General features: G+C 71.5%; 51 protein-coding genes, 1 tRNA gene and 2 pseudogenes (1 of these 54 cut by a window edge). 13 read left to right on the top strand and 41 right to left on the bottom strand.

The features are described from left to right. Positions 1-856: the 5' portion of an adenylosuccinate synthase gene (locus ACIQFU_RS22445; protein ID WP_385352764.1), read on the bottom strand. The gene continues 428 nt to the left of window position 1, outside the view; 856 of the gene's 1284 nt are visible here — the first part of the coding sequence; the start codon lies at positions 854-856; the stop codon falls past the left edge of the window. A 185-nt stretch (positions 857-1041) separates the two neighbouring features. Here ACIQFU_RS22445 and ACIQFU_RS22440 point away from each other — a divergent pair, with 185 nt between their 5' ends. Beyond that, entirely contained in the window at positions 1042-1941 is a 900-nt protein-coding gene (locus ACIQFU_RS22440; protein WP_402553835.1) for a diacylglycerol kinase family protein, read from the top strand. Positions 1942-1950: 9 nt separating this feature from the next. Here ACIQFU_RS22440 and ACIQFU_RS22435 read toward each other — a convergent pair whose 3' ends face one another. After that, positions 1951-2541 carry a Uma2 family endonuclease gene (locus ACIQFU_RS22435; protein WP_402553833.1) on the bottom strand — a complete coding sequence of 197 codons (591 nt, stop codon included), beginning with the start codon at positions 2539-2541 and terminating at the stop codon, positions 1951-1953. Positions 2542-2626: 85 nt separating this feature from the next. Then, positions 2627-3133, bottom strand: a complete 507-nt coding sequence (locus ACIQFU_RS22430; RefSeq protein WP_402553832.1) for a GbsR/MarR family transcriptional regulator — start codon at positions 3131-3133, stop codon at positions 2627-2629. 74 nt (positions 3134-3207) lie between these two features. Here ACIQFU_RS22430 and ACIQFU_RS22425 point away from each other — a divergent pair, with 74 nt between their 5' ends. Then, the gene (locus tag ACIQFU_RS22425) at positions 3208-4125 is read left to right on the top strand and encodes an ATP-binding cassette domain-containing protein (protein WP_402553830.1); all 918 of its coding nucleotides are present in this window, start codon (positions 3208-3210) and stop codon (positions 4123-4125) included. Next, positions 4122-5768: an ABC transporter permease gene (locus ACIQFU_RS22420; RefSeq protein WP_402553828.1), complete on the top strand. Its 1647-nt coding sequence runs from the start codon at positions 4122-4124 to the stop codon at positions 5766-5768. The genes ACIQFU_RS22425 and ACIQFU_RS22420 overlap by 4 nt, the downstream gene beginning before the upstream one ends. Positions 5769-5871: 103 nt before the next feature. Here ACIQFU_RS22420 and ACIQFU_RS22415 read toward each other — a convergent pair whose 3' ends face one another. Beyond that, entirely contained in the window at positions 5872-7383 is a 1512-nt protein-coding gene (locus tag ACIQFU_RS22415; RefSeq protein ID WP_402553826.1) for an endonuclease/exonuclease/phosphatase family protein, read from the bottom strand. A gap of 152 nt (positions 7384-7535) precedes the next feature. On the opposite strand from ACIQFU_RS22415, the gene ACIQFU_RS22410 reads away from it, so the two are divergent. Next, positions 7536-7748 (top strand): hypothetical protein, encoded by a 213-nt coding sequence (locus ACIQFU_RS22410; protein WP_402553825.1) that lies wholly within the window; start codon positions 7536-7538, stop codon positions 7746-7748. Here the strand turns inward: ACIQFU_RS22410 and ACIQFU_RS22405 are convergent. From ACIQFU_RS22405 to ACIQFU_RS22390, 4 genes are read right to left on the bottom strand one after another with little or no spacing between them, the layout of a single operon-like run. Then, positions 7731-8951: a cytochrome P450 gene (locus ACIQFU_RS22405; protein WP_402553823.1), complete on the bottom strand. Its 1221-nt coding sequence runs from the start codon at positions 8949-8951 to the stop codon at positions 7731-7733. The genes ACIQFU_RS22410 and ACIQFU_RS22405 overlap by 18 nt on opposite strands. Before the next feature lie 43 nt (positions 8952-8994). Then, a complete protein-coding gene (locus ACIQFU_RS22400) occupies positions 8995-9174 on the bottom strand; it encodes a DUF397 domain-containing protein (protein ID WP_402553822.1) in 180 nt (59 codons plus the stop codon). Between the two features lie 7 nt (positions 9175-9181). Continuing rightward, positions 9182-9370: a DUF397 domain-containing protein gene (locus tag ACIQFU_RS22395; protein WP_402553820.1), complete on the bottom strand. Its 189-nt coding sequence runs from the start codon at positions 9368-9370 to the stop codon at positions 9182-9184. Beyond that, positions 9370-10221, bottom strand: a complete 852-nt coding sequence (locus ACIQFU_RS22390; protein WP_402553819.1) for a helix-turn-helix domain-containing protein — start codon at positions 10219-10221, stop codon at positions 9370-9372. The genes ACIQFU_RS22395 and ACIQFU_RS22390 overlap by 1 nt, the downstream gene beginning before the upstream one ends. Positions 10222-10447: 226 nt before the next feature. Here ACIQFU_RS22390 and ACIQFU_RS22385 point away from each other — a divergent pair, with 226 nt between their 5' ends. Then, the gene (locus tag ACIQFU_RS22385) at positions 10448-10885 is read left to right on the top strand and encodes an ATP-binding protein (RefSeq protein WP_402553817.1); all 438 of its coding nucleotides are present in this window, start codon (positions 10448-10450) and stop codon (positions 10883-10885) included. Here the strand turns inward: ACIQFU_RS22385 and ACIQFU_RS22380 are convergent. The 20 genes from ACIQFU_RS22380 to ACIQFU_RS22285 form a co-directional block, all read right to left on the bottom strand. Further along, positions 10855-11520: a response regulator gene (locus tag ACIQFU_RS22380; RefSeq protein ID WP_402553816.1), complete on the bottom strand. Its 666-nt coding sequence runs from the start codon at positions 11518-11520 to the stop codon at positions 10855-10857. The genes ACIQFU_RS22385 and ACIQFU_RS22380 overlap by 31 nt on opposite strands. Then, a complete protein-coding gene (locus ACIQFU_RS22375; RefSeq protein ID WP_402553814.1) occupies positions 11517-12941 on the bottom strand; it encodes a histidine kinase in 1425 nt (474 codons plus the stop codon). Before ACIQFU_RS22375 ends, ACIQFU_RS22380 begins: the two co-directional genes overlap by 4 nt. 13 nt (positions 12942-12954) lie before the next feature. Continuing rightward, positions 12955-13641: a response regulator gene (locus ACIQFU_RS22370; protein WP_402553813.1), complete on the bottom strand. Its 687-nt coding sequence runs from the start codon at positions 13639-13641 to the stop codon at positions 12955-12957. Then, positions 13638-15017: a sensor histidine kinase gene (locus tag ACIQFU_RS22365; protein WP_402553811.1), complete on the bottom strand. Its 1380-nt coding sequence runs from the start codon at positions 15015-15017 to the stop codon at positions 13638-13640. The genes ACIQFU_RS22370 and ACIQFU_RS22365 overlap by 4 nt, the downstream gene beginning before the upstream one ends. Continuing rightward, on the bottom strand, positions 15010-16215 hold the full coding sequence (locus ACIQFU_RS22360) for an acyltransferase (RefSeq protein WP_402553809.1): 1206 nt from the start codon (positions 16213-16215) through the stop codon (positions 15010-15012). The genes ACIQFU_RS22365 and ACIQFU_RS22360 overlap by 8 nt, the downstream gene beginning before the upstream one ends. Next, positions 16208-17197 carry an alpha/beta hydrolase gene (locus ACIQFU_RS22355; RefSeq protein ID WP_402553808.1) on the bottom strand — a complete coding sequence of 330 codons (990 nt, stop codon included), beginning with the start codon at positions 17195-17197 and terminating at the stop codon, positions 16208-16210. Before ACIQFU_RS22355 ends, ACIQFU_RS22360 begins: the two co-directional genes overlap by 8 nt. Before the next feature lie 153 nt (positions 17198-17350). Continuing rightward, positions 17351-18271 (bottom strand): alpha/beta hydrolase, encoded by a 921-nt coding sequence (locus ACIQFU_RS22350; RefSeq protein WP_402553806.1) that lies wholly within the window; start codon positions 18269-18271, stop codon positions 17351-17353. Positions 18272-18464: 193 nt separating this feature from the next. Continuing rightward, positions 18465-19697: a kynureninase gene (kynU, locus tag ACIQFU_RS22345; RefSeq protein ID WP_402553805.1), complete on the bottom strand. Its 1233-nt coding sequence runs from the start codon at positions 19695-19697 to the stop codon at positions 18465-18467. Then, the gene (locus ACIQFU_RS22340) at positions 19690-20505 is read right to left on the bottom strand and encodes a tryptophan 2,3-dioxygenase (RefSeq protein ID WP_402553804.1); all 816 of its coding nucleotides are present in this window, start codon (positions 20503-20505) and stop codon (positions 19690-19692) included. Before ACIQFU_RS22340 ends, kynU begins: the two co-directional genes overlap by 8 nt. Before the next feature lie 145 nt (positions 20506-20650). Further along, complete coding sequence (locus ACIQFU_RS22335) at positions 20651-21064, bottom strand: DUF3151 domain-containing protein (protein ID WP_387058408.1); 414 nt, start codon at positions 21062-21064, stop codon at positions 20651-20653. Positions 21065-21283: 219 nt separating this feature from the next. Then, entirely contained in the window at positions 21284-22753 is a 1470-nt protein-coding gene (locus ACIQFU_RS22330; protein ID WP_402553802.1) for an MFS transporter, read from the bottom strand. A gap of 74 nt (positions 22754-22827) precedes the next feature. Then, positions 22828-23859, bottom strand: a complete 1032-nt coding sequence (gene fbaA / locus ACIQFU_RS22325) for a class II fructose-bisphosphate aldolase (protein ID WP_402553800.1) — start codon at positions 23857-23859, stop codon at positions 22828-22830. A gap of 143 nt (positions 23860-24002) precedes the next feature. Next, positions 24003-24551 carry an orotate phosphoribosyltransferase gene (gene pyrE / locus ACIQFU_RS22320; RefSeq protein ID WP_402553798.1) on the bottom strand — a complete coding sequence of 183 codons (549 nt, stop codon included), beginning with the start codon at positions 24549-24551 and terminating at the stop codon, positions 24003-24005. A 10-nt stretch (positions 24552-24561) separates the two neighbouring features. Next, complete coding sequence (locus ACIQFU_RS22315) at positions 24562-25368, bottom strand: aldose 1-epimerase (RefSeq protein WP_402553796.1); 807 nt, start codon at positions 25366-25368, stop codon at positions 24562-24564. Positions 25369-25939: 571 nt separating this feature from the next. After that, positions 25940-26779 carry an SRPBCC domain-containing protein gene (locus tag ACIQFU_RS22310; RefSeq protein WP_402553795.1) on the bottom strand — a complete coding sequence of 280 codons (840 nt, stop codon included), beginning with the start codon at positions 26777-26779 and terminating at the stop codon, positions 25940-25942. Positions 26780-26831: 52 nt separating this feature from the next. After that, entirely contained in the window at positions 26832-27581 is a 750-nt protein-coding gene (locus ACIQFU_RS22305; protein WP_402553793.1) for a response regulator, read from the bottom strand. Beyond that, positions 27578-28738 carry a sensor histidine kinase gene (locus ACIQFU_RS22300; protein ID WP_402553791.1) on the bottom strand — a complete coding sequence of 387 codons (1161 nt, stop codon included), beginning with the start codon at positions 28736-28738 and terminating at the stop codon, positions 27578-27580. Before ACIQFU_RS22300 ends, ACIQFU_RS22305 begins: the two co-directional genes overlap by 4 nt. 261 nt (positions 28739-28999) lie before the next feature. Further along, entirely contained in the window at positions 29000-30652 is a 1653-nt protein-coding gene (locus ACIQFU_RS22295; protein ID WP_402553789.1) for a polyamine aminopropyltransferase, read from the bottom strand. 121 nt (positions 30653-30773) lie between these two features. After that, a complete protein-coding gene (locus ACIQFU_RS22290; protein WP_402553787.1) occupies positions 30774-31310 on the bottom strand; it encodes a DUF2617 family protein in 537 nt (178 codons plus the stop codon). Between the two features lie 394 nt (positions 31311-31704). Further along, positions 31705-32007 (bottom strand): hypothetical protein, encoded by a 303-nt coding sequence (locus ACIQFU_RS22285; protein WP_402553786.1) that lies wholly within the window; start codon positions 32005-32007, stop codon positions 31705-31707. A gap of 198 nt (positions 32008-32205) precedes the next feature. On the opposite strand from ACIQFU_RS22285, the gene ACIQFU_RS22280 reads away from it, so the two are divergent. After that, the gene (locus ACIQFU_RS22280) at positions 32206-33417 is read left to right on the top strand and encodes a pyridoxal phosphate-dependent aminotransferase (RefSeq protein WP_402553784.1); all 1212 of its coding nucleotides are present in this window, start codon (positions 32206-32208) and stop codon (positions 33415-33417) included. Between the two features lie 81 nt (positions 33418-33498). Here the strand turns inward: ACIQFU_RS22280 and ACIQFU_RS22275 are convergent, their stop codons facing one another. From ACIQFU_RS22275 to ACIQFU_RS22265, 3 genes are all read right to left on the bottom strand, one after another. Next, positions 33499-34035 carry a YbjN domain-containing protein gene (locus tag ACIQFU_RS22275; RefSeq protein ID WP_164418319.1) on the bottom strand — a complete coding sequence of 179 codons (537 nt, stop codon included), beginning with the start codon at positions 34033-34035 and terminating at the stop codon, positions 33499-33501. A 172-nt stretch (positions 34036-34207) separates the two neighbouring features. Continuing rightward, the gene (gene clpB, locus ACIQFU_RS22270; protein WP_402553783.1) at positions 34208-36805 is read right to left on the bottom strand and encodes an ATP-dependent chaperone ClpB; all 2598 of its coding nucleotides are present in this window, start codon (positions 36803-36805) and stop codon (positions 34208-34210) included. A gap of 314 nt (positions 36806-37119) precedes the next feature. Continuing rightward, positions 37120-37455 carry a hypothetical protein gene (locus ACIQFU_RS22265; RefSeq protein WP_007451819.1) on the bottom strand — a complete coding sequence of 112 codons (336 nt, stop codon included), beginning with the start codon at positions 37453-37455 and terminating at the stop codon, positions 37120-37122. A gap of 324 nt (positions 37456-37779) precedes the next feature. On the opposite strand from ACIQFU_RS22265, the gene ACIQFU_RS22260 reads away from it, so the two are divergent. After that, on the top strand, positions 37780-38790 hold the full coding sequence (locus ACIQFU_RS22260) for a helix-turn-helix transcriptional regulator (protein ID WP_402553781.1): 1011 nt from the start codon (positions 37780-37782) through the stop codon (positions 38788-38790). After that, positions 38787-39803 (top strand): helix-turn-helix transcriptional regulator, encoded by a 1017-nt coding sequence (locus ACIQFU_RS22255; protein ID WP_402553779.1) that lies wholly within the window; start codon positions 38787-38789, stop codon positions 39801-39803. The genes ACIQFU_RS22260 and ACIQFU_RS22255 overlap by 4 nt, the downstream gene beginning before the upstream one ends. Here ACIQFU_RS22255 and ACIQFU_RS22250 read toward each other — a convergent pair. The 6 genes from ACIQFU_RS22250 to dnaK all read right to left on the bottom strand — a co-directional run bounded on the left by ACIQFU_RS22250 (position 39766) and on the right by dnaK (position 46566). Next, positions 39766-40803, bottom strand: coding sequence for a LuxR C-terminal-related transcriptional regulator (locus tag ACIQFU_RS22250; protein WP_402553778.1), 1038 nt, complete (start codon positions 40801-40803; stop codon positions 39766-39768). The two genes, ACIQFU_RS22255 and ACIQFU_RS22250, sit on opposite strands and share 38 nt — an antisense overlap. 169 nt (positions 40804-40972) lie before the next feature. Next, positions 40973-42091, bottom strand: a complete 1119-nt coding sequence (locus ACIQFU_RS22245) for a sugar ABC transporter substrate-binding protein (protein ID WP_402553777.1) — start codon at positions 42089-42091, stop codon at positions 40973-40975. A 241-nt stretch (positions 42092-42332) separates the two neighbouring features. Continuing rightward, positions 42333-42788: a heat shock protein transcriptional repressor HspR gene (locus tag ACIQFU_RS22240; RefSeq protein ID WP_061443442.1), complete on the bottom strand. Its 456-nt coding sequence runs from the start codon at positions 42786-42788 to the stop codon at positions 42333-42335. Positions 42789-42793: 5 nt separating this feature from the next. After that, positions 42794-43990 carry a molecular chaperone DnaJ gene (gene dnaJ / locus ACIQFU_RS22235; RefSeq protein ID WP_402553775.1) on the bottom strand — a complete coding sequence of 399 codons (1197 nt, stop codon included), beginning with the start codon at positions 43988-43990 and terminating at the stop codon, positions 42794-42796. A gap of 42 nt (positions 43991-44032) precedes the next feature. Beyond that, positions 44033-44710 carry a nucleotide exchange factor GrpE gene (gene grpE, locus ACIQFU_RS22230; protein WP_402553773.1) on the bottom strand — a complete coding sequence of 226 codons (678 nt, stop codon included), beginning with the start codon at positions 44708-44710 and terminating at the stop codon, positions 44033-44035. Further along, a complete protein-coding gene (dnaK, locus tag ACIQFU_RS22225; RefSeq protein ID WP_402553772.1) occupies positions 44707-46566 on the bottom strand; it encodes a molecular chaperone DnaK in 1860 nt (619 codons plus the stop codon). The genes grpE and dnaK overlap by 4 nt, the downstream gene beginning before the upstream one ends. A 377-nt stretch (positions 46567-46943) precedes the next feature. On the opposite strand from dnaK, the gene ACIQFU_RS22220 reads away from it, so the two are divergent. The 3 genes from ACIQFU_RS22220 (at position 46944) to ACIQFU_RS22210 (ending at position 51789) form a co-directional block, all read left to right on the top strand. Beyond that, positions 46944-49226, top strand: a complete 2283-nt coding sequence (locus ACIQFU_RS22220; protein WP_402553770.1) for a heterodisulfide reductase-related iron-sulfur binding cluster — start codon at positions 46944-46946, stop codon at positions 49224-49226. Positions 49227-49363: 137 nt separating this feature from the next. Beyond that, positions 49364-50674: an FG-GAP repeat domain-containing protein gene (locus ACIQFU_RS22215; protein WP_402553768.1), complete on the top strand. Its 1311-nt coding sequence runs from the start codon at positions 49364-49366 to the stop codon at positions 50672-50674. Positions 50675-50745: 71 nt separating this feature from the next. Beyond that, the gene (locus tag ACIQFU_RS22210; RefSeq protein ID WP_402553766.1) at positions 50746-51789 is read left to right on the top strand and encodes a Yip1 family protein; all 1044 of its coding nucleotides are present in this window, start codon (positions 50746-50748) and stop codon (positions 51787-51789) included. A 79-nt stretch (positions 51790-51868) separates the two neighbouring features. Here the strand turns inward: ACIQFU_RS22210 and ACIQFU_RS22205 are convergent, their stop codons facing one another. Together ACIQFU_RS22205 and dcd are read right to left on the bottom strand one after the other, a co-directional pair. Continuing rightward, positions 51869-52366, bottom strand: a complete 498-nt coding sequence (locus ACIQFU_RS22205; RefSeq protein ID WP_007453367.1) for a phosphoribosyltransferase — start codon at positions 52364-52366, stop codon at positions 51869-51871. A gap of 28 nt (positions 52367-52394) precedes the next feature. Next, positions 52395-52970 carry a dCTP deaminase gene (dcd, locus tag ACIQFU_RS22200; protein ID WP_125629797.1) on the bottom strand — a complete coding sequence of 192 codons (576 nt, stop codon included), beginning with the start codon at positions 52968-52970 and terminating at the stop codon, positions 52395-52397. A gap of 538 nt (positions 52971-53508) precedes the next feature. On the opposite strand from dcd, the gene ACIQFU_RS22195 reads away from it, so the two are divergent. After that, positions 53509-53582 (top strand) — tRNA-Gly (locus tag ACIQFU_RS22195). Positions 53583-53691: 109 nt separating this feature from the next. Beyond that, complete coding sequence (locus ACIQFU_RS22190) at positions 53692-54003, top strand: hypothetical protein (RefSeq protein ID WP_402553764.1); 312 nt, start codon at positions 53692-53694, stop codon at positions 54001-54003. Positions 54004-54048: 45 nt separating this feature from the next. Here the strand turns inward: ACIQFU_RS22190 and ACIQFU_RS22185 are convergent. Together ACIQFU_RS22185 and ACIQFU_RS22180 are read right to left on the bottom strand one after the other, a co-directional pair. Then, positions 54049-55206, bottom strand: a pseudogene (locus ACIQFU_RS22185) (tyrosine-type recombinase/integrase). Positions 55207-55306: 100 nt separating this feature from the next. Next, a pseudogene (locus ACIQFU_RS22180) lies at positions 55307-55483 on the bottom strand (IS256 family transposase); the annotation flags it as partial.

Here is a 55483-nt window from a genome sequence, read left to right as displayed (position 1 = left end):
CGTCCTCGTCGAACAGCTCGGTCGGGAAGGGTCCGGCGCCGACTCGGGTCGTGTACGCCTTGAGGATGCCGATGACCCGGCTGATCTTCGTCGGGCCCACGCCGGCGCCGGTGCAGGCGCCGCCCGCGGTCGGGTTGGACGAGGTGACGAAGGGGTACGTGCCGTGGTCGATGTCCAGGAGCGTGCCCTGGCCGCCCTCGAAGAGGACCACCTTGTCGTCGTCGAGCGCCTGGTTGAGGACCAGGACGGTGTCGGCGACGTACGGCGCGAGCTTGTCCGCGTAGCCGAGCAGTTCCTCGACGACCTGGCCGGTGGCGATGGCGCGGCGGTTGTAGAGCTTGGTGAGCATCTGGTTCTTGACGTCGAGCGCCGCCTCGACCTTCTGGGTGAGGATCGACTCGTCGTAGAGGTCCTGGACCCGGATGCCCACGCGGTTGATCTTGTCGGCGTAGGTCGGGCCGATGCCGCGCCCGGTGGTGCCGATCTTGCGCTTGCCGAGGAAGCGTTCCGTCACCTTGTCGACGGTGACGTTGTACGGCGTGATGATGTGAGCGTTGCCGCTGATCAGGAGCTTGGACGTGTCGACGCCACGCTCGTTCAGCCCGCTCAGCTCGGAGAACAGGACCGACGGGTCGACGACGACACCGTTTCCGATGACCGGCGTGCAGCCGGGGGAGAGAATCCCGGAAGGGAGCAGGTGCAGGGCGTACTTCTGGTCGCCCACTACCACCGTGTGGCCGGCGTTGTTGCCGCCCTGGTAGCGCACCACATAGTCGACGGAACCACCGAGCAGGTCCGTCGCCTTTCCCTTGCCTTCGTCACCCCACTGAGCACCGAGCAGCACAAGTGCGGGCACGCGCGTACACCCCTTCCGGGCGGGGCATGTCCATGGTCGAGGGCGTATGCGACGGGTTTCCGCCACATACACCGCGACCGTCGTTGGCCGCCAACCGTCGGACCGGGTGCCCCGGAATAGACGAAGCCCCTGGCGCAACAGCGCAAGGGGCTCTTGCACAAAGATGCTACCCGAGGAAGCGAGGCATGGCCGAGGTGGCGACTTCCGCGAGCTCTTCCGCGAACTCTTCCGCGAGGTCCGACCAGCTTCTGGTGGTCGTCGATCCGGCCGCCCGGCGGCTGGACGGGGAGTCCGTCCGGATCGCGAAAGACGTGCTCAGCGCGGGTGCGTCGCATACGAAGGTGTGTCTGCCGGACGGCCCGGAGGAGTTCGCCCGGGCGCTCGGCCGGCGCGGCTCGCGGCGCCCGGTGGTGGTCGGTGACGACGGTGCGCTGCTGCGGGCCGTGGCCCTGCTGCACCGGCGGCGGGAGCTGGCGGACTGTGCGCTGTCGGTGGTGCCGGTGGGCCCCGCGCTCGGTCTCGCCCGGTCCCTGGGGCTGCCGACCGGTGCGGTGGCGGCGGCGCGGGCCGTGCTCGACGGCGCGGAACGCCGTCTGGACCTGCTCGTCGACGACAGCGACGGGGTGGTGCTGGGGGCGGTGGGCGTTCCGCCGCTGCCGCTGCCGGTGCCGGCGGAGGCGCACCCCGGCCCGGGCTCGCCCGCGCCGGTCCGTCCCTGGCTGCGGACCTGCCAGTCGCTCGTACGGACGCTGGCGTCCTCGCGTCCGGCCCGGACCACCGTGGCGCCGGGGGCGGCGGGCCCGGCCCGGCTGCGGGTGGAGGTCGACGGGGTGACGCTGGTGGACCTGGACCAGCCGGTGGAGGCGCTGACGGTGGTGCCGGGCGGCTCGGGAACGGCCGCGGTGGAGGTGCGGCCGCTGTCGATGGACGCGCAGGCGGCGCCGCTGACGGCGCGCGGACGGACGGTGACCGTGTCGGGGGCGCACTTCCGGTACCGGGCGGACACGGTGGTGTGCGGGCCGGTGGGGACGCGGACGTGGGTGGCCCGGGAGGGGGCGTGGGGGCTGACGCTGCCGGCGGGGTAGGGCTCCTGGTCAGGGGGCCTTGAAGCCGGAGGTGTCCAGCAGGCAGTCGAACGGGGCCGGGATCGGAAGCTTCTCACCGAACGGCCTGGTGAGGCGGGATTCGTATCCCTTGGCGGACGGCGTCCACAGGACCGTGGCCTGCTCCTCCTGCATGTCGAGGATCAGGTAGACGGGGACACCGGCGCGGCCGTAGACCTCCACCTTCTCGGTCAGGTCGTTGTTCCGGGTGGCGGGAGAAGTCAGCTCGGCGACGAAGGACAGGGCCTCCCCGTCCAAGTGGTGGCTCTCCGTCTCGAAGACTCGCTCGTGCGCCACGTGGATGTCCGGCCCGTAGGCGCACCCGTCTCCCGGGAAGACGTAGAGGAACGGTCCTCGTTCGATCACGTGAGATTCGGGCAGATGTGCCTCCAGCTGGACGCACACCAGGCGCATCACCCGGAGGTAGTAGCCCTTCGACCACGGCGACACGACGATGCTCCCCCTCGTGATCTCGGCCCTGTAGCCGTCGGGTACAGCCAGTTCGTCGAGGGCTACCAGCAGTTCCTCGAAGCTCTGGTATTCAGTGCCGCTCGTCGTCGGTCGCTCCGCCATGACAGTCATGATGCGCCCTCCCCGTGATGCGGACCAGTGACAACTCAGCGTAGTGGATCACTTACGCCACCGTGATCCACTTTTACGATCACCGTCACCCCCGCCCGAACCGCTCCTCCCGGTGCACCCGCCAGCGTTCCATCATCGCGACGATCTCCCCGTCGACGAACTCGAAGAAGGCGAGGGTCTCTGCCATGCGCCGGCCCGCCGGGGTGTCGGCGCCGAGGCTGGTGACCCCGTCGCGCAGCGCGCTCTCCCAGCGTTTGAGGACGGCCTCGCGGTTGGTGAGCGCCTCGTACCACTGGTTGCTGTGCACCCGGTAGCGCTCCCGGCGCGAGCCGGGTTCGCGCTCGCGCGAGACCATGTGCTGCTGCGAGAGGTAGCGCACGGCGCCGGAGACGGCGGCCGGGCTGACCCGGAGGCTCTCGCCCAGCTCCGCCGAGGTCAGCGTGCCCGAGTCGGAGGCCAGCAGCGCGGCGAAGACCCGGGCGGGCATGCGCTGCATCCCGGCCTCGACGAGCTGGGCCGCGAAGCCCTCCACGAACTGGGACACCGCCTCGGGGTCGCGCCCCGCTTCCGCCTGATCCGCTGGTTGCCTCATCCCACGATCATCCCTCACCGTCTTGACGGTTTCTTAACTTCACAAGTTTCTGAAAGTAGCGTACTTTCCGAAACATGACGAAGGCAATCAGCGTCTCCGGACTCCACAAGTCGTTCGGGCGCACGCATGCTCTGGACGGCCTCGACCTGGAGGTCGAGACCGGCGAGGTCCACGGATTCCTCGGGCCCAACGGAGCCGGCAAGTCCACCACCATCCGGGTCCTGCTCGGCCTGCTGCGCGCCGACTCGGGCGCCGCGCAGGTACTCGGCCGCGACCCGTGGGCGGACGCGGTTCAGGCCCACCGGCGGATCGCGTACGTCCCCGGTGACGTGACGCTGTGGCGCAACCTCTCCGGCGGCGAGGTCATCGACCTCTACGGCAGGCTGCGCGGCGGACTCGACACCCGGCGGCGCGCGGAGCTGGTCGAGCGGTTCGAACTCGACCCGGGCAAGAAGGGCCGCACGTACTCCAAGGGCAACCGCCAGAAGGTGGCCCTGGTGGCCGCCTTCGCGTCGGACGTGGACCTGCTGATCCTCGACGAACCCACCTCCGGGCTCGACCCGCTGATGGAGGAGGTCTTCCAGCGCTGCGTGGAGGAGGAGCGCGAGCGCGGCCGGACGGTGCTGCTCTCCTCCCACATCCTCAGCGAGGTGGAGGAGCTGTGCGACCGGGTCAGCATCATCCGCAAGGGCCGGACCGTCGAGAGCGGCTCGCTCGCCGACCTGCGCCACCTGACCCGGACCAGCGTCACCGCCGAACTCGCGGGCGCCCCGAACGGCCTGACCCGCCTGCCGGGCGTGCACGACCTCGACGTCCAGGGCCACCGGGTCCGGCTCCAGGTCGACACGGACAAGCTGGACGCCGTCCTCAGGTCGCTGAGCGCGACGGGCGTGCGGTCGCTGACGTCGACGCCGCCGACGCTGGAGGAGCTGTTCCTGCGGCACTACCAGGGCGGGGACGCGGAGTCCGGAGCGGAGGTGACGGCGCGATGACCGCTGCCGCCGACGCCACGGTTCTCCCCGCCCGGCCCGGAGGCTCGCGCCAACTGGCCGGCACCGGCACGCTGCTGCGCTTCGCCCTGCGCCGCGACCGCGTACTGATCCCCGTCTGGGTCGCGGTGAACGCCCTCATGGTGCTGTCCATGCCGGGCACCCTCAAGGGCCTGTACGGCACCACCGCCGAACGCGCCGATCTGATGCGGCAGATGGAGACCAACGCCTCGCTGCGCGCCCTGGTCGGCCCGGTCTTCGACGACAGTCTCGGCGCGCTCACCGCCTGGCGCGTCGGCCTGTACGCCGGTGCGCTCGCCGCCGTGATGAGCCTGCTGATCGTCGTACGGCACACCCGGGACGAGGAGGAGAGCGGACGGCAGGAGGTCGTCGCCTCCGGAATGGTCGGCCGCCGGGCCGCACTGACGGCAGCACTGCTGGCGGCGGCGGTCGCCAACGCCGTACTGGCCCTGCTGATCACCGTCGGACTGGCCGGGCAGGGGGCGGCCGGTGCGCTGGCCCTCGGACTCGGGGTCGCGGGCGTCGGGATGCTCTTCGCGACCACGGCGGCGATCGTCGCCCAGTTCACCGAGAGCGCCCGGCCGGCCCGGGGGCTGACGGCCGCGGTGCTGGGCGCGGCCTTCGTACTGCGGGCGGCGGGCGACTCGGCGACGGATGGGGGTACCTCCCGGGCTTTCGGCTCTGGGGGAGGCTCGTCGGTCCTGACCTGGGTGTCGCCGCTCGGCTGGCTGGAGAACGTGCGGGCCTTCGCCGGTGAGCGGTGGTGGGTGCTGCTGCTGATCGCGGGCGCGACGGTGGCGCAGGCAGCCGCGGCCTACGGGCTGGCCGGGCGCCGGGACCTCGGCATGAGCTTCCTGCCGACCCGGCCCGGACCGGCCGCCGGGCGCCTGCGTACGGCCGGTGCGCTGGCCTGGCGCCTGCAGCGGGGCGGCGTCCTCGGCTGGAGCATCGGCTTCTTCGCCGCCGGGGTCGTCTACGGCGGGATGACGGAGGGCGCGGCCGATCTGGTCGGGGACAACGAACAGGCCCGCGAGATCATCGAGCGGATGGGCGGGCAGGCCGGGCTGACCGACGCGTTCGTGTCGGCGATGGTCGGCATGCTCGGGCTGATCGCCGCGCTCTACGTCGTGGCGTCGGTGCTGCGGCTCAGCGGCGAGGAGACGTCCGGGCGCGCGGAACCCGTGCTGGCGGGCGCGGTGGGCCGGCTGCGGTGGGCCGCGGGCCACCTGGTGATCTCCTTCGGCGGCGCCGCGCTCATCATGCTGCTCGCCGGGCTCGGCTTCGCCGCCGGGTACGGGCGGGACCTCGGGGCGATCCTGGGTGCGTGCCTGGTGCAGCTCCCGGCGGTGTGGGTGATCGGCGGGGCGGCGGTGCTGCTGCACGGCCTGCTGCCCCGGGCGGCCGTGGCCGCGTGGGCCGTCGCGGGCGCGGTGCTGCTGCTCGGGTGGGTCGGACCGGTGCTGGACGTACCGCAGACCGTCCTGGACGTGTCCCCGTTCGGACACCTGCCGAAGCTGCCGGGCGGGGAGATGAGCTGGTCGCCGGTGCTGGTACTCACGGCGCTTGCGGCGGTGCTGACCGGGGCGGGACTGGCGGGGTTGCGGCGGCGGGACCTGACGACGTGACCTCACGACGTGATCTGCCGACGTGACCTGCCGGCGTCACAGCCGGGAAGGGACCCGCGGCCCTGGTCCGGGACGCCGTGCGCGTTCCGGACCAGGGGCTGCGTCACCGTGCGGGGAGGACGAAGCGCGCCTGGATCGGATAGTGGTCGGAACGCCCCGCGTCGGCGGTCACGTCGCACGAGACGAGGGTCGCGTCGGACGGAGCGAACAGATAGTCGATCTTGATGTTCCGTGTGCCCAGCGGCTTCGTCGCCCGGCCGTCACGGACCCGGTCTGCCGACCGCCCCTCGTCGCACTCCCTGTCCGCCGCATAGGCGGAGGCGAGTACGTCCTTGGGGGTGTCGGGCGAGGCCGAGTCCGGCGGTACGGAGTTGAAGTCGCCGCCGTACACGGTCCGGTAGCCGGCCGGCGTGTACGAGTGGACGATGTCCTGCAGCAGCGCCGCCTGCTCCCTGCGCTTCGTCCCGTCGGCGTCGTCCTGCGCCACGCCGGCGCTGAAGTGGGCCGTGCAGAACTGGAGCGCCTGGGCCGGGAGAACGGCGCACAGTGCGGCGCGCTGCTCCATGCGCACCCACGTGTCCCCGATGGTCCGGTTCTTCGGCGAGGGCAGGTCGTAGGACGCGTACCAGACGTTGGAGTCCGGCACGGCCAGTGCGATGCCGTAGGCGCCCCGGTCTGTCCAGCCCGCGCTTGCCGACCCCGCGTTGTTGCAGGTCCTCGCCGCCTTCACGGACGACCCGTCGACCTCGTACTTGATGGGCGCGAAACGCACGTCCCACCCGGAGGAGGTCGCTGCCTCCAGCGCGTGTTCGATCTTCTTGGCGTGCGACTCGCAGAGTTCCTGGAGGAACACCGCCTGGTACTGGCCCGCGCCGGAGCCCAGCCGGGCGGCGATCTGGGTCCCGAGGGCGTCGCCGTCCACCCTGTGGTTGAGGCAGTCGCCGTTGTGGTTGGCGCAGACGTTCCACGTCATGACCCTGAAGTCGGCGGCCGGGGCGGGGGCCGCGGGACTGGGCCGGGGTCCTTCGTCGCTCGCGTTCTCCTCCCCCAGGTACACGAGCCGGAACTTCTCCCAGGAGCCCACCGAATCGGACCGTGCCCGCAGCAGTCCCCGGTCGGTGCCCGGGTCCTGCATCTCGGCGGTCACGTACTTGTAGCCGTCGTTCGTCCAGGCGCTGAGGGCGTATGTGCCGTCGGCCTGCTTCTTCAGGTGCAGCTTCTCCCACTCGCCGACGGTCGCGCCACGGGCCCGGAGCAGGTTCTCGTGGCTGCCCGTGTCGTTCCGCTCGGTCGTGACGTAGTTTCCGTTGCCCTCCGAGCGGAGCGTGGCCGTCCACCCCTTGTCGTCGGTGTGCAGCGTGAACTTCTCCCAGGAGCCCAGGTCGTCGACGGAGTCCGCGGCCGTGCGGGCCCGCAGCATGCCCTCCCGGTCGCCGCCCGTGTCGACCTCCGCCGACACGTAGAGCCCGCCGGCACCGACGGACTGGAGCGCGTACTTGTCACCGGCGGTGACGGGAACCGGCCGGGCGGCCGCCTGTGCCTCCACGGTCGACATCGTTATCAGCGCGAACAGAGCGGAACACAGGACGATCAAGTGCCTTGCTGTCGTTCTCATTTACCCCCACCTCAGCAACATGCCTTGTCAGCCCGGCACTCTACGTCGGGCCGGTGGGCGGTGAAACCGACCGTGCCGGTGCGAGCGTCAGGGCAGGTATGAGTCGGGATGCGGTGACGGGTGGTGGATGTGCGGTCTCGTTCGCCGGGGCCGTGGGTGCGGTCGTCGTGTGGTGGCAGACCGCGCGGACCCAGCGGCACCTCGGCAACGAGTTCGAGAACAACGGGCAGGACTTCGGCGCCGTCCTCACCGAACTGCCGCTGGTCTTCCTCGCCGGGGCCGTGGCGCCCGCCGTGCTGTGGGGGCTCGGCGCCTGGCTGCTGGGCCGGCGCCGGCGCCCTCGGTCGTCACAGTTCCACGCGTAGTCCCGTCAGGCCGCGCATCACGAAGTTCGGCCTGCGTTCCGGTTCCGCCGCCAGGCGCAGGCCCGGGGCCCGCTCCAGCAGGGACGTCATGGACGCCGCCAGCTCGATGCGGGCCAGTGGGGCGCCGATGCAGTAGTGGATGCCGGCGCTGAAGGAGATGTGGGGGTTGTCCCGGCGGGTGAGGTCGAGGCGTTCGGGGTCGGCGAAGACCGCCGGGTCGTGGTTGGCGGAGCCGAACAGCATCGCGATCTCCGCGCCGCGCGGGATCGTCGTGCCGTCGATCTCGATCTCGTCCAGCACCCAGCGTTCGAAGAGCTGGAGCGGGGTGTCGTAACGCATCAGCTCCTCGACGGCGGACGGGACGAGGGAGTGGTCGGCGCGCAGGGCCGCGAGCTGGTCCGGGTGCTGGAAGAGCGCCAGCCAGCCGTTGGTCGTGGCGTTCACCGTGGCCTCGTGACCGGCGTTCAGGAGCAGGACGCAGGTCGAGATCATCTCCTGCTCGGTGAGGCGGTCGTCGTCCTCGTCGTGGGCCGCGATCAGCCCCGAGATCAGGTCGTCGCCGGGCTCCTTGCGGCGGGCCGCGATCAGGGCACGCAGGTACTCCGAGAACTCGAGCGAGGCCCGGACCGCCTTCGCCGCCGTCTCCTCGGACGGGTTCAGCTCGTACATCCCGCAGATCTCCGCCGACCAGGGGCGCAGCGGGGCGCGGTCGGACTCCGGGATGCCCAGCATCTCGGCGATCACGGCGACCGGCAGCGGCTCGGCCACGTCCGTCAACAGGTCGCCGCCGCCCGCCGCCACCAGCCGGGACACCAGGTCGTCCGCCAGCCCGTGCACGTACGGCTTCAGCCGCTCCACCGTCCGCGGAGTGAACGCCTTCGACACCAGGCGCCGGATACGGGTGTGGTCCGGCGGCTCCAGGTCGAGCATGCCGTGGTCATTGAGCGTGTGGAAAGGCTCCTGCTCCGGCGGGGGCGGGGTACGCCCGAAGTCCTCGTGGCTGAAACGGTGCTGGTACGTCCGGCCGAGCCGGCGGTCACGCAGCAGCGCCGACACGTCCGCGTGGTGCGGGACCAGCCACTGGTCGGTCGGCTCGTAGTAGAGCACGCGCCCCCGCTCCCGCAGCTCGGCGAAGGCGGGATAGGGGTCGGCGACGAACGCCGGGTTCCAGGGGTCGAACGCGAGGTCGGACGCAGGCGTCATGGATGGACCATAGGAAACGAGGAGCCCCGGCGAAAGTCCCTCGTCACCGGGAGTACCGCTTGACGCCCTCGACGAAGGCGGCGAAGGCGGGGACGGCGACCGAGAGGGTGGCGCGGGCAGGGACCTTGGAATCGCGGATGACTATGCGGGTGACCGACTCCGCGATCTCGACGCAGGTGTTGCCCTCGCCGCCTCCGGAGTAGGTGGACTTCCGCCAGTTCATCAGGGACTCAGGCCCCAGACCGGGGGCGCCGCTTGACACCCTCGACGAAGGCGGCGAAGGCGGGGGCAGGGACGGAGAGGGTCGCGCGGGCGGGTGCCTTGGAGTCACGGATGGCGACCCCGACGGGGAGTTCGGCAATCTCGACGCAGGCGTCGCCGTCGCCGCCGCCGGAGTGGCTGGACTTTCGCCAGTGCATTACAGCTCCTTCGTCAGACGGTGAATGAAGTCGCGGGATGCGGTGGCGTCCAGCGACGCCGCCCGCACTCTCCGGAGCAGCGTCCGAAGCTGTTCCAGCTGAGGCTGCGCATCGATGTACGCAGCGCCGGTGGGAGCGTCCCGAAGTGCTGTGTCCAACTGAGGCACCGGACCTCCCAAGTACAGCATGGAGGCTCCGGCACCGGCGAAGCCTTCGCGCTCGATCGGGATGACGCGCACCACGGCCTGCCCTGCCTCGATCTTGTCGAGAATGAAGCGCAGTTGAGTGAGCGATGCCCGACGGTCGGCCACCATCACACGTAGAGCGAACTCATGCACGATCGTCTCGTACGGAGTCGGAGTTTCTCGCTCGATGACAGCCCGACGTTCCATCCGGTGCCGCACGCGCAGGGCCACGTCGTTCTCGGTCAGCTCGGGGCGCGTGTACGTGAACACCGAGCGGGCATAGTCGGCGGTCTGCAGCAGCCCTGGAACGTAGTGGATCACAACCTCGCGCAAGAACGCCGCATGGTGCTCGACTTCGGCGCCATCCAGGAACACTGAAGGAAGCACGCCTCGGTACTCCTCCCACCAGCCGCGGGTACGGTCGGTCGCCACCGCGACGAGTGACTCGATCAATGCCGAGTCCGTGCAGGCGTAGTTGGCCGCGAGGCGGCGCAGGCGTTTCGCACTCACCCCTACGGTGCCGGACTCGATCTGGCTCATCTGAACAGCGTCAGCTTCCAACAGCTGCGCGGCTTCCTTAGCCGTAAGGCCTGTCGCTTCGCGCAACTTTCTCAGCTCAGCGCCCAACCTCGCCCTACGCGCCGTGAGATGTCTCTTCGGCGGCAACCGGCGCCTCCTCGCTCCAACTTCCCTGCGGGACTCCCTCGTTCGAGCGTCAGGATACGACAACGGGTTGCACTTTCCTAAGGATAGGAAATACCGTCGGTGACGCGACGCACACGCTGCGGAACCCCGGGGCGCCGGAAGCGCACCGCACCGTCCTGCCATGACGGATGCGGCATGGACACCGCCCGGAGGCCGCACCCTCCCCTCCCCCGAACGGAGTCGACGCATGCCCGAGGACGAGTCCTGGGAGTACTCCCTGTACATCCCCAACGACCCGCGCGCCGTCACCGTCAGTCGGCGCACCCTGCGTCTCATCCTCACCATGCACGGACTGATCCGCCTCGTCGATGTAGCGGAGCTCCTCGCGGCGGAGCTGATCGGCAACGCCGTGCTGCACACCAAGGGCCCCGCCGCACTGCGGGTGCGCTGGTCGCCGCCGGGGACGCTGCGGATCGGCGCGTGGGACGCGGATCCCGAACCGCCCGACGCGCCCGCGCGGTTGGCGGACGTGACCGACAACGAGAGCGGCCGGGGGCTCGCCCTGGTCAGAGCCTGCTCCGACCTGTGGGGCTGGCAGCCGCTCTCCCGGTTCGGCAACCGGGGCAAATACGTGTGGTGCGAGGTCGGCACAGGTCAGCCCGGGGTCACCAGGCGGGCCTCGTAGGCGAAGACCGCCGCCTGGGTGCGGTCGCGCAGGCCGAGCTTGACCAGGATGCGGCTGACGTGGGTCTTGATGGTCGACTCGGCGACCACCAGGCGCTGGGCGATCTCCGAGTTGGACAGGCCCTGCGCGATCAGGACCAGGACCTCCGTCTCGCGCTCGGTCAGGTCGCCGTACGCCGCCTGCGCCGAGGGCATCAGGCGCGGGGTGTCGGACAGCTTGGAGAACTCGGTGATCAGACGCTTGGTGATCGAGGGGGCGAGCAGGGCCTCGCCGGCCGCCACCACCCGCACGCCGTCCGCGAGCCGGCGGGCGGAGGCGTCCTTGAGGAGGAAGCCGGACGCGCCCGCGCGCAGCGCCTGGTACACGTACTCGTCGAGGTCGAAGGTGGTGAGGACCAGCACCTTGGACGTGGTGTCCGCCGCCACGATCTCCCGCGTCGCCTCGATGCCGTTCAGCTCGGGCATGCGGATGTCCATCAGGACCACGTCCGGGGCCAGCTCGCGGACCTTCGCCACCGCCTCCCGGCCGTTGACCGCCTCACCGACGACCTCGATGTCCGGCATCGCGTTCAGCAGGACCGAGAAGCCCTCCCGCACCATCATCTGGTCGTCGGCGATCAGTACACGGATCGTCATGCGTCACCTTCGGTCTGGGCAGCGACCGGAAGGAACACCGCCACCTCGTACCCTCCGTCGTCCGTCGGGCCCGCCGTCATCTCGCCGTTCAGCATCGACACCCGCTCCCGCATGCCCGTGACGCCGTGCCCGGCGCCGGGCGACGGCTTGACCAGGGTGTTCCGCGGGACGGCGGTGTTGACTATGCGCAGGCCCAGGCCGCCCAGGACGTAGGAGACCTCGACGCGGGCCGTCGCGCCGGGCGCGTGCCGCAGGCTGTTGCTCAGCGCCTCCTGCACGATCCGGTACGCCGACAACTCCACTCCGGGCGGCAGCTCGCGCACCGCACCGGTGACCGCCTTGTCCACGGCCAGCCCCGCCTCGCGCACGTTGTCGAGCAGGGCGTCCAGATCGGCGAGGGTCGGCTGCGGGGCGTCCGGGGCCTCGTAGTCCTCGGCGCGGACGACTCCCAGGACGCGGCGCAGCTCGGTGAGGGCCGCCACCGCGTTCTCCCTGATGGTGGCGAAGGCACGCTCCAGCTCCTCCGGCGGGTTCTCCACCCGGTAGGGCGCGGCCTCCGCCTGGATGGCGACCACCGACATGTGGTGGGCGACCACGTCGTGCAGCTCGCGGGCGATGGTGGTGCGCTCCTCTAGCAGGGTGCGGCGGGAGCGTTCGTGCGCCGTGACCGTCTGCTGGGCGGTCACCTCCTTGCGGGCGGTCTGCCGTATGTGCCAGAGACAGACCAGGAGCAGGGCGAACGCGGACGTCACCATCATGGGCCCGCTGTTCGTGTAGTAGTACGACCCGCCGAAGAAGGCGTCCGCGAGGGAGGCGTACACGAAGGTCAGGACCCACATCCAGACAGCGGTGCGGGGCCGGGTGCGCAGCGCCACGATGACCAGCACCGCGAGGTGGCAGATGAACGCGCCCGGCATCCAGGGCCAGTCCCACCCGGCGCCGTTGATGAGAGCGACCAGCGGCGTCACGGCGAGGGACAGCCAGAACGCGCCGATCGGCCGCACCAGCGTGGCGAGCACCGGGAGGGCGCACAGGATGCCGGTCAGCAGGGCCGGAGCGTCACCGCCGGGCAGGTCGCCCGAGACCGCGCCGACGACGAAGGCGATGAACGCGACCGCCCCCACCACCGCGTGCGGGAGGTACTGCGCGTCCGACCTCAGCCGGCCCGGCAGCCGGCGGACGAACGGACCGTCCGTGTGCCGGGGCGGCAGACGCCGGTAGGCGAAGGGGTCGTGGAACAGGTCCTGGCGCAGTCCCCGCAGGGAGGTCCGGGCCAGCCGGTCCTCCTGGCTGCGGGCCCCGCCCTCGTGCTGCTGGTGAGTCGTCTCGGTCACGCTCACACGGTAGGCCGACCGGGAGTGGCCGGTCGTCACCGTCGAGAGGGGTTCTCGGGCATCCGTCTCAAGTACTACGGGGGCCACCGCGCCCCGCTCCTCAGTAGCCCGAGGGGCGCACCAGCCCCGACTCGTAGGCGAACACCGCCGCCTGCGTGCGGTCCCTGAGACCCAGCTTCACCAGGATCCTGCCCACATGGGTCTTCACCGTCTGCTCGGCGACCACCAGGCGCTGGGCGATCTCCGCGTTCGACAGGCCCTGCGCGATCAGGGCGAGCACCTCCGTCTCCCGCTCGGTCAGGTCGCCGACGCGGGCCTTCAACGGGGCGCGCGGGCGGTCGTCCAGCCGGGAGAACTCCGCGATCAGCCGCCGCGTGATCCCGGGCGCCAGCAGTGCGTCACCGGCGGCCACCACACGCACCGCCTCGGCCAGCTGGTCGGCGGACGCGTCCTTCAGCAGGAAACCGGAGGCCCCCGCCCGCAGCGCCTCGTACACGTACTCGTCGAGATCGAAGGTGGTCAGCACCAGCACCCTGATCTCCGGGGTGGCCGCGGTGATCCGCCGGGTGGCCTCGATGCCGCCCAGCTCGGGCATGCGGATGTCCATCAGGACGACGTCCGGGGCCAGCTCGGCGACCCTGGCCACGGCGTCCAGGCCGTCCACCGCCTGCCCGATCACCTCGATGTCGGGCTGGGTGTTGAGCAGCACGGTGAAGCCCTGCCGGACCATCTGCTGGTCGTCGGCGATCAGCACGCGGATCACGCGGCCGTTGCTGCTGGTCGTCATGGGGTGTCGTCCTCGGTGGAAGGGGCGGTGAAGGGGCCGGTGGGCAGGTCGGGGCCGTCGGCCGGCAGGAACGCCGCCACCTGGTAGCCACCGTCCGGCGTCGGGTGGGCCGTCAGCGAGCCGTCGAGCATGGCCACCCGCTCCCGCATGCCGAGCAGTCCGTGCCCGGCCCCCTGCGACGGCGCCGGGGCGCGCTCCGGGCGGGTGTTGGTGACCTCCACCCGCAGCCCGATCGGAAGGTGGATGAGGTGGACCCGGGCACTCGCGCCCGGCGCGTGCCGCAGCACGTTGCTGAGCGCCTCCTGCACGATGCGGTACGCCGACAGCTCCACGCCCGGCGGCAGCGGTCTGCGCGTCCCGCTGCTGGCGGTGGTGACGGTCAGCCCGGCGGCCCGGATGTTCTCCACCAGTGCGTCGAGCCGGTCGAGGGTGGGCTGCGGGGCGTGCGGCACGGCACCGTCGCCTCCCTCGGGGGCCACCGGCACGTCCGGGTGCTCGGCTCGCAGCACACCCAGCACCCGGCGCAGCTCGGTGAGCGCCTCCAACGCGTTCTGCCGGATGCCGGCGAGGTTCTCCTTCAGCTCGTCCGGCGGGTTCTCGACGAGGAGGGGCGCGACCTGGGCCTGGATGGAGATCACCGACATGTGGTGGGCGACCACGTCGTGCAGCTCGCGCGCGATGCGGCCGCGCTCCTCCAGCAGGGTGCGCCGGGCCCGCTCCTCGGCGGTGAGCGTCGTCTGCTGCGCGAGTTCCGTGCGTGCCTCCCGGCGGCCGCGCAGGGCGATGCCGAGGACGACGACGACCGTGAACAGGATGACGGCGAGCTGACCGGTCGGCAGGTAGTTCGGCGCGCCCACCACGCCCTGCACCAGATAGGTGGTGAGCGCGGTCAGGGCCAGTGCCTCCAGGGACACGCGCGTGCGCACCCGCAGGGCGAGCAGCAGCATCACGAAGAGGTGTCCGATGAGCCCGGCGGCCGTCCACGGCCAGGTGAACTCGTAGCCGCCCGGGACCATCTGGGCCCGCACGGCGAAGGCGCCCACCAGCATGACCGCCATCGACAACCACCACGCCGCGACCGGTCGCCACAGCGCGAGCACCGTCGCCCCGGCCTGGGAGACGCCGATGACGAAGGCGAAGCCGGGCTCGACCCCGCCGTTGTCCCCGAGTTGGGCGGTGTCTCCGAGCAGCACACCGAATGCGGCCAGGCACACCACCCCGTGCGGGACCCAGCGCAGCCACACCGACGCGGGCAGCGGATCGGCGCGCCACGTCCACAGGTCGTCGTGCAGCACGCGCAGCACGCGCCCGGCCCGGACCCGTGACCGGACCACCTGCCGTTTCCCCCATCGCGTCACGGGATCCACCCTAGACATGGCGGGCACCCGCCCCGGTCGCCCGGCGCTGCGGGCGGTGCGTGCGCACGACCCGGGAGCGCCGCCGTCCCGGGCCGGACTGCTCGCAGGTGCGGAACGTGGCCCAGCAGCCGGCCAGGACCAGCGCGAACACCGGGAGCCAGGCGAGCCGGGCCGCCACCCAGTCCAGGCCGTCGGGAAGCGTGTGCAGTCCGGGCAGGCGGCCCGCGAGGAGTCCGGTGGCCGTGGTCGCCATCAGCGCCGTCTGGTGCCAGAGGAAGATCGTCATCGCGGAGAGGTTGACCAGCGCGACCGCCGCCCAGGCCGCGGGACGCCGCATCGTCCGGCGCAGCCGCTCGCGCAGCAGCAGGGCGAGCCCGCACTGGGCCATACCGAAGGTGACGGCGACCAGGGTCGGCGGGTTGAGGTTCGACACGGGCACGCCGGGGACACCGACCATCGACGCCGGATAGCCCGCCCAGGCGACGAGTGCCGCGGTGGCCGCCGTGCCGCCGGCCAGCAGGAGCCGGCCCGCGCGGGGTCGGTCCAGTTCGCCGCGGGTCCAGGCGGCGCCGAGGGTGTAGGGCACGAGCCAGCCGGCCGCGAGGTTGATCCAGCCGAGCCAGGACGGGGCGCCGAAGCCGAAGCGCAGCAGGTCCACGTGGAGGACGGCGACCAGCGGCCACAGCGGATGCAGCCGGGTCAGCAAGGGCGTCGCCGCGGTCAGCGCGGCGAAGACCAGCAGGAACCACATCGGGGACAGCGCCAGTTTCACCAGCGTGTGGACGGTCACGAAGTCCGCGCCGTTCAGCAGGAGCAGCGCGGCCGTCACCGTCCACAGGCCGAGGACGGCCAGGACCGGCCGGAAGAGCCGGGACAGCCGGGCGCCCAGCCAGCGGCCGTAGGACTCCCCGCGGGCGCGGGCCGACGCGTACCCACGCGTGGCGACATGACCGCCGACCAGGAAGAACACGGCGAGGGTCTGAAAGGCCCAGGAGACCGGGGCCAGCCAGGGCATGCCCTGGAGCGGGCTGGCCGCGTGCAGGCCGGTGCCGTCGGCGACCAGGGCCGTCACCAGCCAGTGCCCGAGCACCACCCCGAGGATGGCGAGGGCGCGCAGGGCGTCCACCGCCCGGTCCCGCTCGGCGGGTGTGGCGGCGTCGATGCGGGCGGCGGCACGCAGCGCGCCGCGCGGGAGCGCGGGGGCCGGGTCAGCCATGGGTCACCTCCGTGGTCTGGCCAAGGGCGATCCGGGCCAGGTTCGTCAGGGAGCGGGAGCCGGTGTCGAAGTAGTCGCTGTGGCCGCCGTCTCCGGCGTCGAAGACCCGGGCGCCGAAGTCCGGGGAGAGGGGGTCGGTGCCGAAGCCGACGGTGGTGCCGAAGAGGCCGGCGCTGACGTGCGGGACGTGCTCCACCCAGTCGTCGGCGCCCCGCCCCGCCCAGATCCGGGCGCCGGAGTGCAGGCCGGCGGCGGTGTCGGCCCCGGTGCCGGGGCTGCCGACCAGGGCGATGTCGGCGACATCCAGGCCGTCGGCGGCGCGGGCGCAGACCACCGAGCCGTAGGAGTGGCACAGGAGGGTGATGCGGGCGCCGGGGCCGGTGATCCGGCGCAGGTCGTCGACCAGGTCGCGCAGCTCGGGGGCGGCGCGGTCGGCGCGGTCGGTCGTGACGACGGTGGTGCTGACGGTGCCCGGGGTCTCGTAGCCCAGCCAGGCCACGACGGCCGTGCGCGTCCCCTCGGGAGCCCCGGCGACGAGCTGCCGGTGCAGGGCGAGGGCGGCGGCGCGGAAGCGGCCGTAGGTGTCGATGCCGGTGTCGGAGCCCGGGACCAGCACGGCGACGCGGTCGGCGTGCGCCAGGTCGCCGAGGACCTCGGTGACCAGTCCCGTGCCCCGGCCGTCGAAGGCGAGGAGGTGGCGGGAGCGGTCGGCCATCGCACGGTCCGCCGCGGCGCGGTGCCGGTCGCCGTGGTCGGCGGCCATCCGGGACGCCTGAGCCGCGTTGGCACGGTTGGCGGCGTACGTCTCGTCCAGCGTGGCGGCCGTCGGGGCCGCGAGCACGGCGGGGGCCGGGGCGGGGACCCGGGGCCGCGCGGCCCCGGACAGGGGGAGCACCACGGCACCGGCGATGAGGGCGGCGCAGCCGGCGCGGCGCCATCCGACCGCCCACCGCCGCAGACGTGCCTTCGCCCCGGACCCCATGGTCGCCCCCCTCCAGCACGCCCGCCCATCGGACGCGTCTGCAGGGGAAGTTATGAACCGGGCCGGGTAACCCGCGTCCCGCCAGGGAACTCACCTGGCGGGTAGCTCTCAGGTACTACGGGTACGACACCCCTCCCCCACCCGTCCCCCGGCTCACCAAGCGAGTTGCGCGATCTCCTCCGTCACCACCGCGCACGCGTCCGCCGCCGGGTCGATCAGCGGGTAGTGGCCGACGTCCTCCAGCAGCGTCACCCCCACCACCTCCCCGGCCTTCGCCGCCGCGTCCGCGTACGACTCGGCGACGGCCTGCGGGACGTCCACGTCGGCGCGGCCCTGCACGAGGGTCGTCGCGATTCCCGTGGGCAGCAGCAGGGCGGGGTCCGTGTACGGGCGGCGCTCGGCGAACAGCTCGCCGTCACCGAGCAGTTGCCGCGCCGCGCCGCCGCACACGTCGAGCTTGTCGGCGACCTCGAAGTCGGCGATGGGCGCGAGCGCGACCACGCCGCGCAGGGGCGTCGGGCGGTCGGTCCGCCACGGGGCGTCCGCGGGCAGCAGGTGCCGGGCGGCCGCCCACAGGGCGAGGTGGCCGCCCGCGGAGTGGCCGGTGAGCACCGTACGGCGGACGTCCGCCGTCGGCAGGTGCTGCCGGACCAGCTCCGGCAGCGCGTCCAGCGCGGCGGCCACGTCGTCGAACGTGTCGGGCCAGCGCCCCGCGACGGGGCCCCCGGGCTCCTCTGGGCCCCTTGCACCGTCGGTGCCCGAGCCCTCCGCCCCGCGCCGGTACTCCACACTGGCCACCGCGAAACCCCGCCGGGCCAGGAAGCCGGCGAAGGGGCTGATGTGCCGCCGGTCGTACGGGGCGCGCCACGAGCCGCCGTGCAGGACGACCACGATGGGAGCGGCCCCGCCCGGCCCCGCACCCTCGTGCGGCACGTAGAAGTCGATCACCTGGTCGGGGTGGTCGCCGTAACCGGCGGTGGAGTCGGGCTCGACCGCCGGATGCGAGAAGGCCGATTTCTCCTCCGCCGCGTTCCTCGCGGCAGCGGTGCCCGGTTCTGCGTCGGCGTCCGGCATGCTCAACCTCTCAGCGAAGAAACGGTGTTGGCGGACCGGGGGAATGAAATCGGCCGTTGGCGGGACGTTATCAGGCCGGTGACGTGCGCGGACATGGGGATGTGACGCTGGGTGAGGGCCGGACGATGCGTCCCGGCCCCCACCCTCTCGCTCCTTCGCTCCCCTCGCTCCGAACCCCTCGGGACCGCCCGGCTCAGCCGGTCAGTGTCCGGGCCAGCACCCGCGCCGCCCGCTCCACGTCAGCGAAGCCGACGTACAGCGGGGTGAAGCCGAAGCGCAGCACGTCGGGCGCCCGGTAGTCCCCGACCACCCCGCGCTCGATCAGCCGCTTCATGACCTCTCCGGCGTCGTCACAGCGCAGCGCGACCTGGCTGCCCCGCTCGGCATGCGCCGCCGGGGTCACGGACTCGACGCGGCCGTCCGGGACGTACGCCCCGACGCAGCGCAGGAAGAAGTCCGTCAGGGCCAGCGACTTCTCCCGCACCGCCGCCACGGAGACCCCGCCCTCGTCCCACACGTCCAGCGCCGCCTCCAGGGCGAGCAGGGAGAGGATGTCCGGTGTCCCGACCCGGCCGCGCACCGCGCCGGAGGCCGGTGCGTACTCGGACCGCATGCCGAACGGCTCGGCGTGCGAGTTCCAGCCCGGCAGCGGGGAGTCGAAACGGGGCTGGAGGTCGCGCCGCACGTACAGGTAGGCGGGCGAGCCGGGGCCGCCATTGAGGTACTTGTACGTACAGCCGACCGCCAGGTCGACGCCGTGTTCGTCGAGCCCGACCGGCAGCGCGCCCGCGCTGTGGCACAGGTCCCAGACGGCGTACGCCCCCGCCGCGTGCACCGCGGCCGTCAGCGCGGGCAGGTCGTGCAGTCTGCCCGTGCGGTAGTCGACGTGGTTGAGGAGCACGGCGGCGGTGCGGTCGCCCAGGGCGCCGGGGACCTCGGCCGGGGTCACGGGACGCAGGGCGCACCCCGTCATCCGGGCCGCCGACTCGGCGATGTACCCGTCCGTGGGGAAGGTGGTGGCGTCGACCAGGATCTCGTCCCGGACCGGACCGGCCCCGCCATCGGTGCCACCGTCCTCCTGCGCCATGCGCACCGCCGCGACGAGCGCCTTGAAGACGTTGACGCTGGTCGAGTCGCCGACCACGACCTGCCCGGCTCCCGCGCCGACCAGCGGGGCGATCCGGTCGCCGATCCGCTCCGGCGCGGTCCACCAGCCGCTCTCCTCCCAGGACCGGATGCGCAGGTCGCCCCACTGGCGCCGTACGACGTCCGCCACGCGCGCGGGGACGTGCGCGGGGAGGGCGCCCAGCGAGTTGCCGTCGAGGTAGGTGACGTCGTCGAGGACGAACCGCTCGCGGACCGCGGCCAGCGGGTCGGCGGCGTCCAGCCTCTCCGCCTCGCCCGCGAGGCTCGTCGGCTCAGACATACGACCGCGCCGTCCACAGCTCGGGGAACACGTTGCCCCGGGCCCGCTTCTCCAGCCAGGCCACCCCGGCGGAGCCGCCCGTTCCGGTCTTGGCGCCCATCGCGCGCCGGGTGGCGACCAGGTGGTCGTTGCGCCAGCGCCACACCAGCTCGGCGACGTCGGTGAGGGCCTCACCGAGGCGGGCCAGCTCGCCGTTCTGGTCGCCGGAGTAGACGGCCGTCCAGGCGGCCTCCACCTCGGGGGCGGCCTCGTACTTCCGGGTGACGTCGCGCTGGAGCACGGCGTCCGGGATGTCGTACCCGCGCCGGGCGAGCAGCCGGACCACCTCGTCGTACAGGCTCGGTTCGTGCAGCGCCTTCTCCAGTTCCGCGTGGACGCGCGGGGCGCCGCGGTGCGGGACCAGCATGGAGGCGGACTTGTCGCCGAGCAGGAACTCCAGGCGGCGGTACATCGCCGACTGGAAGCCGGAGCCCTCGCCGAGGGCGGACCGGTAGGAGTTGAACTGGGCCGGGGTGAGCTGCCCCAGGGGTGTCCAGGAGGCGTTGAGCGCCTCCAGCTCCCGTACCGAGCGCTTGAGCGCGTCGGTCGCCACCGGGATCCGGTCCTCGCGCAGGGCGCGGGCGGCGGTCTCCCATTCGTGGACGATGACGGTGAACCACAGCTCCATGACCTGGGTCGTGACCAGGAAGACCATCTCGCCGGGATCGTCGGAGAGGGTGTGCTGGAGATGGGTGAGCACGTCCGCCTTGACGTAGTCCTCGTACGGCGTGCTGCCCTCGAAGTCGAGATTCGGGGCGTCGTGGGACATCGCTGTCTCCTGAAGTGCACGGGTAGCGGTCCGCCCTGCCGTTACCGGCACGGGGCCCCGGTCCCCAACGGCATCCTCCGCAATCGTCGCAGGAAACCGCAAGGCCCGCCCGCGCACGGCGGGCGGGCCAGGGCGTACGCCGGAGTCAGCCCAGCACCTCGGCCGCGCTCGGCGAGGAGTCCTTCAGGAACTGGCTGCAGCGCTCGTACTCCTCCTTCTCGCCGATCGCCTGGGCGGCGCGGGCGAGGGCGTGCAGGGCGCGCAGGAAGCCGCGGTTCGGCTCGTGCTCCCAGGGCACCGGGCCGTGGCCCTTCCAGCCGCTGCGGCGCAGGGCGTCGAGGCCGCGGTGGTAGCCCGTACGGGCGTACGCGTACGACTCCACGACGCTGCCCCGCTCGAACGCCTCGTCGGCCAGGCGGGCCCAGGCGAGCGAGGACGTCGGGTACTTCGCGGCGACGTCGGCGGGGGAGGTGCCGCCCGCCAGGAGCTCGCGGGGGCCGGGGTCGTCGGGGAGGTGGGTCGGGGGCGGGCCCCCGAGGAGGTTCTCGTGAATGGACATGGGACAAGTCTGCGGCATCGCCGGCGGCAGCTGGACGGGGCTGTGGGTGCGGTGGGGTGGGGTGCGTTGTCGGGTGCGGGTGCGTTGTGGTTGAGCGCGCAGTTCCCCGCGCCCCTTGGGGGCGTCACCGGGGCGTCGGCCAGGGCGGTGCCCTGAGTTTCCTTCCGTGCGCGGTTCCCCGCGCCCCTTGAGGGCGTCGGTCCGAGGCGGTGCCCTGCGTCACCTTTCGTGCGCGGTTCCCCGCGCCCCTTGCTCCAGCGGGGGTGTCAGGACCGAGCCGTGGGTGCGGCACTCGGGGCGGGGGCAGTCCGGGGCCGGGCGGCGCACCGTGGTGAAGGCGATCAGGGAGCCTGCCACCAGGATGCCCGCGCAGATCAGCATCGCCGGACCGAAGGCGTCGTCGAACGCCGACGCCGACCGGTAGGCCTCCTCCCCCATGCCGGTGAGCAGCGGCAGCGCGGCCACCGCGACGAGCCCCGCCGCACGGGCCGCCGCGTTGTTGATGCCGCTGGCCAGGCCGGCGCGCGCGGTGTCCACGGCGGCCAGGACGCTCGCCGTCAGCGGGGCCACCAGCGTGACCATCCCGAGGCCGAGCACCAGCAGGGCGGGCAGCACGTCGGCGAGGTACGAGGCGCCGGGGCCGACCCGCAGCATCAGCACCATCCCGGCGGCGCAGAGCAGGGGGCCCACGGTGAGCTGGAGGCGCGGGCCGAGCCGCTCGGCGAGTTCGCCGGAGCGGGCCGAGAGCAGCAGCATCAGGACGGTGGTCGGCAGCAGGGCCGTACCGGCGGCCAGCGCGGACCAGCCGACGACGACCTGGAGCTGGAGCGCGGCGAGGAAGAAGAAACCGCCGAAGGCCGCGTACACGCACAGGGTGACGATGTTGACCGCCGTGAACTGGCGGGAGGAGAAGACGTCCAGCGGCATCATCGGGTCCTTGCCACGCCGCTCGACGAGGACGAAGGCCACGGCGGCCACCGCACCGGCCACCGCGCTGACCGCCACCGCCCAGGACGCCGTACGGGCCTCGATCAGCGCGTACGTGAGCAGCGCCAGGGCTGCCGCACACAGGGCCGCGCCGAGCACGTCGAAGCGCGTGTGGGCGCGCTGGTCCGAGGACTCGGGTACGTGCCGCAGCGCGATCGGGGCGCACAGCAGCGCCAGCGGGACGTTGAGCAGGAACACCCAGCGCCAGCCCGCGCCGTCCACCAGCCAGCCCCCGAGGAACGGCCCCACCGCCGCGCCGACGCCCCCGAAGCCCGACCACAGGCCCACCGCCCGGCCGCGGTCGTCGGCGTGGAAGGAGGCCTGGATGAGGGCGAGGGAGCCGGGCGTGAGCAGCGCCCCGCCGACGCCCTGGAGGGCGCGGGCGGCGATCAGCACACCGGCGTTCGGCGCGAGGCCGCACAGCAGGGACGCGGCGGCGAACCACAGCACGCCGAGGACGAAGATCCGGCGGCGTCCGAACCGGTCGCCGAGGGCGCCGCCGAGGAGGATCAGACCGGCCAGCGTGACCATGTAGGCGTTGACGGTCCACTGCAGCGCGGCGAGGTCGGCGCCGAGGTCGCGGCCGATGTGGGGCAGCGCGACGTTGACGACGGTCGAGTCCAGCAGCGCCATGCTGGAACCGAGGACGGTGGTCAGCAGGATCCATTTGCCCTGCGGTGAGGCCAGCCGGACATCGGGCATGCCCCCAGGTATACAGCGAGCCCGGCACGCGGGGGCGCCGGGCTCGTGCAAAAGGCCGTGCGGACGGCCGGAGGTTACTTGATCTTCTGGCCCGCCGAACGCAGGTGGCCGCAGGCCTCGACGACGCGCGCGGCCATGCCGGCCTCGGCCAGCTTGCCCCAGGTGCGCGGGTCGTAGGTCTTCTTGTTGCCGACCTCGCCGTCGACCTTCAGGACGCCGTCGTAGTTGCGGAACATGTGGTCGACGACGGGACGCGTGAAGGCGTACTGGGTGTCCGTGTCGATGTTCATCTTGACCACACCGTTCTCCAGCGCGGTCGCGATCTCCTCGGCGGTGGAGCCGGAGCCGCCGTGGAAGACGAAGTTGAACGGCTTGCTGCCGGCCGGCCGGCCGTACTTCGACGCGATGCCCTCGTTCAGCTCCTTGAGCAGCTCGGGGCGGAGCACGACGTTGCCCGGCTTGTAGACGCCGTGCACGTTGCCGAAGGACGCGGCGAGCAGGTAGCGGCCCTTCTCGCCCAGGCCCAGGGCCTCGACGGTGCGGACCGCGTCGTCGACCGTGGTGTAGAGGGAGTCGTTGATCTCGTGCGAGACGCCGTCCTCCTCGCCGCCGGTCGGGGTGATCTCGACCTCAAGGATGATCTTGGCGGCGCGGGCGCGCTCCAGGAGCTCCTGGGCGATGGAGAGGTTGTCGGCGAGGGTCTCGGCGGAGCCGTCCCACATGTGCGACTGGAAGAGCGGGTTGCGGCCGGCCTTGACGCGCTCCTCGGAGACGGCGATCAGCGGACGTACGTACCCGTCGAGCTTGTCCTTGGGACAGTGGTCCGTGTGCAGGGCGACGGTGACGTCGTACTTCTCGGCGACGATGTGCGCGAACTCGGCGAGGGCGACGGCGCCGGTCACCATGTCCTTGTTGTGCTGGCCGCCCAGGAACTCGGCGCCGCCGGTGGAGATCTGGACGATGCCGTCGCTCTCCGCCTCCGCGAAACCGCGCAGGGCGGCGTGCAGCGTCTGGGAAGAGGTCACGTTGATGGCCGGGTAGGCGAACTTTCCTGCCTTCGCCCGGTCCAGCATCTCGTTGTAGACCTCGGGAGTTGCGATGGGCATCTGTCCGCTCCTTGTATGTGCGGTGGGCGTGTTCTGCTTATGGCCCTGACCTAGAACTGGGGGGCGACGTCATCGTCGGCCCCATCCTTCCAGACGAAACGGGAATACCCGAGTGGGCCCCGGTCCCGTCTCGTCCCCCGGTCTCAGTCCAGGTCCAGTTCGTCCTTGTCGTACGCGTACAGGTACGGCACCCCCGCGCCGTCCTGGATCTTCTCGCCGGCCCCGGTCGCCCGGTCGACGATCGTCGCGACGGCGACCACCTCGGCACCGGCCTCGCGCACGGCCTCGACGGCGGCGAGCGGGGTGCCGCCGGTGGTGGAGGTGTCCTCGACGACCAGGACGCGGCGGCCCTCGATGTCCGGGCCCTCGACGCGCCGCTGCATCCCGTGGGTCTTGGCGGCCTTGCGGACGACGAAGGCGTCCAGCTTCCGGCCCCGCGCCGCGGCGGCGTGCAGCATGGCCCCGGCGACCGGGTCGGCGCCCAGGGTCATCCCGCCCACCGCGTCGTACTCGAGATCGGCGGTCAGGTCCAGCAGCACCTGCCCGACCAGGGGCGCGGCCTCGCCGTCCAGGGTGATGCGGCGCAGGTCGACGTAGTAGTCGGCCTCCAGACCCGAGGAGAGGGTCACCTTGCCGTGCACCACGGCCTTGTCCTTGATCTGCTGCAGCAGCTCGCCGCGTACGTCCGTCATGTACGCCAGCTTAAAGGCGGCGCCAGGCCCAGGTGGTCGTGGCCTCCAGCGGCTCCAGGGGCGTGACCAGGCGGGGGAGGGTGTTCAGGCCGTTGGGCGGTCCGGTCTGCGGTTCCACGCAGACTGCGGCCTCCTGCTCGTCGTACACCACGACCCACTGCTCCGGGCTGGTCACCTTCAGCTCCAGCCGCCCCGGCCAGGTCAGCGTGACGTCGACGCCGTCGGGCATGCCGAAGCAGTCGTCCCAGGGTCCCGGCTTCGCCTCGACGCGGTTGCCGGTGGGGAGGTGGTCGTCGCCGCGCTCCTCCTGCCATGCGGGGTCGAAGGCGATCTCGGCACCCGGGCCGTTCCGGCCGTTCCCGCCGTCGAGGGTCCGGTTGAACCAGGGGTGCCAGCCGATCTGCGCCGGGAAGGACGACTCGTACGTCTCCACGGACATCGTCAGCGTGAGCGCGTCCTCGGCGAGGGCGATCACCTGGGTGACGCGGCCGGTGTAGGGCCAGGGTTCGACGAGGTCGTACGTGAGGACGGCCTCGTTCCCGCTGACGCGGGCGGTGTGCCAGGCGGCGTCGCGGGCGGTGCCGTGGATGGCGTGCGGTGGGGAGTTCAGGGGCATCTGGTGGACCACGGCGCCGTCGCTGAAGCGGCCGTCGCGGATGCGGCCGCACCAGGGGACCATCGGGAAGCAGCCGTAGCGTTCGCCCTGGCGGAGCAGCTCCGTGCCGCCGACCCGGAGCCCGCCGATCCGGCCGCCGTTGCCCGGCAGCACGGTCGCCTCCGCGTCATCCGCGGTCAGCGTGATGGGTTCGTTACTCACGCCACGACCCTACTGGGGCGATCACCGCCACCCCAGCCGGCCGGGGGCCGGGGAGGGTTCCGGGTGACGGCCGGGACGGGTTCCGGGTTACGGCCGGGGGCCTGTGGCGGATCGCGGGGGCGGGGTCGCGTGGCGAGTCTCGGGACCACTCCCGTGACGGTCTCGGGGATTCCCCCCCCCGCAGCGGGACACAGGGGTGCCCCCGGCGGGCCGCCGGGCCCGTCCGGCGACGGTCGGCGGGGCGGGCAGCTGGCCTGTGGTCGGCGGGACAGGCTCGTCGTAGTCGGCGGGGCGGCTCCACCGCAGCCGACGGAGCGGGGCCCACCGCAGCCGACGGGGCGGGCTTCGCCGCAGCCGACGGGGCGGGTTCCGCCATGGTCGGCGGGCCGGATTCCGCCGTGGTCGGCGGGACAGGCTCCGCCATGGTCAGCGGGCCGGATTCCGCCGTGGTCGGCAGGGCAGGCTCCGCCATGGTCAGCGGGACGGGCTCCGCCGTGGTCGGCGGGACAGGCTCCGCCATGGTCAGCGGGCCGGATTCCGCCGTGGTCGGCAGGGCAGGCTCCGCCGTGGTTCAGCGGCGTTTGCGGAGCGCGCGGCCGACCACGATCGCCGACGCCACGACCAGCGCGGCCGCGGGGGCGGCCCAGCGCAGGGGGGCGCCGACCGCGCTCGCCTGGGGTGCGGGCACGGGGGCGTACCGGCCGCGCGGCGGGGCGTGGTCCACCTCCTCGGCGCTGCGGCCGATCATCGTGCGGCGTGCGTGGGCGGCCTCGGCGGGGGGCTGGACGACCGGTTCGTCGGCGGGGGGCGTCGCCTCGGCCTCCCGGTCCCCGGTCGTGTCCCCGCCTGTGTCCGCGCTCTTGTCCGCGCCCGCGGCCTCGCCGTCCTCGTCCGTGTCCGTGAGGGAGGGCGGGGGGATCTCCGTGTCGAAGACGGAGGTGTGCCGCGCCTCCGGCTCCGGCTCCGCTTCTTCCGGCTCCGGGGGTGCCTGCGCCGCCGTGCCGAGGTTCTCCGCGAACCGGGTCAGCAGCCGGGCCGTGGCCGACGCGACCGAATCCGCCGGCAGCTCGGTTACACGGCCGTCCGCGTCGGCCGTCCCGGCGAAGGTGAGGGTGGCGCCGCCGTCGGCCTCGTCCGCGCGGAGGGTCAGCGCGAGCGTGACCGTGCCGGTGCCCCGGGACTCGGTGGCCTCGCCGTCGACGGCGTATGTGCCGTCCTCCCGCGCGGACAGGCGCAGGGAACCGCGGTAGGTGATGGAGTGGCTGCCGATGCGCACCTTCAGCCGGCCCGCGACGGGCTCGGCACCGGCGTCCTGCTGGAGCCCCGGGACCGCCCGGGCGACCCGGACGGGGTCGGCCAGCACGTCCCTGAGCCGCTCGGCCGGAACCGGAACGAACACCTCATGCTCCATGTCAGCGCAGCCTACCCAGCGGGCGCCCGGTGCACCCCCCGTCGGCGCAAAGTCACCCGCCGCCCGCGCCGCCCGGCGTCACCAGTCCCGTCTCGTAGGCCACGACCACCGCCTGGGCCCTGCTGGTCAGGCCTAGCTTGGTCATCGTGCGGTTCAGGTGGGTCTTCACGGTGGCCTCGCTGATGAAGAGGCGGTCGGCGGCCTCGGCGTTGCTCAGCCCGCGGGCCACCAGCTCCAGCACCTCGGCCTCACGCCCGGTCAGCGCCGTCAGCCCGGGCGGCGAAGGGGCGTCCGGCGGTCCGCCGCGCCCCGTGTCCGTCATCCGCGTGAACGCCTCCACCAGACGCCGGGTGACCGCGGGGGCGAAGAGCGCGTCACCGCCGTGCACCGCGGTGATCGCGGCCAGCAGCCGTTCGGGGCCCGCATCCTTGAGCAGGAAACCGGAGGCGCCCGCCCGCAGGGCGCCGTACACGTACTCGTCGAGGTCGAAGGTGGTCAGGACGAGAACGCGGGGCGCGGGGTCCACCGACTCGGCGATGATCCGCTCGGTGGCCTGGATGCCGGTGAGGCCGGGCATGCGGATGTCCATCAGGACGACGTCCGGCCGGGTCCGCGCGGCCAGCGCCACCGCCTGGGCGCCGTCGGCCGCCTCGCCGACGACCTCCATGCCGGGTGCGGCGCGCAGCAGCGTGGCGAGGCCGCTGCGGACGAGGAACTGGTCGTCGACGACGAGCAGGCGTATCGGCCCGGCGGCGCCCCGGTGCGGCCCGTCCGACGGGCGGTCTTCGTCTGCGTCGGTCATTCCGTGACGGTGTCTCCCCGGCGTGCGGCCTGTACCGGCGTCGGCAGGGTCAGGCGCACGCCGAATCCACCCTCGCTGCGCGGGCCGACGACGATCGTCCCGCCGTAGAGCTTGGCCCTCTCCCGCATCCCGATCAAGCCGTGTCCGCCCCGCTCGGCAGGTGTGTCCGGATCCGGTCCCCCGGACGGTCCGCCGTCGGTCACCGACACCGTCACCTCGCCCGCGCGGTAGGCCAGTTCCACGGCTGCGTCCGCGCCGGGCGCGTGCTTGAGCACGTTGGTGAGGGCCTCCTGCACCACCCGGTAGACGCACAGCTGGACGCCGGGCGGCAGGGGGCGCGGGGTGCCCGTGACGCGCAGCTCCACGCCGACGCCGCCGGTGCGCACCCGGGTGACCATCTCGTCGAGCTGGTCGAGGCCGGGGGCGGGCGCGCCGTCCGCGCCCTGCACGCCGTCGGCCCGCAGCAGGCCGAGCATGCGGCGCAGTTCGGCCAGGGCCTCGCCACTGGCGCCCTCGATGGTGTCCAGGGCGTCGCGCGCGGTGCGGGCGTCGGAGCGGAAGACGAAGCGGGCGAGGCCGGCCTGGACGTTGATGACGGCGATGTGGTGGGCGACCACGTCGTGCAGTTCGCGGGCGATCCGCACGCGTTCCCCGGCGACCTCGCGCCGTGCCCGGTCGGCCTGTTCGGCCCGCAGCCGCAGCGTCAGCTCGCCGGTCCGGCGGGCCACGTACCCGAACCGCCACAGCACCAGCGGGAATCCCACGGCCTGCCCCGCCACCGAGGCCATCGCCCCGGCGTCACTGTGCAGCCCGGCGTAGATCCAGACGCCGGCGAGCAGGGCGGCGCAGGCGGCGGCGGTGCGGGTGGGGCGCAGCGAGGCGACGGTGTAGACGGCGAGCATGGGGCCGAAGGAGCCGACGACGGGCCAGTAGCCGAGCGCGACGTAGACCGTCCAGCAGGCGTGGACGGCGAGGCAGACGGTGACGGGGGCGCGGGTGCGCAGGGCGAGGGGGAGGGTCAGCAGGGCGACGAGCGTCCAGGCGAGGGGGTCGAGCGCGGGCCACCCCTGGGCGACGGCCTCGGTGCCGAGCAGGACGGCCACGGTCGTCAGCGCCGCGGCGATCAGGCCGTCGGCCACCAGGGGGTGGAGGGGCATTCCCGCAGCGTAGGTCGGCCGACCGACGTCGGCGTCATCCTTCCGCCGTACCGCGGAAGTTGCAGGAACCGGGCGGCTACCGCGCCGGGTTGGCCCCGGTCTCCACCCACCGCCGGATTCCGCGAGGTGCGGGGTGGCCTTAGGTTCTCGGTGCGAGCGATCCACCGGGGGGTGTGGCGGTCCGTTCCGTGTCCGGGGGGGGAGGGCCGGGCCGCCGCACGGGGTGTGGACGATCGCGGTCGCGGCACCCGCGCGCCGGGCTCAGTACCGGGGATGCACCAGCGTGGAGGGCGGCAGCCCCGGGATCTGGGTGCGGGCCGCGTCGCGGGCGTCCCCGGCCAGCGAGCCCGGTGTGAGGGTGCGCGGGCGGGGTGCCGCCGGGTCGAGGCGCGGGACGGGGGTCGTGCGCGCGGCCAGGAGGAAGCCCCAGCCGCGGGGGGCGCGACGGGGCCCGGCCGTGCGGTCGGGGCCGGGCGCGGCGCCGGGGTCGTGGGCGGCGACGCGGTAGGCGGCCGCCGGCAGGCCGGCCGAACGCAGGGTGGCGTCCACCGTCCAGAAGGCCCGGGGCCGCGCGGCGACCGGGCCCGCGTGGACCACCAGCCGCCCGTCGGGGGCGAGCACCCGCCGCAGCAGTCCGTAGAACTCCTGCGAGTACAGCTTCGTGCTGGCCGTGACGGACGGATCGGGCAGGTCCGAGATCACCACGTCGTACGTCCCGGAGGGCGTCGCGCGCAGCCGGTGGAAGGCGTCGCCCGTGGCGACGTGGACGCGCGCGTCGCCGTAGGCGTGCTCGTTGAGGGTGGACAGGCCGGGGTCGTGCCGGGCCAGCCGGGCGAGCTGGGGGTCGACTTCGACGACGTCGACGCGGCGTACGCCGGAGTGGCGCAGGACCTCCCGCGCGGCGAGGCCGTCGCCGCCGCCGAGGACGAGCACGCGCGCGTGGGGACCGTTCATGGCGGGGTGCACCAGCGCCTCGTGGTAGCGCCGCTCGTCGCTGCCGCGCACCCGCAGCCTGCCGTCCAGGAACAGGTCGAGGGGCCGGCCGTCGCTGTCACCGGTGAGGACGACCTCCTGCACGTCGGTCCGCACGGCCACGCGGACGTCCTGGCCGTACACGGCCTGCCGGGCGGCGCGTTCGAAGTCGTCGGCGAGGACGGTCGCCGTGGCGAGGAGCGCGAGGACGACCGCGTTGGCGGTCAGCAGCAGCCACCGCGCCCGGCGGGTCAGGTCCCGCCGGAACAGGCCGAGGACGAGGGCGGCACCGACGACCGCGTTGACGGTGCCGGTGAGCAGCGCGCCGGTGAGCTGGCCGAGGAAGGGCAGCAGCACGAACGGGAAGGCGAGGCCGCCGACGAGCGCGCCGACGTAGTCCGCGGCGAACAGGTCGGCGACGGCACCGCCCGGGTCCTGCCTGCGCACCCGCTGGATCAGCTCCATGAGCAGCGGCACCTCGGCGCCGATCAGCACGCCGATGGCGAGGGAGAAGGCGACCAGCAGCACGCGCGGGCCGTCGGCCCACAGGCCGCCCCAGCCGCCGGTCCAGGCGAAGACCGCGTACAGCACCATCGCGCTGGAGCCGCCGACGAGGGCTAGGGCGGCCTCGAGCGCGCCGAAGCCGGCCGCCGCGAGGCCGCGCAGCCGTTTGGCGGCGAGCGAGCCGAGGCCCATGGCGAAGACCATGACGGACAGGACGACGGACGCCTGGGTGACCGAGTCGCCGATCAGGTACGAGGCCATCGCGACGAGTTCGAGTTCGTACACGAGCCCGCAGGCCGCGCACACGAACACACCCGCCAGCACCAGGAACCGCCCGACGGCCGGGCGGACGGGCAGCCGCGCGGGCGCCTCGGGACCGCAGGGGCCGCCCCAGGACGGCGGAGAGCCGGGCGGGGCGGGCGCGTGCGGTTCGATCACGGAGTGACGTTACGTCACGCCCCCACTGCGCTTCGTCACCCACACGTGTGAAACTCGGGTCCGGTGGGGCGGCACAGGTTTATCCGGCCCTTACCCGCTCGGGCGACCGGACCCCGCCCGCTCACACCGCGGACGGCCTGAGCTGCGACGTCGGCACCCGCACGCCCACCCGCGTCCGGGTCGCCACCAACTGGCCGTCCTGCGGATAGGCGTGCCAGGTCCGCCAGTGCACCTGCCCCTCGTGCCGCTGGGCCAGCAGCGCGGTGAAGGCGTGCGGACTGCCCGGGAAGACCCCGGCCAGGCCGTGCGGGTGGTCGGAGACGAGGGCGATCAGCTCCTGGGCGCGGCCGGCGAAGGAGCCCGGCGTCAGCACCTCCACGCGGGCGGCGAACTCGTACTCCCAGTCGCCCACCCGCTTGGCGACGCCCAGCGGAAGGGGGGTGCTGCTGCCCGGGATGCACGCCACCGTCTCCGAACAGCTGCCCCCCTCCTCCTCGAGCAGGACTTGATGGGAGGCCCCGAGGAGTCTCAACTGCAGTTTCGCGTCCGTCAGTTCGACGTCGAGGCAGGCGAGCGCGGGCAGCGGCTCGCGCCCCAGGGCCCAGGCCAGGTCGGCTGCGCGGGTGTCGGTGTAGGAGGTTGTCAGGGTCGTGAGCATGGATCGGCTCCGCAAGCACACAAGGAGAGGAAGGTGTGGGGCATGCGCATCCGTGGCACTGCCGGGGATGCGGCCCGCTCAGCCCAGTCGGCCGGTCAGGAGGGGGGTCAACAGGTCGTCCGAGGAGCTGCGTTGGTGAGGGAGAGCGAATCATGAACGGTGGCGCCGCCACAGCGTTTTTACCCAACTTCGTGGCGTTTCCATCCCTCAGGGGGCTCCACAGCTCAACTGTTCAACCGTGGCGCACACCCCGTCCGCACGGAGTGCGCCGGGGCGTGGGAGCGCCCACCGGGAGTGGGCCCCGGCGGGCGCTCGTGACGGGAGCGCGGGGCCCGCCCAGGAGCGGGCCCCGTGAGGGATGCGGTTCCCCCTGCCGGAGCTCAGCTGCCCCGTGTCAGCTGCCTCCACCGCATCCGCCGCCCCCTCCCCCGCAGGACGACCCGCCTCCGCAGGACGAGCCGCCACCGCAGGAGTGGCCCGAGTGGTGTCCGCCCGAGTGGTGTCCGCCCGAGGACGAGCCGTCCCCGCCGCCGACCCACCAGCTGTTGTCGCCGCCGCCGTCCCCGCCCCCGCCGGTGCCGGACCAGCGCGTGGCCGCCCGCCCGCCCCTGCGCCGCACGGGGCGGCGGGCAGCGCCCCGGCGCACCACGAGTCCCCTGATCACCAGGGCTGCGACCACGAACAGGATGATGCCCATGACCACGGCTCCGCCCTCCTTCCCTTCCGGGCACGCCCGGAAGCCCCCCGAAGCAGTCCCCCGTCGGACGCCTCGCTGCGTATCGGTTGCCTGTGGATCCCGCCGTGGAACTCACCGGCGTGAACGGGAGATGCCCTTCGCCGCCACGCCCCAAAGCAGAGTTGAGGAAGTCCAGAGCTTCGGCGCAGGATGACCGCCATGACCTCGATGAGCTCCAGCGCCCGCCCCCTCCTGAACCGCCGGCTCGCGGAGTTCGGGACGACGATCTTCGCCGAGATGTCCGCCCTGGCCGTGACGACCGGGGCGATCAACCTCGGTCAGGGCTTCCCCGACACCGACGGCCCCGAGGAAGTCCGCGAGGCCGCCGTACGGGCGCTGCGCGACGGGCGCGGCAACCAGTACCCGCCGGGCCCCGGGATCCCCGAGCTGCGCGCCGCCGTCGCCGACCACCAGCTCCGCCGCTACGGCCTGACCTACGACCCCGGCACCGAGGTCCTGGTCACCGCCGGCGCCACGGAGGCCATCGCCGCCGCCCTGCTGGCCCTGGTCGAGCCCGGCGACGAGGTCGTGGCGCTGGAGCCGTACTACGACTCGTACGCGGCCTGCATCGCGATGGCGGGCGGTACGCGCGTGCCCGTGACCCTGCGCCCGCACCCGGGGGACGCGCCGGGCGTGGAGGGCTGCTTCCGCCTGGACCTGGACGAGCTGCGCGACGCGGTCACCGACCGCACCCGCCTCCTGCTGCTGAACACCCCGCACAACCCGACGGGCACGGTCCTGACCCGCGAGGAGCTGGCCGCGATCGCCGAGCTGGCCGTGGAACGGGACCTGCTGGTGGTGACCGACGAGGTCTACGAGCACCTGGTCTTCGACACCGCCGAGCACATCCCGCTCGCTACCTTCCCGGGGATGCGGGAGCGCACGGTGACCATCGGGTCGGCCGGCAAGACGTTCTCGTTCACCGGCTGGAAGGTCGGCTGGGTCACCGCCGCGCCCGCCCTGCTCGCGGCGGTCCGCTCGGCCAAGCAGTACCTGACGTACGTCAGCGCGGGCCCCTTCCAGTACGCGGTCGCCGAGGCGCTCGCGCTGCCAGAGTCGTACTTCGCCGCCTACCGGGAGGACATGGAGGCCAAGCGGAACCTGCTGGCCGCGGGGCTGGCCGAGGCGGGCTTCGGCGTGTACCGGCCCGCCGGGACCTACTTCGTCACCACCGACATCCGCCCGCTCGGCGAGCGCGACGGCATCGCCTTCTGCCGCTCCCTGCCCGAGCGCGCGGGGGTAGTCGCCGTACCCAACGCGGTCTTCTACGACCACCGGGAGGCGGGCGCGCCCTTCGTGCGGTTCGCGTTCTGCAAACGGACCCCGGTGCTGGAGGAGGCGGTGCGGCGGCTGAAGTCGGCGGCGGCGTGAGCAGGCACACCGGTACGACGAGAGCCCGGACCCCGCGGTGACGGGGTGCCGGGCTCTGCGGGACTCAGCCGCGGGGGCGGACTACTCGCCGTCCTCGTCGGTCGGCTTCTCCGACTCGTTGACGTCCTGTTCGAGACCGAGCTGCTCCACGAGCCACCGGTCGAACTCGATGGCGGCCCGCACCCAGCTGACCGTCGAGGAGACGAAGTGCTCCAGGCTGACGCCCATGCCGATCAGCATCTGCGCCTCGCCGATCAGGCGGACCGTGCCGTCGTCGTGGGTGTGGGAGTACACCTTGGGCCACAGGGTGCGCCGGTTCCAGTCGTCGACCGACTCCAGGAGCTGGGGCTTCTCGTCGATCTGGTGGGGCCGGTCGTAGAACGTCCGCACCGAGAAGACCTGCTGGTCACCCTCGCCGCGGAACATGAAGTACGTGCGGAACTGCTCCCACGGCGCCGCGAGGTCGCCCTCGTCGTCGACGACGTACTTCAGCTCCATCTGCTCGAGGAGCTGCTTCACGAGATCCTGGTCCGGGACGACGGGGCCCGCCGGTCCTTGGGGCTGCGGCTCGGGCTGCTTGCCCCCGAAGTTCGGAATCGAGGACGGGTCGATGCTCACCGTGAATTTCCCTTCGTACGGATCTGGCCATCCTCCCCCATGCGGGGAGGGGCGTGGCAAGCCCGCCGTGGGCCTGTCAGCCCTGGGCTGACTTGATCCGGCCGGTCGGGTACCCCTTCGGGGCCCCGGCAACCCGATGAGAGGGCCGCCGGGGCGGAACGGAGGCGGTCGGCTACAGCGTCTTGCCGCTCGCCGGGCCCACGATCAGGTCGTCGCCGAAGCGGTCCACGCGGACCGTGTCGCCGTCCTTGATCTCGCCGGAGAGGATCTCCCGGGCGAGCCGGTCGCCGATCGCGGTCTGCACGAGGCGGCGCAGCGGGCGGGCGCCGTAGGCCGGGTCGTTGCCCTCCTCCGCCAGCCAGGCCAGGGCCTCGTCGGTGACCTCCAGGGTGAGGCGGCGTTCGGCGAGCCGCCGGGCCAGGCCGTTGATCTGCAGCCGTGCGATCCGGCTCAGCTCCTCCTTGCTGAGGGCCGAGAAGACCACCAGGTCGTCGAGCCGGTTGAGGAACTCCGGCTTGAAGGACGCCCTGACCACGTCCAGGACCTGCTGCTTCTTCTCCGCCTCGCCGGTCGTCGGGTCGACCAGGTACTGGCTGCCCAGGTTGGAGGTGAGCACCAGGATGGTGTTGCGGAAGTCGACGGTGCGGCCCTGCCCGTCGGTGAGGCGCCCGTCGTCGAGCACCTGGAGCAGGATGTCGAAGACCTCGGGGTGCGCCTTCTCCACCTCGTCGAGCAGCACGACGGTGTACGGCCGCCGCCGCACGGCCTCGGTGAGCTGGCCGCCCTCCTCGTAGCCCACGTATCCGGGCGGGGCGCCCACGAGCCTGGCGACGCTGTGCTTCTCGCTGTACTCGCTCATGTCGATGCGGACCATGGCCCGCTCGTCGTCGAAGAGGAAGTCGGCGAGCGCCTTGGCCAGCTCGGTCTTGCCGACGCCGGTCGGGCCGAGGAAGAGGAACGACCCGGTCGGCCGGTCGGGGTCGGCGATCCCGGCGCGGGAACGTCGTACGGCGTCGGAGACGGCCCGTACGGCCTCGGTCTGGCCGATGAGCCGCTTGCCGAGCTCGTCCTCCATGCGCAGCAGCTTCTGCGTCTCGCCCTCCAGCAGCCGGCCCGCGGGGATGCCGGTCCAGGAGGCGACGACGTCCGCGATGTCGTCGGCGCCGACCTCCTCCTTGACCATGGTGTCGCGGGCGACCTCCTCCTCGGCCTCGGAGGCGGCCTCCAGGTCGCGCTCCAGGGTCGGGATCTCGCCGTAGAGCAGCTTGCTGGCGGTGTCGAAGTCGCCGTCGCGCTGGGCGCGTTCGGCCTGCCCGCGCAGTTCGTCGAGCCTCTCCTTCAGCTCGCCGACCCGGTTGAGGGACTGCTTCTCCTTCTCCCAGCGGGCGTTGAGGCCGCGCAGCTCCTCCTCCTTGTCGGCGAGGTCGCGCCGCAGCCGCTCCAGGCGTTCGAGGGAGGCGGCGTCGGTCTCCTTGCCGATCGCGAGCTCCTCCATCTTCAGCCGGTCGACGGCGCGCTGGAGTTCGTCGATCTCGACGGGCGAGGAGTCGATCTCCATGCGCAGCCGGGAGGCGGCCTCGTCGACGAGGTCGATGGCCTTGTCGGGCAGGAAGCGGGAGGTGATGTACCGGTCGGAGAGGCCGGCGGCGGCCACGAGCGCGCTGTCCGCGATCTGCACCTTGTGGTGCGCCTCGTACCGTCCCTTGAGCCCGCGCAGGATCGCGATGGAGTCCTCGACGGTCGGCTCGGCGACCAGCACCTGCTGGAAGCGCCGCTCCAGGGCGGGGTCCTTCTCGATCCGCTCCCGGTACTCGTCGAGCGTGGTCGCGCCGACCATGCGCAGCTCGCCGCGCGCGAGCATCGGCTTGAGCATGTTCCCGGCGTCCATGGCGGAGTCACCGCCGGCGCCGGCGCCGACGACGGTGTGCAGCTCGTCGATGAAGGTGACGACCTGCCCGTCGGAGTCCTTGATCTCGGCGAGGACTGTCTTGAGCCGCTCCTCGAACTCGCCGCGGTACTTGGCCCCGGCGACCATGGCCCCGAGGTCCAGCGCCACCAGCCGCTTGTCATTCAGCGACTCGGGCACGTCCCCCTTGACGATCCGCTGGGCGAGCCCTTCGACGACGGCGGTCTTGCCGACGCCGGGCTCGCCGATGAGCACGGGGTTGTTCTTGGTCCGCCGGCTCAGCACCTGTACGACGCGCCGGATCTCCTGGTCCCGCCCGATGACGGGGTCGAGCTTTCCGTCCCGTGCGGCGGCGGTGAGGTCGGTGCCGAACTTCTCCAGGGCCTTGTACTGGCCCTCGGGGTCGGGAGTGGTCACGCGGCGCCCTCCCCTCGCCTTGCGGAAGGCCTCCTGCAGCTTCTTCGCACTCGCTCCCTGCCCCTCCAGTACCTCACCGGCCGCGCCGCCCTTCGCGGCGATGCCGAGGAGCAGGTGCTCGGTGGAGAGGTACTCGTCCCCGAGTTCCTTGGCGCGGGCCTGGGCGTCGGCGACCACGGCGAGCATCTCACGGCTGGGCTGCGGGGGTGCGACGGTGGACCCGGTGACGCTGGGCAGCCCGGCGACGATGCGCTCGGCGCCGGAGCGCACGGCGGCGAGGTCGGCCTCGACGGCGGCGAGCAGGTCGGTGATGTTCTCGTTGTCCTGCCCCTGGAGCAGCGCGAGGAGCAGATGGGCGGGGGTGAGGTCGGCGTTCCCCTCGGTCACGGCCCGGTTGCTGGCCGCGTTGATCGCGTCCCGGCTCCGGTTGGTCAGCTCGGCGTCCACGTTCCGGTTCTCCTCCTCGCGTCGGCCGTCGGCGGTCCGGCCTGTTTCCAGTCTCCCAGTGCTGACTCATCCAGCGTACACAAAGTTGAGTCCATTCCACTCAAGGTCGGGTCCACGCGTATCCGCCGGGGGGACACCAGGGTGATGAGGCAAGGGCCGGCCGTGCCGCACGAGTGCCTTTTCGGTCATCCGTGGAACCAGTGGATTTCGCGAGATGTCCGCACATGCGACAGCGGCGTCACCGTGTTCAGGTCACGGTGACGCCGCTGCCGGGGGGAAGCACCTGAGCGATTTGTTACGACGGGGGAATCGCGTCAGGCGCTGCGGGGGGTGGCCGAGATGGTCCTCACTTCGGGGACGTCCGGCTGCTCGAGCCGGTGGTCCCGCTGGTCCAGGTTCACAAAGATCATTCCGTACCGGATGGCACACCGCACTGGCTGCGGCGCCCCCCGAGGCCGCCGCAGACACCGGTACGCCCGCACGTCGCCGTCCTCGTCCAGCGTGACGACGACCGGCTCGCCGAAGACGGTCACCATCAGGGAGTCACCGGCGTGCGGGATCGCGGTGACCAGGTCGATGAAGTGCCAGCCGGAGCGGTAGGCGGTGGCCATTTCTCGCCGGAAGGAGCGGTCGTCGGGTGGTGTCGTCATGTCAAGACCACGCACTGTCGTCCGTGACGGCTGCCGTCTCGTCGCCGGCGGGCGAGGCAGTCGTCGCAGCCAGCGACCAGGCGCTGTCCGCTCGAGCGTCACCCTTCTCGACGGAGAGGCCACTCAGTGTTCCGAAGGCCACAACGGCGGAGAAGGCGGCGACAAGCACCGAGCGAAGCATTCTCTTAGACATAGTCGGCTTCGTCCTCACTTGAAGGTCCCCTCTTCCCCCGTCGGATAAGACGATGGCTCATTCAGGCACGTCATGGCCACACAATCGGTGCATCATGTTCCTGCACGTTCAGGACCCTGGGGGGTGGAGATTTGACAACAAATCAGGCCAAAGCGACACATCCCCATGCCATTACGGACCTGTGCGAGGAGGGTGGGCGCCTCTACGCGAACGCCCTGCGCACTGGACGTATAGCCCGGGGCGAGGCGGAGTCCGTCCCGTGTCTGATGGAGTTCGCCCTGCTCCATCCCGATCCTGACGACGCAAACTGGCTGCTTCCCGTGTCCCCGGCGGTCGCCCTCGCCCGGCGGCTGAATCCCATCGAGCACGAGATATCGGAACGCAGGCGCACCTCCATCGAGCTGGCCGCCGCATTCGAACCCTTCATGGCCCTCAGTGCGCAGGGCGCCGCGCCGACGCACTCGATCACCGTGCTGGAAGGTCTCGACCGCATCAACGCGGCCCTCGACCTGGCCACGGACCAGTGCCTCAACGAGATGCTCACCGTGCAGCCGAGCGCCCGGCACCCCGAGCGCCGCCTCATCGAAGCACTGGAGCGTGACAGGACCCTGATCGAACGAGGGGTACGGATCAGAACGCTCTACCAGCACACGGCACGCTACAGCCCCGAGCGCCTCGCCTACGTGGACCAGTTCCCCAACGGGAAGGCCGAGTACCGCACCATCGACGAACTGGTCGAGCGTCTCATCATCTGCGACGAGACCGTGGCCTTCATTCCCATCCGGGACGACCGGCAGGTCGCCCTGGAGATCCGGCACCCGGGCCTCGTCCGCTATCTGATCAAGGTTTTCGAGTTCATCTGGAGCCGAGCGGTTCCGCTCACCGCCGGGGCCCCCTACGAGACGGCTCCCGACGGCATCACCGACATCCAGCACTCGATCGCCAAGCTCCTGGTGGAGGGCCACGTCGACGAGGCCATCGCCCGGCGCCTGGGCATGAACGTGCGCACGTGCCGGGCCCACATCGCGAAACTCGCGTCGGTTCTCGGCAGCGGCAGCCGCGCCCAACTCGGCTATCTCATCGCTCAGTCCGGGATCCTGGAGCAGGGACAACAAGGGCCCGTGGAGGAGGGGAAACTGTGACCGAGGAGGCGTACGACCGACGGAGACCGGCCGGCCCCGCCCCGCACTCGACGCACGGACCCGAGGAGTTGTGCGCGGAGGGGACCGAAGTCTACGTACGGGCACTGCGCGAAGGGCGGTTGCGAACGACGGAGGCCCGGTCGACGCCCTGCCTCGCCGCCTACGGCCTGCTCCGGCCGGCCCTGGACGACGTGGACTGGCTGGAACCCGTGTCCCCCGCCGTGGCGCTGCACAAGCTGTTGCGTTCCTCGGAGGACCGCGTCGCGGACGAACGCAGACGCTCCGAGCGGCTGGCGGAGAGCTTCGAGCCGCTGATGCGAGTAAGCACGCGGTACAACACCTCACCGACCGACCCCCTGATCACGGTCCACAGCGAGAAGGACCACATCAGTACCGTCCTCGACAAGTCCATGACCCATGCGACCGAGGTCCTGGCCATCCAGCCGCACAACAGCTACACACCGTCCAAGGCGCGTTTCAGGGACGCCGCCTTGCGACGGGACCAGGAGCTGCTGGACCGCGGGGGCCGCATCCGCGCCCTCTACCAGCACACCTTGCGCCACGCCCCGCCGATCCTGGCACGCTATGAACAACTGCGCGGTGACGTGCAGGCCCGCACCCTGGACGAGGTCACCGACCGCCTGATCATCATCGACCGCACGGTGGCCTTCATCCCCGCCAACACCGACCGCAGTCTCGCCCTGGAAGTTCGTCAGCCGGCCCTCGTCACCTACCTGACCACGACGTTCGACCGCCTCTGGCGCCTCGCCACCCCCATGCACCCCCGGGCCGTCCACCAGCCCACGCTCAACGGCATCACCCCCCGCCAACGCGCCATAGCCGCCCTCCTCGTCGAGGGCCACACCGACACCGACGTCGCCGAACGCCTCGGCATGAACGTCCGTACCGCCCGCGTCCACATCGCCAAGCTCGCCGCCACCCTCGGCAGCGAGAGCCGGGCTCAGCTCGGGTATCTCATCGGGCAGTCGGGGATTCTCGACCGGGAAGGATGACGGGGGCCGGGGCGGGCCGCGGGGAGCCGTCGAGGCCTGCCTGGGCGATGCGGACGCCCAACTGCGTGCGGCTGGCGGCGCCCAGGGTCTCCGAGAGGCGGGCGATGTGGGCGCGGGCCGTGCGGACGCTGATGCCGAGGCGCTCCGCGATCACCGCGTCCTGATGGCCCTCGGCGAGGAGCGCCGCGATGGACTGCTCGCGGTGGGAGATGCCCTCGATGCCGGTGTCGGGGAGGGGGGCGGTGAGCGGGATCGCAAGGCGCCAGAGGCGTTCGAAGACCGTGACCAGGTAGGCGATCAGGCCGGGGTGGCGCAGCTCCAGGGCCATCGTGCGGTCGGTGTTGGCGGGGATGAAGGCGACCGTGCGGTCGAAGAGGATGAGGCGGTCGATGACCTCGTCCAGGGTGCGGGCCTCGACCGCGTCACCCATGAGTTCGAGGTAGTTGAGCAGACCCTGGCCGTGCCGGGCCACGTGCGTGTAGAGGTCCCGCATCCGCACCCCGCGCCCGCGCAGCGCCAGCGCCCGGTGCAGCCCCTCCGACAGCTCGTGCTCGCGCCGGATGCCGCCGGGCTGGACGGTGAGGACCTCCGTCGTACAGGCCTGCGTCGCCTCGTCCATCGCGGCCTGGATGCGGGAGAGACCGTCGAGGACCCGGATCGCCGTTCCCTCCGGTCCTGCCGGGGGCTGGAGCAGCCGGCCGAGGTCCGCGTACCACTCGAAGGCCTCCACGGCCGAGCCCACCCGCCGCTGACTGGCGCTGACCTCGTCGTGGACCCCGCGCAGCAGCCGCGTCATGACCTCCTGCGGAGAGGTCGGCACCAGCCAGTCCATGTCGTCGGGGTCGGGGTGCAGCAGGGCCAGTTCCAGCAGGCAGGGCACCGGTTCCGCGTCCTGCCGCGGCACCCTCCCGCGCCGTACGGCCCGGGAGTACACGCGGTCCCCGGCCGCGCACAGCCGGTCGGCCCCGTGCGGGTGCTCCTGAGCCCCGTGCCCGGCCATCGCCCATCCCACCCCCGGTTCCGGCTCTTCCGCAGCGCAACTATGCGCGGCCGGGACCGGCTCCGCAACAAGGCTCCGCTCGGCGCGGGGGACGAAATGTACCGGTTGCCGACCAAATACCCCGGGCCCCGGGGACGGGACGGGAAACGGGAACGGGACGGGAAACGGACTACTTCAGTCCGGCCTCCGCGCACGCGGCCGCGTACTTGGCGGTGCAGATGTCGCTGACCTTGTAGAAGCCGTCCGCGATGACCGTGTCCTCGATGTTGTCCTTGGTGAGGGCGACGACGGGGACGAGCTGGGCGGGGATGCCCTTGTGGGTGGGGCTGGCGACCTTGTCGCGGGCGAGCGCCTCGAACTGGATGTCACGGCCCTGGACCCGCGCCACGGCCATCTCCGCGGCGTTCTCGGCCTCCTGCGGATAGGACTTGTACACGCTCATGTACTGCTCGCCGGTGACGATCCGCTGCACCGCAGAGAGTTCCGCGTCCTGACCGGTGATCGGGGGCAGGTCCGTGACGCCCGCGTCCTCGAGGGCCTTGATGATGCCGCCGGCCATGCCGTCGTTGGCGGAGTAGACGCCCGCGATGTTCTTCTTGCCGATCTTCCCGATCGCCTCGGTCATGTTCGCCTCGGCGTTCTCCGGCTTCCAGTCCTTGGTGTCGAAGGACTGGGCGATCGTCACCTTGCCGTTCAGCTCGGAGAGCGCGCCCGCCTTGAACTGCTTGGCGTTCGGGTCGATGGACGAGCCGTTCATCATGACGATCTTCTCGGAGCTGGACGGGTCGCCGCCGAGCGCCTCGATGAGCGAGCGGCCCTGGACCTCGCCGACCAGCTCGTTGTCGAAGGAGATGTAGGCGTCGATCGGGCCCTCGGCCAGCCGGTCGTAGGCGATGACGGGAATGCCGGCGTCCTTCGCCTTCTGCACACCGTCCGCGATGGCGTGCGCGTCGACCGCGTCCAGCACGATCACGTCGACCTTGTCGTTGATCATCTGCTGCATCTGGTCGGCCTGCTTGGTGGCGCTGGCCTCGGCGTTGGCGTACTTGACATTGCCCTGGTCGCGCGTGAGGTCGCCGACCTTGGCCTTGAAGAAGGGGTAGTCGAACTGCTCGTAGCGCGTGTTCTCCTTCTCCGGCAGCAGCAGGCCGACGGTGAGGTCGTTCCCCTTGGTCGGGCTCGCGTCGTCGCTGCTCTCCGATGCGCCGAGCACACCGCAGGAGGCCAGCGAGAAGGTCATCAGGGACGCGGCCACGGATATGGCGATACGACGGGCACGGCTACTCACTGCGCTTTGCCTTCCGACACACGGGCGTGGTTGGTGAACCGGGGAATCCGGGGAATCCGGGGAATCCGGGCAACTCCGGTGACCCTGGCGACCCTGGTGAAGGAAGCCAACGCTGTCTTCACCAAATCGTCAAGAAGTACTAGACCAATGAGACAGCACCGTTGTGAACCAGCCCCGGAGGACGGGGCGGTCCTCCGGGGCTGTCGCGGTCGTATTCCCTTGTGCCGTCTGGCGGTCCGGGTCAGTCCGAGGACTGTCCGTGGCGCTTGGGGCGCCAGACCACCAAGGCGCTGGTCTGCTGTACCTCTTGGTAAGGGACCAGGTCACGGCGGTAGGAAGCGTGCACCGCGGCCTCGCGCTGACGCATCGCCGTGGCCGCGCCGTCGAGCGCGGCGGCCAGCTCGGCCGCCCGGGCCTGGAGCGCGGCGACCTGGTTCTCCAGCTCGATGATGCGCTTGATTCCGGCCAGGTTGATGCCCTCGTCCTGCGACAACTGCTGGACCTGCCGGAGCAGTTCGATGTCGCGGGCCGAGTAGCGCCGGCCCCGGCCGGCCGTGCGGTCCGGGGAGACCAGGCCGAGACGGTCGTACTGCCGCAGGGTCTGCGGGTGCAGTCCGGAGAGCTGGGCCGCCACCGAGATGACGTAGACCGGGGTGTCCTCGGTCAGTTCGTACGGGTTGCGTCGACGACCGTCCATTCCCGTCAAGCTCCCTTCGCGGCCTGGAACAACTCCGCCCGCGGATCCTCGTCCGCGGTCGCCTCGCGATACGCCTCGAGCGCGTCACGAGCCTTCCCCGTCAGGTCCTTCGGAACACTCACCTCCACGGTGACCAGGAGGTCGCCGCGGGTGCCGTCCTTGCGGACCGCGCCCTTGCCCCTGGCCCGCATGGTGCGGCCGCCCGGCGTGCCGGCCGGCAGCTTCAGAGTGACGGGCGGACCGCCCAGGGTCGGGACCCGGATCTCGCCGCCGAGGGCCGCCTCGGCGTAGGTGACCGGGACGGTGACGGTGAGGTTGTCGCCCCGGCGGCCGAAGACGGGGTGTTCCTTGACGTGCACGACCACGTACAGGTCGCCCGCCGGGCCGCCCCGCTCGCCCGGCGTGCCCTTGCCGCGCAGCCGGATGCGCTGCCCGTCCGACACCCCGGCGGGGATGCGGACCTGCATCGTCCGCGAGGACTTGGCGCGTCCGGAGCCCTTGCAGACCTCGCAGGGGTCCTCGGCGATCAGGCCGCGGCCCTTGCAGTCGGGGCACGGGTCGGTGAGCGAGAAGCCGCCGCCCGAGCCCCGCGCGACCTGCCCGGTGCCGACGCAGGTCGGGCACACGCGCGGCGTGCCGTTCTTGTCGCCGGTGCCCGAACAGGCCTTGCAGGGCGCCTGCGAGGACATCCTGAGCGGCACGGTCGCGCCCTCGATCGCCTCGATGAAGCTCAGGGTGACCTCGGACTCGATGTCCTGCCCGCGCCGCGGCTGCGTGCGCGTACCGGTGCCCGGTGAGCCGCCGGTGCGGTTGAACAGGCCGCCGAACACGTCCCCGAGGCCGCCGCCGAAACCGCCGGCGCCGCTCTGGCCCCCGCCCTGGGCGCCGCCTCCGAAGAGGTCGCCCAGGTCGAAGTTGAAGGTGCCGCCGCCGCCCGCGCCCGGTCCGGGCCGGAACCCGCCGTTGCCGAAGAGGCTGCGGGCCTCGTCGTACTCCTTGCGCTTCTTGGGGTCACCGAGGATGTCGTTGGCCTCGGAGATCTCCTTGAAGCGCTCCTCCGCCTTGACGTTCCCCTTGTTGGCGTCCGGGTGGTTCTCGCGGGCGAGCTTCCGGTACGCCTTCTTGATCTCGGCCTCGGTGGCGTCCTTGGGGACGCCGAGAACCTTGTAGTAGTCCTTCTCGATGAAGTCCTTCGTACTCATCCCCGACGTCCCTCCTCTCGTGCCCTGTCCGTCACTTCGAGCTCAGCCCTCGTCCGGGCCACCGCTCTCCTTGGTCCCGGCGCCGTCGTCCGCGTCGGAGCCGTCCTGCCCCTCGGGGCCGGCCTCGGCCGGCTTGACCGTCTGGGCGCCCGGCTGCGGCTCGGCGACCGCCACCCGCGCGGGGCGGATGGTGCGTTCGCCGATCCGGTACCCGGGCTGCAGGATCGCCACGCACGTCGTCTCGGTGACGTCCGGTGCGTAGGAGTGCATCAGGGCCTCGTGGATCGTCGGGTCGAAGGGCTCGCCCTCCTTGCCGAACTGCTGGAGGCCCATCTTGGCGATGACCGTCTCCAGCGAGTCCGCGACCGACTTGAAGCCGCCGACCAGCTCGCCGTGCTCCCGGGCACGGCCGATGTCGTCGAGTACGGGAAGCAGTTCGGACAGGAGGTTCGCGACGGCGACCTCCTTGACCGCGACCCGGTCCCGCTCCACCCGGCGGCGGTAGTTCTGGTACTCGGCCTGGAGTCGCTGGAGGTCCGCCGTGCGCTCGTTGAGCGCGGTGCGCACCTGGTCCAGCTGGGCCACCAGGCCCGCGTTCTCACTCGCGTCCCCGGCCGGGGCCGCCCCCTCTTCGGAGGCGGCCTGCGGCTCGGCGTCGTCAGGGGTGGCGCCGGAGGGGACGTCGGGCTTCTCCTCAAAACCCGGGGTCTCCTCCGTCACGCGGCACCGTCCTTGCGCTCGTCGTCCACGATCTCGGCGTCGACGACGTCGTCGTCGGCCTTGTCACCGGCGCCCGCGTCGGCACCGGCGCCCGGGGCCTCGCCGCCGGCGGCCTGCGCGGCCTGGGCGTCGGCGTACATGGCCTGGCCCAGCTTCTGCGAGACGGCGGCGACCTTCTCGGTGGCGGTGCGGATCTCGGCGGTGTCCTCGCCCTTGAGCTTCTCCTTCAGCTCGGCGACGGCACCCTCGACCTCGGTCTTCACCTCGCCGGGGACCTTGTCCTCGTTGTCCTTGAGGAACTTCTCCGTCTGGTAGACGAGCTGCTCGCCCTGGTTGCGGGACTCGGCGGCCTCGCGGCGGGCGTGGTCCTCCTCCGCGTACTTCTCGGCCTCCTGGCGCATCCGGTCGACCTCGTCCTTCGGCAGCGAGGAGCCGCCGGTGACGGTCATCTTCTGCTCCTTGCCCGTGCCCAGGTCCTTCGCGGTCACGTGCATGATGCCGTTGGCGTCGATGTCGAAGGCGACCTCGATCTGCGGGACGCCGCGGGGCGCCGGCGGCAGACCGGTCAGCTCGAACATCCCGAGCTTCTTGTTGTACGCCGCGATCTCGCGCTCGCCCTGGTAGACCTGGATCTGCACGGAGGGCTGGTTGTCCTCGGCGGTGGTGAAGATCTCCGAGCGCTTGGTCGGGATCGTCGTGTTCCGCTCGATCAGCTTGGTCATGATGCCGCCCTTGGTCTCGATGCCGAGGGACAGCGGGGTGACGTCGAGCAGCAGGACGTCCTTGACCTCGCCCTTGAGGACACCGGCCTGCAGGGCGGCGCCGATGGCGACGACCTCGTCCGGGTTGACGCCCTTGTTGGCGTCCTTGCCGCCGGTCAGCTCCTTGACGAGCTCGGCGACGGCGGGCATGCGGGTGGAGCCGCCGACGAGAACGACGTGGTCGATCTCGGACAGCTGGATGCCGGCGTCCTTGATGACGTTGTGGAACGGCGTCTTGCAGCGCTCCAGCAGGTCGGAGGTCAGCTGCTGGAACTGGGCCCGGGTGAGCTTCTCGTCCAGGTGCAGCGGGCCCTCGGCGGAGGCCGTGATGTAGGGCAGGTTGATCGTGGTCTCGGTGGACGAGGACAGCTCGATCTTGGCCTTCTCGGCGGCCTCGCGCAGGCGCTGGAGGGCCATCTTGTCCTTGCCGAGGTCCACGCCGTGGCCGGACTGGAACTGCTTGACCAGGTAGTCGACGACGCGCTGGTCCCAGTCGTCACCACCGAGGTTGTTGTCACCGTTGGTGGCCTTCACCTCGACGACGCCGTCGCCGATCTCGAGCAGCGAGACGTCGAACGTACCGCCACCGAGGTCGAAGACCAGGATGACCTGCTCGTCCTTGTCCAGGCCGTACGCCAGCGCGGCGGCGGTCGGCTCGTTGACGATGCGCAGGACGTTGAGGCCCGCGATCTCACCGGCCTCCTTGGTGGCCTGGCGCTCGGCGTCGTTGAAGTACGCCGGGACGGTGATGACCGCGTCGGTCACCTTCTCGCCCAGGTAGGACTCGGCGTCCCGCTTCAGCTTCTGCAGCACGAAGGCGCTGATCTGCTGCGGGTTGAAGTCCTTGCCGTCCAGGTTGACCTTCCAGTCGGTGCCCATGTGGCGCTTGACCGAGCGGATGGTCCTGTCGACGTTCGTGACCGCCTGGCGCTTGGCGACCTCGCCGACGAGCACCTCACCGTTCTTGGCGAAGGCGACGACGGACGGCGTGGTCCTGGCGCCCTCGGCGTTGGTGATGACGGTGGGCTCGCCGCCCTCCAGAACGCTGACGACGGAGTTAGTCGTGCCCAGGTCGATGCCGACCGCACGTGCCATGGTGAATAACCTCCAGCTGACTTGAGTGGAACAGGCTCAAGTGTGCATGACGCCCGGCACTGGGTCAACAGAGGTGAGCCGAGTCGGCTCAACTCTTATCCGTTCCTTACACGCAACGGCGCACTGACCTGCGGGTTCTCCACGCTCACGATCCGGCGAACCGGAAAAATCGCCGCCCGGAAGGACGCACCGACCGGATCTCCGGTTGCCCCACGGGACACCTGGGACACATCGGGGTCAGGGTCGCCTCAGCGACGCAGATCACCGCACGTCCGACTACAGTGCGGCGGAGGATGGGGGTAGTCTCAAACGGACTGATTAAGTTACCGCTTAGTAATACCGACCCTCGTAACCTCGCAGGCCCGAGGAGCCCCCAAATGCAACTCGCCGCGATCATCGTGTCGCTGGTCCTGATCGTGGTCGGCGTCGCACTGTTCGGCCGCGCCGTCCTGCAGATCGTCACCTACATGCGGCTGGGCCAGCCGGTGCCGGCCGGAACGCGGACCAACGACCCCGTGGACCGCACCGTCACCGTGGTCAGGGAGTTCCTCGGCCACACCCGGATGAACCGCTGGGGCATCGTCGGGGTGGCGCACTGGTTCGTCGCGGTCGGTTTCTTCTCCCTGCTGCTGACGATCGTCAACGCCGTCGGCCAGCTCTTCCAGGCCGACTGGATCCTGCCGGTCATCGGCGACTGGGCGCCGTACAACGTCTTCGTCGAGTTCATCGGCACGATGACGGTGCTCGGCATCCTGGTGCTCATCGGCATCCGGCAGCTGTCCCACCCGCGCAAGCCGGGGCGCAAGTCCCGCTTCGCCGGCTCCAACTTCGGCCAGGCGTACTTCGTCGAGGCCGTCATCCTCATCGTCGGCGTCTGCATCTTCATGCTGCACGCGCTGGAGGGCGCCCTCCACCACGTCGACGGCTACGAGGCGTCGTTCTTCATCTCGTACCCGGTCGTCTCCGCGCTCCGGGACGCGGACCTCGGAACGCTCCAGAACCTCGTCTACTTCTTCGCCGCGCTGAAGATCGCGACCTCCTTCATCTGGATGATCACGGTCGCCCTGAAGACCGACATGGGCGTCGCCTGGCACCGCTTCCTGGCCTTCCCGAACATCTGGTTCAAGCGCGACGCGAAGGGCGGCACCGCGCTCGGCGCGCTGCTCCCGATGACCTCGGGCGGCAAGCCGATCGACTTCACCGACCCCGGTGACGACGACGTCTTCGGCGTCTCCCAGGTCGAGCAGTTCTCCTGGAAGGGCCTGCTGGACTTCTCCACCTGCACCGAGTGCGGCCGCTGCCAGTCGCAGTGCCCCGCCTGGAACACCGGCAAGCCGCTCTCCCCCAAGCTCCTGATCATGTCCCTGCGCGACCACGCGCACGCCAAGGCCCCCTACCTGCTGGCCGGCGGCGGCAAGACGATGGAGGGCGAGGAGAAGGCGTCCGAGGAGCAGCTCGCCGGTGTCCCCGCCGCCGCCCTCGCGGAGGCCGAGCGCCCGCTGATCGGCACCCTGGAGGAGCAGGGCGTCATCGACCCGGACGTCCTGTGGTCCTGCACCACCTGCGGCGCCTGCGTCGAGCAGTGCCCCGTCGACATCGAGCACGTCGACCACATCGTCGACATGCGCCGCTACCAGGTCATGATCGAGTCGGCGTTCCCGTCCGAGGCGGGCACGATGCTCAAGAACCTGGAGAAGAAGGGCAACCCCTGGGGCCTGGCCAAGAAGCAGCGCCTGGAGTGGCTCAAGGAGCTGGACTTCGAGGTCCCGGTCGTCGGCAAGGACATCGAGGACCTCACCGAGGTCGAGTACCTCTACTGGGTCGGCTGCGCCGGCGCCCTGGAGGACCGCGCCAAGAAGACCACCAAGGCCTTCGCCGAGCTGCTGCACATCGCGGGCGTCAAGTTCGCGATCATGGGCGGCGACGAGAAGTGCACCGGCGACTCCGCCCGCCGCCTGGGCAACGAGCCCCTGTTCCAGGAGCTCGGCATGGAGAACGTCATGACCCTCAACGCCGCCTTCGGCGAGGAGATGGACGACGACGGCAAGGTCGTGCCCGAGTCGGCGAAGCCCAGGTCGGCGAAGAAGATCGTCGCCACCTGCCCGCACTGCCTCAACACCCTCGGCAACGAGTACCCGCAGCTCGGCGGCGACTACGAGGTCGTCCACCACACCCAGCTGCTCCAGCACCTCGTCGACGAGGGCAAGCTGACCCCGGTCACCCCGGTCGAGGGCATCATCACCTACCACGACCCCTGCTACCTGGGCCGCCACAACAAGATCTACACCCCGCCGCGCGAGATCATCGCCGCCGTCCCGGGCGTCCGGAACGAGGAGATGCACCGCCACAAGGAGCGCGGCTTCTGCTGCGGCGCCGGCGGCGCGCGGATGTGGATGGAGGAGCGGATCGGCAAGCGCATCAACAACGAGCGCGTCGACGAGGCCCTGTCCGTCAACCCGGACATCGTCTCCACCGCCTGCCCCTTCTGCCTCGTCATGCTCACCGACTCGGTCAACGGCAAGAAGAACGACGGCAAGGCGAAGGAGTCCATCCAGGTCGTCGACGTCGCCCAGCTCCTGCTGGACTCCGTCAAGACCCCGGCCGACCCGACCGGCGAGCCGGAGCCGGAGAACGAGCCGACGCCGGAGCCGGTGAAGTAACCCCCGGCAGCCGGCCTCTCGACCGACACCCCCGGGTTCCCCGCGAACCCGGGGGTGTCGCCGTATGTCGAACACGTGCATCATTACCCGGTCGTTGTCGGTGATGGTGATACGGGTCGATACGGACGAGGTGAACGGTGCGCCTGCGAAGAAGCACCCTGACAAGCGGCCTGACCGGCACAGCCGCCGCCGGCTGCCTGCTGCTGCTCACCGCCTGCGGCCACGGCCCGGCCCCCGCGGCCGAGGACGCCGCCGAGCCCACCCCCGTACGCGCCGCCCAGGCCCCCGCCCTGCTCCCCGTCCCGCGCGGCGAAGGCAGCGAGGTCCCCGACGACTTCAACGGCGACGGCCACCGCGACCTGGTCCTCGACGACCTGGTCACGGCGGAGAGCCACGCGGACGACGCCGGCATCGGCATCGTCTACGGCTCGCCCCGCGGACTGGTGCCGGGGGCCCGGCAGTTGCTCACTCCCGAGAAGTACGCGGCGCCGGTGGACGGTCAGTCGCCGGCCGTCTTCGAGGCGGAGGCCGGCTGCGACCTCGACGGCGACGGCTTCACCGACCTGGTGGTCACCACCGACCCGCCCTACGACGGCCAGGGCCGCCCCCCGGTCCCCCTCCAGATCCTCTTCGGCTCCCCGACCGGGCCGGCCGGCCGCGCGGTCCCGCTGACCGTCCCCGACCGGGCCCGGTACGGCAACGACTGGCCCGAACGCCCGGTGTGCGGCGACTTCGACGGCGACGGTGCCCAGGACCTGGTCGTCCACGCCTCGGCCGGCCGCCTCAGCTATCTGCGCGGCCCCTTCACCCGCAAGGGCGCCCCGCACCGGGCCGGCGCGCCCGTCCCCTCCCCCGGCGAGGCACCGGCCGGCCCGGCCGCCGACGTGAACCGCGACGGCTACGACGACCTGGTCGTCCGCGTCTCGGCGGGCACCGGCAAGGCGGCCGTCGTCCTCGGCGGTCCCGACGGCCCCGACCGCACCGGGGTCACCCTGCCCACCGGCATCGACGTCGCCCTCGGCGCCTTCGGCAGGGGCAAGGCGCTGGACGCGGCCGTGGGCACGCTGGACGGCACCGCCCTGCGCTACGACCTGCCCACCGGGGCACGCGGCACCCTCGACACCCCGGGCTCGATGCTCGACGCCGCCGACTTCGACGGCGACGGCCTGAGCGAACTGGTCTCCAGCGGCTCCCAAGTACGCGTCCACGCCGGCCGCGAGACGGGCCCCACGACGCGGGACGTGGTCACGGTACGGCCCTCTTCGGCGGGCACGACACGGGTGCTGACGACCGGCGACTTCGACGGCGACGGCCTGGCCGACCTGGTGCTGCGGACATACCGGGGGGACACCGAGGACACCGTCGAGGTCCACCGGGGCACGGCGAAGGGCCTGGTGACGGCACGGGCCGCGGTCACGTTCTCGACGTCGCAGTTCCTGACCCCGTAGGGGGCCGGCGGGCGAACGCGCCGTTCCCGCCGGTCGGACCCGGGGGAGGCCTCGGGGAACCCCCGTAGGGGATGTCACAGCTCGGCCGCAAAGGACCCCCCGATCGGCCGGGCCCCGCACGTCACTCTCCGGGAACAGGTACGTTCGAAGGCGTGGCTGGATTCAGGATCGGACGCGGCCGGGACAACGGCGCTCCAAACGCGCGACCGCAACGCCCCCCGTACGGACAGCAGGCGCCCCAGGGACCGTCGTACGGCGGCCCGGCGACGCCTCGGCAGCCGTACCCGCAGCCGCCGTACGGAGGTGGCGCCGCCGGCGGATCCCCGTGGCCGCAGGCACACGGCGGCGGCCATGGCGGCGGTCACGGTGGTCACGGTGGCGGCCACGGCGAGCCGGAGTACTTCGGCGACGGCGGCTACGGACCCGGTGGCCACGGCGGGCACCCCCAGCAGGCCCCCTACGACCCGTACGCGGCCAACAACCCGGGCCACACCCAGGCGTTCACGGTCGACGACCCCTACAACCAGGGCGACACCTACCGCGCCGGTTCCGCCCCCGCGCCCGGCCCGGTCGGCCCCCGCCTGCACTGGAAGGACCTGCTGAAGGGCGTCGTCCTCGCGCCCAACCAGACCTTCCTCCAGATGCGGGACTACGCGATGTGGGCCCCGGCGCTCATCGTGACGTTCCTCTACGGGCTGCTGGCCGTCTTCGGCTTCGACGGCGCCCGCGAGGAGGCGATCAACGCCACCCTCTCCAACGCCATCCCGATCGTCCTGACGACGGCGGTGGCGCTGGTGCTCAGCGCGTTCGTCCTGGGCGTGGTCACCCACACCCTGGCCCGCCAGCTCGGCGGCGACGGCGCCTGGCAGCCGACCGTCGGCCTGTCCATGCTGATCATGTCCCTCACGGACGCCCCGCGCCTGGTCGTCGCGATGTTCGCCGGCGGCGACGCACCCTTCGTCCAGATCCTCGGCTGGGCCACCTGGATCGCGGCCGGCGCCCTGCTGACCCTGATGGTCAGCCGCTCCCACGACCTGCCCTGGCCGAAGGCACTCGGCGCGTCGGCGATCCAGCTGATCGCCCTGCTGTCGATCGTGAAGCTCGGCACGTTCTAGCCGTTCCGGCTCCCGTGCGGGCCGAGGGCCCCGGTGTGACGACATCACGCCGGGGCCCTCGGTCGTCGCCCGTCACCCGTCAGGCGTCGAGCACCTGTCCTTCCCGACGTACGACGGGAGGAAGCACGCTCCACGGGAAGTTGATCCACTCGTCGGTGCGCTTCCACACGTACTCGCACTGGACGAGGGAGTGCGACTTCTCATAGATCACCGCGCTGCGGACCTCGGCGACCGTGTCGAGGCAGAAGTCCCGCACCAGCTTGAGCGTCTTGCCGGTGTCGGCGACGTCGTCGGTGATGAGGACCTTCTTGTCGGAGAAGTCGATGACGTTGGGGACCGGCGCGAGCATGACGGGCATGTCGAGCGTGGTCCCGACCCCCGTGTAGAACTCCACGTTCACGAGGTGGATGTTCTTGCAGTCGAGCGCGTACGCGAGCCCGCCCGCGACGAAGACACCGCCGCGCGCGATGGACAGCACTATGTCCGGCTCGTACCCGTCGTCGGCGACGGCCTGGGCCAGCTCGCGCACGGCGACGCCGAACTGCTCGTAGGTCAGATTCTCCCGAACATCACTCATGCGTGCGTCCCGCCTGCGTTCTTGCCGCTCATACCTGGGTCCGGTGGAAATTGAGGAAGGACCGGGAGGCGGTCGGCCCCCGCTGGCCCTGGTAACGGGACCCGTAGCGCTCGCTGCCGTACGGGTGCTCGGCCGGCGAGGTCAGCCGGAACATGCACAGCTGCCCGATCTTCATCCCCGGCCACAGCTTGATCGGCAGGGTCGCGAGATTGCTCAGCTCCAGCGTCACGTGCCCCGAGAAGCCCGGGTCGATGAACCCGGCGGTCGAGTGCGTGACGAGGCCGAGCCGCCCGAGCGAGCTCTTGCCCTCGAGCCGTGAGGCGAGATCGTCCGGCAGCGTGATGACCTCGTACGTACTGGCCAGCACGAACTCCCCGGGATGCAGGATGAAGGGCTCGTCGCCCTCCGGCTCCACGAGCCGGGTCAGATCCACCTGCTCGACGGAGGGGTCGATGTGCGGGTACCGGTGATTCTCGAACACCCGGAAGTAGCGGTCGAGGCGCACGTCGATGCTCGACGGCTGCACCATGGAGTCGTCGAACGGATCGATCCGCACCCGACCGGCGTCGATCTCGGCCCGGATGTCCTTGTCTGAGAGAAGCACGCACCGAGGATACGCAAGGCGCGCGGAGCAACGACAACCGCCGCCGCGCCGCGCGCCCGATCCCGCTCTGCTTCTGTGCTACCGCGTCTTCGCCACCGCTGCCGCGCTACCCCTTCCGAGCACCCACGGGCACGGCACTCCGCAGCCGCGCACACCGCGGACATCGGACGAGCCGACCGGGGCCGAGTCGCTCGGCCTGCTGCATCGGGAACGAGGTGGCGGTGAACACGTGCCCATCGGCACAGCGGACGACGGTGCGCTCCATCAAGTCCTTCAAGTCCCTTCCCCAAGAGCCGCGTCTGGCTTACTACCCTGACGACAAAAGCCACAGTACGGGATGAAAGAGACGACTCTCCAGGCGGCACTCCGCCCTCACGCACACCCTCTCCGGGGCCCCCACCGTACGCCCCAACGCCTGCCCCCCGCAGCCGCATCAACACCCCTGGAACGACCACCGGCCCCACGGCGCGAACACCGGGGACCGGGCATGGGGTAGAGTGAGCGAGCGTCCAGACACCGGCCGTGGTCGGCGTCTTACGCGGGTGTAGTTTAATGGTAGAACATCAGCTTCCCAAGCTGAGAGCGCGAGTTCGATTCTCGTCACCCGCTCCACGAAGAAGGCCCAGGTCAGAGACCCGGGCCTTTTTGCTGTCCGCTGTGTTCACTGACCGCGTGCCAGATCCATGCCAGAACATTGATCGTCTAAATCGCTGGGGAGGACATGAGCAAGCAGATCGCCGGATGGATCATGGATCGCAACCTGCGCTCCTTCCTGGAGCTGTTGTCCCGCTACATCGACTATGCGTTCGACGACACCGACTGGGACACCATCGAAGGCGGTGTCCGGGACACCGACGACGAGAAGCCCGACGGCTGGTACTCGTATCCGCTCGCCGGCACGAGCGCCACCGTGGAAGTCAGCTTCGCCCGCTCTGTCGGCAGCGAGGTGATGTCCGTCAGCGTCACCGGCATCGAGACGCCTGAGCTCCAGCTCCGAACCGACACTCTGCTGTCCGCATTCGCCAGCATCTGACTACCGTGTTGTCCCCCAGGCGTCCGAAACCTTGTCCTTGGCGAGTCAGCGCTCTTCTGACGTATCTGGCACGGCAGCAGCTTCCCGTGCAGCCTGACGTGCCTTGCGGACAGTCGCGTCGAGTCCCGCAGCGACTTCCTGCTGTCGCTCGTCGTCGGAGTGCTGGTAGATCAACGCCGCCTTCTCCGAGGACTGCCCGGCACGGACCATGGTGTCTTTGAGCGTGGCACCGGACCGCGTGGACAGCGTGTGCCCAGTGTGCCGGAGATCGTAGAACCGGAAGCCCTCCGGCATCCCTACGACCTCCCGCGCCCGCCGCCACTTCCGCCCGAAGGTGCTGCGCCGGAACGGAGCCCCCTTCTCCCCGACGAAGATCAGCCCATCGGGGCCCGGCTCTGCGTAGCTCTCCAGATGTCAACGGAGATCCCGGCGGAGGAACGCGGGAAGAATCACAGTCCGGGTCCCGGCCTCCGACTTGGTGTCGCCCTGGACGCGCCGCCCATTCATCCGCTCCGGCTCGGCGAGGCGGATCCGGACGCGCAGGTTGTCGACGTCGACGTCCCGGCGGCGGAGGCCGGCCAGTTCCTCCGGCCGCATCGGGCCGTAGGCACCGAGGTACACCATCAGCCGCCACCGCATCCCCACCGCATTGGCGAGGGCATCGACCTGGGCAACAGTGGCGATGCGCCGCTCAGTCGCCTTCTCCTTTCCCGCCCCCTTGATCCGGCATGGGTTGCGGGTGATCAGCTCGTCATCCACGGCCGTTTCCATGATGGCCTTGAGGAGCCGGTATGCCTTGGCCGTCATCGTCTTGGCGTTCGTGGTCCGCAGCCGATCTGCCCGCCACTCACGGACACGTGGAGCGGTGATCTCGTCCAAGTCCAGTTCGGCGAAGGCGAACAGGTGCTTATCGAGGAGGTAGCGGTACAGGTCTCGGGTGAGCGGCGCGAGGTCCCGTTCAGCGACCCACTTGTCGGCGTAGGCCTGGAAGCTCACCGCGCCTGCCTCGGGGTCGCGCCACTCGCCCCGGCGGATCTCCGTCTGTCGTTCGGCAAGCCAGTCGTCGGCATCCGCTTTCGTCTCGAAGGTGACCGGAGCCGGACGCATCACGCCGTCAGGTCCCGGATACCGCGCCTGGTAACGGCCGGACGGAAGCCGTCTGATCGCGCCGAAACGGCGGCGCCTGCCCTTGCTGTTGGCCATCAGGCAGCAACCCTCCCGAAGCGAGACCGGGGCCGCCTCAGCGGCTCCACGGTGCGGGAGGGGGTCTGTCAAACGAGCGGTGTAACCAGGGTGGTTGGGGTTACTGGCGGGCCGCCGTCAGGCGGCCGTCGAAGGCGATGTCGAAGGCGTTCAGTGCGGTCTTCCAGCGCATGGTCCAGCGAGCCTGTCCCTTGCCGGTGGGGTCGAGAGACATGATCGCCATGTAGACGCATTTCAGGGCGGCCTGCTCGTTGGGGAAGTGGCCGCGGGCCTTGAC

This window comes from Streptomyces sp. NPDC093065 (assembly GCF_044754585.1).
In the GTDB taxonomy this organism is placed as follows: domain Bacteria; phylum Actinomycetota; class Actinomycetes; order Streptomycetales; family Streptomycetaceae; genus Streptomyces.
This window is presented reverse-complemented; position numbering and strand designations above follow the sequence as displayed.

Excerpts from the sequence above, each read along its gene's own strand:
- ACIQFU_RS22335 (WP_387058408.1), bottom strand. The coding sequence starts at position 21,064 with ATGTCCATTCACGAGAACCTCCTCGGGGGCCCGCCCCCGACCCACCTC.
- ACIQFU_RS22310 (WP_402553795.1), bottom strand. The coding sequence starts at position 26,779 with ATGGAGCATGAGGTGTTCGTTCCGGTTCCGGCCGAGCGGCTCAGGGAC.
- ACIQFU_RS22240 (WP_061443442.1), bottom strand. The coding sequence starts at position 42,788 with ATGGACGGTCGTCGACGCAACCCGTACGAACTGACCGAGGACACCCCG.
- ACIQFU_RS22290 (WP_402553787.1), bottom strand. The coding sequence starts at position 31,310 with ATGCTCACGACCCTGACAACCTCCTACACCGACACCCGCGCAGCCGAC.
- ACIQFU_RS22280 (WP_402553784.1), top strand. The coding sequence starts at position 32,206 with ATGACCTCGATGAGCTCCAGCGCCCGCCCCCTCCTGAACCGCCGGCTC.
- ACIQFU_RS22365 (WP_402553811.1), bottom strand. The coding sequence starts at position 15,017 with ATGTCTAGGGTGGATCCCGTGACGCGATGGGGGAAACGGCAGGTGGTC.
- ACIQFU_RS22300 (WP_402553791.1), bottom strand. The coding sequence starts at position 28,738 with ATGCCCCTCCACCCCCTGGTGGCCGACGGCCTGATCGCCGCGGCGCTG.
- ACIQFU_RS22370 (WP_402553813.1), bottom strand. The coding sequence starts at position 13,641 with ATGACGACCAGCAGCAACGGCCGCGTGATCCGCGTGCTGATCGCCGAC.
- ACIQFU_RS22305 (WP_402553793.1), bottom strand. The coding sequence starts at position 27,581 with ATGACCGACGCAGACGAAGACCGCCCGTCGGACGGGCCGCACCGGGGC.
- pyrE (WP_402553798.1), bottom strand. The coding sequence starts at position 24,551 with ATGACGGACGTACGCGGCGAGCTGCTGCAGCAGATCAAGGACAAGGCC.
- ACIQFU_RS22420 (WP_402553828.1), top strand. The coding sequence starts at position 4,122 with ATGACCGCTGCCGCCGACGCCACGGTTCTCCCCGCCCGGCCCGGAGGC.
- ACIQFU_RS22205 (WP_007453367.1), bottom strand. The coding sequence starts at position 52,366 with ATGAGTGATGTTCGGGAGAATCTGACCTACGAGCAGTTCGGCGTCGCC.
- ACIQFU_RS22440 (WP_402553835.1), top strand. The coding sequence starts at position 1,042 with ATGGCCGAGGTGGCGACTTCCGCGAGCTCTTCCGCGAACTCTTCCGCG.
- ACIQFU_RS22250 (WP_402553778.1), bottom strand. The coding sequence starts at position 40,803 with ATGGCCGGGCACGGGGCTCAGGAGCACCCGCACGGGGCCGACCGGCTG.
- dnaK (WP_402553772.1), bottom strand. The coding sequence starts at position 46,566 with ATGGCACGTGCGGTCGGCATCGACCTGGGCACGACTAACTCCGTCGTC.
- ACIQFU_RS22425 (WP_402553830.1), top strand. The coding sequence starts at position 3,208 with ATGACGAAGGCAATCAGCGTCTCCGGACTCCACAAGTCGTTCGGGCGC.
- ACIQFU_RS22265 (WP_007451819.1), bottom strand. The coding sequence starts at position 37,455 with ATGACGACACCACCCGACGACCGCTCCTTCCGGCGAGAAATGGCCACC.
- ACIQFU_RS22220 (WP_402553770.1), top strand. The coding sequence starts at position 46,944 with ATGCAACTCGCCGCGATCATCGTGTCGCTGGTCCTGATCGTGGTCGGC.
- ACIQFU_RS22415 (WP_402553826.1), bottom strand. The coding sequence starts at position 7,383 with ATGAGAACGACAGCAAGGCACTTGATCGTCCTGTGTTCCGCTCTGTTC.
- ACIQFU_RS22285 (WP_402553786.1), bottom strand. The coding sequence starts at position 32,007 with ATGGGCATCATCCTGTTCGTGGTCGCAGCCCTGGTGATCAGGGGACTC.
- kynU (WP_402553805.1), bottom strand. The coding sequence starts at position 19,697 with ATGTCTGAGCCGACGAGCCTCGCGGGCGAGGCGGAGAGGCTGGACGCC.
- ACIQFU_RS22395 (WP_402553820.1), bottom strand. The coding sequence starts at position 9,370 with ATGCACTGGCGAAAGTCCAGCCACTCCGGCGGCGGCGACGGCGACGCC.
- dnaJ (WP_402553775.1), bottom strand. The coding sequence starts at position 43,990 with ATGAGTACGAAGGACTTCATCGAGAAGGACTACTACAAGGTTCTCGGC.
- fbaA (WP_402553800.1), bottom strand. The coding sequence starts at position 23,859 with ATGCCCATCGCAACTCCCGAGGTCTACAACGAGATGCTGGACCGGGCG.
- ACIQFU_RS22405 (WP_402553823.1), bottom strand. The coding sequence starts at position 8,951 with ATGACGCCTGCGTCCGACCTCGCGTTCGACCCCTGGAACCCGGCGTTC.
- ACIQFU_RS22385 (WP_402553817.1), top strand. The coding sequence starts at position 10,448 with ATGCCCGAGGACGAGTCCTGGGAGTACTCCCTGTACATCCCCAACGAC.
- ACIQFU_RS22360 (WP_402553809.1), bottom strand. The coding sequence starts at position 16,215 with ATGGCTGACCCGGCCCCCGCGCTCCCGCGCGGCGCGCTGCGTGCCGCC.
- ACIQFU_RS22430 (WP_402553832.1), bottom strand. The coding sequence starts at position 3,133 with ATGAGGCAACCAGCGGATCAGGCGGAAGCGGGGCGCGACCCCGAGGCG.
- ACIQFU_RS22330 (WP_402553802.1), bottom strand. The coding sequence starts at position 22,753 with ATGCCCGATGTCCGGCTGGCCTCACCGCAGGGCAAATGGATCCTGCTG.
- ACIQFU_RS22350 (WP_402553806.1), bottom strand. The coding sequence starts at position 18,271 with ATGCCGGACGCCGACGCAGAACCGGGCACCGCTGCCGCGAGGAACGCG.
- ACIQFU_RS22210 (WP_402553766.1), top strand. The coding sequence starts at position 50,746 with ATGTCACAGCTCGGCCGCAAAGGACCCCCCGATCGGCCGGGCCCCGCA.
- ACIQFU_RS22340 (WP_402553804.1), bottom strand. The coding sequence starts at position 20,505 with ATGTCCCACGACGCCCCGAATCTCGACTTCGAGGGCAGCACGCCGTAC.
- ACIQFU_RS22190 (WP_402553764.1), top strand. The coding sequence starts at position 53,692 with ATGAGCAAGCAGATCGCCGGATGGATCATGGATCGCAACCTGCGCTCC.
- ACIQFU_RS22380 (WP_402553816.1), bottom strand. The coding sequence starts at position 11,520 with ATGACGATCCGTGTACTGATCGCCGACGACCAGATGATGGTGCGGGAG.
- ACIQFU_RS22400 (WP_402553822.1), bottom strand. The coding sequence starts at position 9,174 with ATGAACTGGCGGAAGTCCACCTACTCCGGAGGCGGCGAGGGCAACACC.
- ACIQFU_RS22355 (WP_402553808.1), bottom strand. The coding sequence starts at position 17,197 with ATGGGGTCCGGGGCGAAGGCACGTCTGCGGCGGTGGGCGGTCGGATGG.
- ACIQFU_RS22435 (WP_402553833.1), bottom strand. The coding sequence starts at position 2,541 with ATGACTGTCATGGCGGAGCGACCGACGACGAGCGGCACTGAATACCAG.